Source organism: Caballeronia sp. GACF4 (assembly GCF_023631025.1).
Classification (GTDB): Bacteria; Pseudomonadota; Gammaproteobacteria; order Burkholderiales; family Burkholderiaceae; genus Caballeronia.
Genome location: NZ_JALQDW010000041.1, coordinates 57,672 through 114,421, shown reverse-complemented (window position 1 = coordinate 114,421; position 56,750 = coordinate 57,672). Strand labels below are relative to the sequence as shown.

The window sequence follows — 56,750 nt, the reverse complement described above, 5'->3', positions numbered from 1 at the left end:
GCATCGTCATCCGCAATGCCGCACAGCCGGACGATCGCTATGGATGGATCGCAGCGGACGATCAGGTCCCGCATAAGGCGCGAATCCTGATGATGGTGGCGCTCACGGGAACGAGAACCACGCACGCGTTGCAGGAAGCGTTCGTGACGTACTAGAACCCCGACCGCGCGCCGCAGGCATGCCTGTTCCCTGGCCTCAATGCGCCCCAGCCGCCTCCGCCGAATCCCCACCCTTCACCGGCCGCGTAATCCAGATAAGCGGAATGATCAAAATGAAAATGAACGTGGACGCATAGAAGAAATCGTCGAGCCCCATGACGGCAGCCTGATTCGCCACCATCAACTCGAACGATGCGTAAGCCGCACCCACATCGATATGAAGCTGCGACTGCAATGCCGCGATGGTCTGATTGAAAACCGGATTATGGACGCTCGCCTGTTCGGTCAGCCGCACGTGATGCACGACCGTCCGATGATTCCATACGGTGCCCGCGATCGACGTGCCCACCGCCCCGCAGAAAATGCGCGCGAAATTCGACAACCCCGCCGCTGCGGGAATTCGTTCGGGCGGCAAGCCGGAAAGAATGATCGACACGAGGGGCACGAACCAGAGCACGGTTGGAATACCTTGAAGCAAGGTCGGGATGACGAGATGCCAAGCATCGACCGTACTCAAATACTGCGTGCGCATGAAGAACACACCGGACAGTCCCATGAACGCGACCGTCACGAGAACGCGGGCATCGAATAACTGTAAAAGTCGCCCGATAAAAGGCGAAAGCAATACCGTGAAAATGCCCACCGGCGCGGTGACGAGGCCGGCGTCGTAAGCGCGATAGCCGAGATACTCCTGCATCCATTGCGGCAGCAGAACGAGGTTGCCGAAGTAGAGCGCGTAGGAAACGGAAATGGCTATGGTGCCGCTGCTGAAGTTGCGCAATGCGAAGAGCCTCAGGTCGACGACCGGATGCGCCTCCGTCAACTCCCACACGAGAAAGAACGCGAAGCTGACGAGGGCGATGAGCCCCAGCGCAACGATGAAGGGCGATGCGAACCAGTCGAGGTCCCTGCCCTTGTCGAGCATCACCTGAAGCGAGCCCACCCACACCACGAGCAACGCAAGGCCGACCGTATCGATGGGCAGTTTCTTCGTCGGCGTCTCGCGCTTGCGATAGATGATCCACGTGGCGCCCGCCGCAATGAAGCCGACCGGAATGTTCACGTAGAAGATCCACGACCAGCTGTAGTTGTCGGTGATCCAGCCGCCTAGCACCGGTCCTGCGATCGGACCGACCGTGGCGGTCATCGCCCAAAGCGCCAGCGCCATATTGGCGCGCGCCTTCGGATAAGAACTCAGCAGCACGGCCTGGGACAAGGGAATGAGCGGCCCGGCCACGAGGCCCTGCAAGATCCGCGCGCCCAGCAGGAAAGGCAGGTCAGGCGCGATGCCGCAAAGCCACGAAGCGAACACGAACATCAGAATCGCGCCGACGAACAGGCGGATCTGGCCGATCTGCTGCGTAAGCCAGCCCGTCAATGGAATGGATACGGCATTCGCGGCCGCGAAGATCGTGATGACCCACGTTCCCTCATCGACCGATACGCCGAGGTTTCCCGACAGATTCGGCACGGCGACGTTCGCAATCGACGTATCGAGAACGGTCATGAAGGTCGCAAGCGCCACCACGATGGTGGCAATCACGAGCTGGCCGCCCTGCAACGGCGGATGCGGGACGGGTGCTGCGGGAGACGGCGATCCCTGCGTCATGACTGCGGTTCGGGGTTGATTGTTGTAAGCAGAAGCGGTTCTTCAGCAGGGCACGTCCTCGAAACGAGCGATTCAACCCGCTCGTCTCGCGCGCGCCGCAACTGTCGATGCCGTGAGAATAGCGGAGCTCGCTGCTTTATTAAACGCCTATTTCATAAATTCGCCTACGCGATTACTTCGCAGAAGGGTTATCCCCTAGGCAAACCGGATTGACACAGATCAGCAACAAACACACACTGTGATCACAGATCACGAGGTCAAGCCGGCTCTCTTGCTGTGCCCGTGGCGCGGACCAACGCATCAACATGCGCGAGATGCAAAAGCGCGAAATGGGCCATGCGAGCAAGAACAGCACACGCCTATCACCATCGCCCGCGCTTCGAAAAGCTGACCAAATAACAACCGTCCTACAGGAGCCAACCACATGGATTACCTCAAACTGCTCGCCCCGCCCGCCGGCTTGCGCGTACTGATCACCGGCGGCGCGTCGGGCATCGGTTTGACGATCGCGCAGGCGTTCGTGTCCACGGGCGCGCGCGTGCATGTATGCGATGTCGACGCCAAAGCCATCGATGCCCTATCGACTCATGCGACCGGATCGCCGTCGATCACCGGTACTCGCGCCGACGTATCGAACAAAGCCGACGTCACGCGCGTGTTCGACGACGTGAAGCGCGAACTCGGCGGCCTCGATGTGTTGATCAACAACGCGGGCATCGCGGGACCGACGGGCGGCATCGACGAGATCGAGTCGGACGACTGGGAACGCACCATCGACATCAATCTGAATAGCCATTACTACTTTTCGAGCCAGGCCGTGCCGATGCTGCGCGAAGCAAATGGCGGCGGCGTGATCGTTTTCATGTCGTCGGTCGCAGGACGTCTCGGCTATGGATTCCGCACGCCCTATTCCGCGACCAAATGGGCGATCGTGGGCCTCGCGAAGAGTCTCGCCATCGAACTCGGCGCGGACAACATTCGCGTGAATGCGGTGCAGCCGGGCATCGTCAAGGGGCCGCGCATGGAAGGCGTGATCGCCGCGCGCGCGAAGCAACTGAACATCAGCTATCAGGAAATGGAAGCGCGTTATCTGGAGAAAATTTCGCTGCGCCGCATGGTGACGCAAGAGGAGATCGCCGCCAGCGTGCTGTTCTTGAGCTCGCCAGCTGGCAGCGCGATTTCCGGTCAGGCGCTGTCCGTCTGCGGCAACGTCGAAACGCTCTGAATATCGCTTAATACGAGTACGAGAGGAGATCGAACACCATGGCAAGCAAACGCAAAGTCATCATCACCTGTGCGCCGACGGGCGCCATCCACACGCCTTCCATGTCGCCGTATCTGCCGGTCACGCCGGATCAGATCGCCGATGCCGCGCTCGCCGCCGCACGCGAAGGCGCATCGATTCTTCATTTGCACGCGCGCGATCCCGAAGACGGCCGGCCGACGCAAGACCCCGCGGTTTTCGAACGCTTTTTACCGCGCATCAAGGCGGAAACGAACGCGGTCATCAATCTCACGACGGGCGGCAGTCCGCATATGACGGTCGCCGAGCGCCTCAAGCCAGCGCATCATTTTCAGCCGGAAGTGGCATCGCTCAACATGGGATCGATGAACTTCGGGCTGTATCCGATGCTCGACCGTTTCAAGGACCTGAAGCACGACTGGGAACGTCAGCATCTGGAAAAGAGTCGCGATCTCGTGTTCAAGAACACCTTCGCGGATATCGAGTACATCCTGAGCTCGTGCACCGCGAACGGCACGCGCTTCGAGTTCGAGTGCTATGACACCTCGCATCTCTACAACCTCGCGCATTTCGTCGATCGCGGGCTTGTGAAAGGGCCGTTCTTCGTGCAGACCGTGTTCGGACTGCTGGGCGGCATAGGCGCGCACCCGGAAGATCTGGCGCATATGAAGCGAACCGCCGATCGCCTTTTCGGTTCGGATTATGTGTGGTCCATTCTCGGCGCGGGGCGCAATCAGATTCCGCTCGCGTCCATCGGCGCGGCGCAAGGTGCGAACGTGCGCGTCGGCCTTGAGGATTCGCTGTGGATCGGTCCTGGCCAGCTCGCCGAATCGAGCGCGCAGCAAGTGCGCCAGATTCGCCAGGTGATCGAAGGCTTGTCGCTCGACATCGCGACGCCCGCCGAAGCGCGTCAGATGCTCGCGCTCAAGGGCCACGACAACGTGAACTTCTGAAGACCGCACCGAAGCAAGCGGACGCGCGCCAAGCGACGTCCGCGCCATGACAACGAAAAGATACACGGAGACAAGTCATGAAAGCCTACCTATCTCGCCGCGACGCTTCACCTCGTCGTCCATGCGCGCCCTGCTCTTCCAATCCGTCCTGACGCCGGGAGTCATCATGTCCACGCCCAGTTCTTCGCGTAACTCAACACATGCGTCACCCCATGCGTCGCTGAACGCGCTGCTGTTTCGCAAGCTCATGCCGCTGCTCGTGATTTCGTATGTGATCAGCTTTCTGGATCGCACCAACATCGCGCTTGCCAAGCATACGATGAGCATCGATCTTGGCCTGTCATCCGCCGCCTACGGGCTAGGCGCGGGGCTGTTCTTTCTGACGTATGCCGCTTTCGAGATTCCGAGCAATCTCGTGATGCATCGTGTCGGCGCGCGCTTTTGGATCACGCGCATCATGGTGACATGGGGCGTGCTCTCGGTGGCGATGGCCTTCGTGCGCGGCGAGACCTCGTTCTATGTGATGCGTCTTCTGCTCGGCGTGGCCGAAGCGGGACTCTTTCCCGGCGTGATGCTGTATCTGACTTACTGGTTCGGACGCGAGGATCGCGCGCGCGCCACCGGCTACTTCCTGCTCGGCGTGTGCGTGGCCAACATCGTCGGCGGCCCGCTTGGCGGTGCGCTGCTGGAAATGGATGGCGTGCTCGGTTTTCACGGCTGGCAATGGCTGTTCATGGTCGAAGGCGCGCCTGCCGTGCTGCTCGCGATCGTCGTGTGGAAGATGTTGCCCGACCGGCCGACACGCGCTTCGTGGTTACCGCGCGAGGAAGCGCTGGCGCTGGAGCGTCGTCTTGCCGCCGAACAGGAAGCCATCGGTACGGGTCACGGCGGTCATACGTTTCGCGCGGCGCTGGCGGACAGACAGATTTGGCTCTCGATCTTCGTCTACTTTTGCCATCAGTTGACCATCTATACGGTCATCTTCTTTTTGCCGGGCATTATCGGATCTTCGGGGCACTTCTCGCCATTCGTCGTCGGCGTGCTGACGTCCACCCCGTGGGTCGCCGCCGCACTCGGCGCGGCCCTTTTGCCGCGCTTCGCGAGCAATTCATCGCGCAGCCGCCGCATGCTCGTGGGCGGCCTGCTGATCATGGCCGCGGGCATGCTGGTCGCCGCCTATTCGACGCCCGTCATCGGCTTTCTCGGCGTGTGCGTGTCCGCTTCGATGTTCTTCGTGGTTCAGTCGATCATCTTCACGTTCCCGTCTTCGCGGCTTTCAGGCAGCGCGCTTGCGGGCGGACTCGGGCTCGTCAACACGTGCGGGTTGCTCGGCGGCTTCGTCGGGCCCACGGTCATGGGGATCATCGAGCAATCGACCGGCAAGGCGATGAACGGGCTGGTGTGTCTTGCTGTCGCGCTGATTGTCGCGGCAATATGCAGTGTGCGGTTGCGGCACGGCCATGAAACACGCAAGACGAGCGATGCGGATCGACGGGCGACGAACGCGGCTTGAACGATTGATGGCTTTCCGGGATGCGGAATCGGCGAGCGGGCTTGTTCATCCGCTTGCCGATGGCACGGTTAACTTCGGCTCGTCAGGGACATGTATCGGGCACGCGTTGACCTTGGCGATGAGCGACCCTAGCAAAACGCGTCGCCTCAACCAAGGTGGCGATCATCGCCAACTACGACACTGCGAATGCATCTCGCCGTCATTCAACGCCATTCGCCACGGCATCAGTCGTCTTTCCGGCGAGCGACGTCACCGGAAAAGTGCGCGCCGACAAGCTCACGCGCCGCTTCCCACAACTGCGACGACCCGCGTGCAATCACAGGCCCGTACCGCTCCACGACCTGTTGCTCGTTCACGCCGTTCTCCGTCCACGTGCCTCCGCCAGTCAAGGTATTGATCAGCAACGGCTGCAGCCGATCGAGCGATTTGGCGAAGATCGCCTCCGGTGTCTCAGCCGCCTCGAATTCCATCCATAGTTTGCGCAGTTCGCGCCCTTGATCGTCGGGCAATAACCCGAAGATTCGCTCCGCGGCCCGTTGCTCCGATTGCTCGATCGACGCGGAATCCGCGCCTGGCGCGTGCAGCGGATGATCGCCAGCATCGATCTCGACGATGTCATGCACGAGCAGCAGTTTGATGACATGAAAACTGTCGACATCCTTCGCGCAATCCGAAAACACCAGCGCGAACATGGCCAGATGCCACGAGTGCTCCGCCGAATTCTCCCTGCGGCTGCGGTCGATGAGCGGCGACTGCCGCATAACCGATTTCAGCTTGTCCAGTTCGATGAGAAACCCGAAGCGCCTCGAGAGCGGCTCGACCTCTTTGTCTTGGTTCAAATTCACTCTCCCGGAAGACGGTTGCACACGAGGAGAAGTCTACCGCTCGTCCTAACCTCCTCGCGCCGCGTGCACGAACCGCCGCACCTTGTCTTCATCGACGGGATTCCACCACACGCCGCCCACCTTCAGCGAACTCGCGACGATCACCGCATCCACGACCGACAAAATCTCCGCGACGTTGGTTTCCGTGCAGCCGCTGCCCACCAAAAGCGGAAGCCTGGTCGCGGCGCGAATCTGCCGAAGATAATCAAGGCTCGCGACATCGCCCGTGCGCTGGCCGGTGGCGATGATCGCATCGGCATCGAAGAATTCGACATCGCGCACGAGTTCCTCGAGCGCACGATCCGCGACGATTGCATGCGCGCCGTGCTTCACGTGCGCGTCCGCAAACACGCGGATGCCTTCCGCGCGCAACCGCGCACGATATCGCAAGGCCCGCGCCGCCTCGCCTTCGATGATGCCTTCGTTGGCCACATAAGCATTCGCCCACTGATTGACGCGCACGAACGCGGCATTGCTCGCGGCCGCGATGGCAAGCGCCGGCACCGAAGCGTTGGCAAGCACGTTGATGCCGATAGGCAGGCCCGTCTCGCGCGCAATCCGGTCCGCGCTCACGGCCATGAACGCCGATGTTTCCGGTCCGATGTCATCCGGTTTTGCGAACGGCACGTCGCCATGATTTTCGACGATGAGACCATCGACGCCGCCTGCTGCATACGCGCGGGCATCGGCAAGAGCGGTTTCGTATAGCGCCTCGCTCGTGCCTCCGTCGTAGCGCGGCGCGCCGGGAAACGCCGGGCAGTGAATCACGCCTATGACCACGCCGCGCGGGCGGCCGAAAATATGCGCGATGCTGTCGGTGCGTCCGCGTCCAACCTCGTGTCCGGTGTCCATGAGAATCCTGTCGAAGTATCGGTCAGATGAAGCGCGCGAGTTCGAGCATGCCGCACGATCCGGAAAACTCGCCTGCGTGCCGTGCCGGCCGACCACATAGGCGGCAACGGCCATTGCGCGAGGCAGGATGTTGCGCAGACGATGGCCGTGCGCGAGCCCAGCCGCGAGCATGCCGCAGAGTGCATCGCCTGCGCCGACCGTGTCCACGGCAATGACTTCAGATGCGGGCATCTGCTCGATGCCGCCGTGCGCGCCGCACCAGACGACGCCGCCCGCGCCGAGCGTGACCAGCACGTCGGTCGCGCCTGCCGCGTGCAGTGCGAGCGCCGCGCGGCGTGCATCGGCGTCGCCCGACAGCATTTCGGCCTCGACGCTGTTGACGACGAGCACATCGACATCGGGCAGCAGCGCGTTGACCTCGAATTGCACCGGTCCCGGATTCAGAAGCGTATAGCGCCCGCCGCGACGCGCCGCGCGCAACCACGTCGCCGTCACCGTGCGCGCCAGATTGCCTTGCAGCACGATCCAGTCGCCCGGCGCGCTCACGGCGTCCAGCAACGCGGCATCCGGTGCGTAGCCGCTGGCGGCTTCGTTGCGCGTGACGATGGTGTTTTCACCGGCAGCATCGACGGTGACAATGGAAAGGTCCGTCGTGCAATCGAGATGGTCAACGTGCCGCGTATCGATGCCTTCCTCACCGAGCATGGCGACGATGCGCGCGCCGTCGGCGTCGCGTCCGACAGCCGCAAGCAACGTCACCTGCGCGCCCGCGCGTGCAGCGATCACCGCCTGATTCGCGCCCTTGCCGCCGAAGTCCAGCGTGCTACCAAGCGCAATCGACGTCTCGCCGGGCTTCGGCAACGAAGCCACGCGCAGCGTCATGTCCATCGCCGCGTTGCCGATCACGCAGACGCGCGCGCTGCTCACGATGGTGCCATCCGGTAGCCGGACATCGCTCGATACGAACCGAGCGCCTCACGCGGGCAAGCGTCGCGGCAAGCCGCGCATGCCGCGCGCGCGAGGTCGAGGTCGAGGTCGAGGTCGAGGTCGAGGTCGAGGTCGAGGTCGAGGTCGAGGTCGAGGTCGAGGTCGGCGATACTGAAATACATCATGCCGCGCGCGCCTCGGTCAGCCAGTCGAGACACTGCCGCCAAAGCCGCCCATAACCGTCCCACGCGGAGAACTCGGGCGGCAGCCAGTGCACGGACATGTCGCTTGTCCAGGCAAGCGTGCGGCCCTCGCCATACTGCCCCGCCACGAGCAACGGATGGCCCGTGTCCGGCACGGTTGCGATGAGCGTCGCACCTGGCTTCAACTCGACTTCGTTGTAGCCGAGCAGATGCGGCCATTGCATGCCGAGGCCCTCTATCACCGGATGCCGCGCGACGATACTCGGCGTGAACCCCTCGGGCACTTCCACGCGGTCGTCCCACGCGAGGCACTTCACGGGCAGCACGTCCTCGACGGGCGTATTGCGAAAGCGCGCACTGCCGTTGATGCCCTGAAAGCTCAGATAGCCACCGATCATCATGAGACCGCCGCCTGCCTCCACATACTCGCGCAACAACTTCAGGCGGTTCGGCGTGCGCTTGCTATGCACCCACGTATCCGGATGCAGCAAGAGCGTATTCGCGCCGATGTCGGAAAGAATGATCGCGTCATACTCCTCGAGCCCTTCGAGCGTCGTGGGAAATCGCGTCTGCGCGTCGTGACTCGGCATGTGCGTGACCGCGTACCCGGCGCTGTCCTTGAAGAGCGCGAGAAACTGCTCGGAGCCGGTGTGATACGTCACCGACGCGAACAGATCGAAACCCTTCACATGGGTTGCCGTGCTGGTCCACGACTCTCCGGCGAGCAGGACTTTCTTCGTCATTCTCAATCTCCTTGAACGCGACGGCTCGTCACGCCAGATGCCGCCGCCGAGAACACGCGAGCGGGATTGGTCACGAGCATGGTTTCGATCTGCGCGTCGCTCACGCCGTGGCGTCTGAGTCTCGGCACGAAGTGTTCGAGGATATAGCCGTAGCCGAAGCCGCCGTAACGCGTGAGCATCATCTTGAGGAACACGTCCTGCGAGAGCAGCAGATTGCCGATGAACCCCGCATCGATGAGCGCGCGGATAGCGCGCGCGTTCTCTTCATCGGACGGCGATTGCGCGTCTTCGTCGGCGTAGTAGTAGTCCATGCCGATCATGTCGTATTCGAGCCACGCACCGCGCCGCGCGATGGAATGCTGATACTCGATATCCGCGTGGCTCGGGTTCATGTGACAAAGCACCGTATGCGCGAGATCGGCGCCCTCGCGCTCGACGATATCGAGCACGCGATGTCCATGCCGCACCCATCCCGGCAGATGCACCGAAAGCGGCACGCGCGTGGCGGCGCTCGCGCGAGCCGCCGCGCGCAGCGACTTCTCTTCTTCCGCCGTGAACGCCGCCGACACGCCGATTTCGCCGATGAGCCCCGCGATCACATCTGGCTTGCGCTCGGCGCCGCCCACGTCGAAGATCATCTGCGCGGCGAGTTCGTCGATGGAACGCTCGCGCACGTACGCCGGATGCGAAGGCTCAAGATAAAAGCCCGTCGACATGACGATGTTGAGCCCCGTGCGCCGCGAAATGCGCTGCAGCGCGAGCGGATCGCGGCCAATGCCGAGGTTGGTCGGATCGACCACCGTCTGGCCACCCAATTCGCGGAACTTCATCAGTTCCTCGGTGGCGGCATCGACATCGAATAGCTGGCAGTTGTCGCGGTTCATGAGCGGATTCATGCGCAGCGCGCCCAAAATGCCGACATGCACCTTCTGCTCGCCGATATGCCGTTCGCCGCAACAAGCCGGCGCGACCCATTTGCCGGAGGCATCGACCAGAATATGCTCGTGCATCAGCGTGATGCCCATTTGCTCGACCGGTAGCGGACCGAGCACCGTCATCACGTGGCCGCTGCCGACACCTATGGGCAGCGTCGCCGGATGACCGAATACGGGTTTCGTCGACATCATGTTCAGCCCTTCTTTCCACGCCGGGCGGAAAAGATGCGCGTGTTCAGCCAGATCGCGAACAGCATGATGGCCCCCTGGATGATCTGCGTATAGAACGGCGACACGTGAACCAGAATCAGCCCGTTGCCGAGCACGGCAATGGTCAGCGCGCCGAGGAGCGTGCCCAGAATGGTGCCGCGGCCGCCGAACAGATTGGTGCTGCCGAGCACGACCGCCGCGATCACCGCGAGCTCGAAGCCGACGCCCTGATTCGACGAACCGCTCCCGAGCCGCGCGGTCGTAATGAGCCCGGCGAGCCCCGCCGCGATGCCGCTCAGCACATACACCTTGATGATGACGCCGCGTGTATCGACGCCCGCGCGCCGCACGCCTTCCGCGTTCGTGCCGATCCCGATGATGTAGCGCCCGAAGCGCGTATGACGCAGCACGACCCATCCGGCGAGCATCACGGCCACCGCGATCACGGCGGGCAGCGGAAGTCCCAGGAACCACTCGCGGCCGAGCGCGACGAACCAGCCGTTGCCATCCACGGGCACGGAATAGCCTTGCGTGATGAGAAGCGCCGCACCGCGCACGATCGACAACGTGCCAAGCGTGACGATGAACGCGGGCATGCCCGCGATCGCGATGAAGTAGCCGTTCGCGAGCCCGATGACCCCGCCGAGCACGAGGCCGCCGATCAGAACGAGCGTATCCGGCATGCCCGCGTGCAAAGCGATGGCCGCGAGCGCGCCGACGAACGCGAGCGTCGAGCCCACCGAAAGGTCGATGCCCGCGGTGGTGATGACAAGCGTCATCGTCGTGGCGACGATCAGCAACGGCGCACTCTGACGCAGCACGTTCAGGAGATTGCCGGTGGTGAGAAAAGTGTCGGTGGCGATGCTGAACGCCACGACGCAGATCGCGAAGAAGGCCGCGATGCTCGCGACGCCTGCACGATGGCCCAGCCGGTGCGACAGCGAAAGCGCGCGCCGTGCGGAAGATTCGGAGGACACGGTGGTACCCATGATCAATGTTCGGCGTGTGGACGCGCGGAGCGCGCGTTGAATTTGTGCCCGACGATCAGATCGACGATCTCCTGCAGATTCGTCTCGCCGATAGGCCGGTCCGCGATGGCGGTGCCTTCGTACATCACCGTGATGCGGTCGCAGACCAGAAACAGGTCCTGCAGCCGATGACTGATGAGAATCACGCTGACGCCGCGCGCGCTTACGGTTCGCACGACATCGAGCACCGCTTCGACCTCCGCGACGGCGAGCGCGGCAGTCGGCTCGTCCATGATGAGCACTTTCGGATCGAACGAAACCGCGCGCGAAATGGCGATGGCTTGACGCTGTCCGCCCGACAGATTTTCCACGTCGAGTTTCGTGTCCGGAATGCGGATGCCGAGCCCGTCCAGCATGGAACGTGCATCGCGATGCATCTTCGCGTGATCGAGAATCGGCATGCCGAGCACGCGGCGCATGGGCTCGCGGCCGAGAAACAGATTGCCCGCGACATCGACCGTATCGCACAAGGACAGGTCCTGATAGACCATCTCGATGCGATGCGTGCGGGCATCGCCCGGATTGTCGAAATGGACCGTCTTGCCGTCGATCTCGATCGATCCGCGGTCGGGCACGACCGCACCCGACAGCACTTTCGACAGCGTCGATTTGCCCGCGCCGTTGTCACCGACGAGGCCCAGCACTTCGCCCGGCGCGACATCGAGATTCACGCCGCGCAACGACTGTATCGCGCCGTATTGCTTGGTGATGCCGCGCATCCGCACACGCAGCGGCGCGCCTGTGTCCACACTCGACATGAGGCTCTCCCGGTTTGGACGCGGCCTACTTGAACACGCTGCGATACTTCGCCACGTTCGCCTTGGTGACGATGGTCACCGGAACGGAGATGTTCTTCTCGACCGGTTGCTTCGCGATCAGCTTGAGCGCGGCGTTGACGGCCGCCTTGCCTTCGCCTTCCGGGTCCTGCTGCACCACGGCCACGACAAAGCCCTGATCGATGCCCTTGATGGCCTGCGCGCTCAAGTCCCAGCCGAAAATCTTGACGCGATCCGTCGCGCTTTGCGCCGACACGGCGGCCACGAGACCGATCAAGGCCGGTTCGCCGGTTGCATAAACGACCTGCATGTTCGGGTTGCCGGAGATGAGATTTTCGGCGGCCGTCTGCGCCTGATCCTGCACGTTCTGGCCATCGACCGTGGACACGATCTTCGCATTGGGCGCGCCCGCGAGACCGGCCTTGAAGCCGTCCAGACGCACGTTCTGAATGTACGAATTCAGCGCGCCAACCACGCCCACGCTTGCCTTGCCACCAAGCGACTTCTTGACGTAATCGGCCGTGTAAGTGCCGATGTCCTTGCCGACCTTGAGATTGTCGACACCGACTTGCACGTCGTTATCGCCGTTCACGATAGCGTCGATGGTGACGACCGGAATGCCGGCCTTCTTTGCTTCGGCAATCGCCGGCTTGATCCCGTTCACGTCGATGGCGACCACGAGAAGCGCATCCACCTTCTGCTGGATGTATGTCTCGATGGCGTTGTTCTGCGCGTTCGGGTCATTGTTCGAATTGAAGATGGCGAGGTCCGCACCCGCGGCCTTCGCGGCCTTTTGCGCGCCGTCATCCATCTGGGTGAAGAAGAGCGCTTCCTGATTGATCTGGACCAGCGCGATTTTCTTCTTGTCGGCGGCGTGCGCGCCGCCCGATAGTGTAATCAGCGATCCGGCGGACATCACGGCGACCGCGGACATGATCCGGCGTGAAAGCATGGCGTTCATCACAGCTCCTCCATCGCAAAGGCGCAGAACGAGCGACTCGTCGGCTGGTCCTGGCATGGTTGAAACTTCAGAGGGCGCGGATGAAAACGCGCCGCTTTGTAAACCGGTTTACTTAGGCTACGGCCGACGCCCCTTTCGTGTCAACCGGTCAAAATTAGAATTTGCGTGGAGTGGCGTTGACGCTGAGTTCAGCGCGAACGTGGCGGCGCGACGGACGCGCGTTGGATCAGACTCACGGGCAGCCGCCGCACGGCGGACGGTCCGCCGCCCGAAAGACGCGCAAGCAGCAACTCGACGCCCGTGCGGCCGAGATCGCGCGCGGACTGCCGAAGCGTCGTGATGGGCGGCATCAGCAGGCTCGCAAACTCCATGTCGTCAAAGCCGACGATCGACATATCGCGCGGCACGTCGATACGTCGATCGCGCAGCGCTTCGAGCAGGCCGACCGCGAGGTAATCGCTCGCCGCGAAAATCGCCGTGGGCGGCGACGGCAGCGCAAGCAGACGGCCGAGCGCCGTCGCGCCGAACTCGCGCTCGTACGAGCCGAAACAGACGAGCGTTTCATCGAATTCGATATTCGCCTGCGCCAACGCCCGCCGATACCCTTCGCAACGCTCCTGCACGGTGAAAAGACCGAGCGGGCCGCTGATATGAGCAATGCGCCGATGCCCCGCCTCGATCAGATGCTGCGTGGCGAGATAGCCGCCCTGCACGTTATCGACGAGCACTTTGGGCACGTCCGCGCCGGGCACGTCCTCATCGATCACGACGATATTGCCGCGCGTGCCGATGAGCGTGCGCAGCGTGCCGTCGTCGGGACGGTTGGAGACGAGGATCAGGCCATCGAGATGCTGAATGTCGAGCCAGCCGACATACAGCGATTCGCGAGCGAACTGGTTGCGCGTGATGCACAAGGACAGACCGTAGCCATGCTCGGAAGCGGCCAGCTCGACTTCGTCGGCGATCTCCGCGAAGAAAGGATTCGCCACGTCCGGCATGGCCAAGCCGATAGTCTCGCTGCTGCCGAGGCTCAGGCGCCGAGCAAGGCTGTTTTGCCGGTACTTCAACGCCGCGATGGCGGCGTCGATGCGTTCGGCTGTGTCCGGCGGCAACGCGAGGCTGCCGTTCAGGTAGCGCGATACGGTCGCCTTCGAGACCTTGGCATGTTCCGCCACTTCGCGAATCGTGGACACTTTGGGCACAGCGCGTTCCGGCTTGGAAAAGCCTGAGTGTAGCCTCGTTCTCGCGCCAGCCGTCATCGAGGCATCGCGAACGCGCGCTTGTGCGCCTTATTCCTGCTTGGCGGAAAGCGCCGCATACGCGCCGTCTTGCGTATCCCAGCCGCCGCCGAGCGCCTTGTACAACGCGACGAGATTCGTCGATACCGTCGCGGTGCTGTCGACCCATTGCTGCTCGGCGGTGAGCAACGCCTTTTGTGCCGTCAACACGTCGAGGTAGCTCGACAGGCCACGAATGTAGCGCTTGTTTGCAATGTCGAGCGCGCGTTTGGAAGCCTGCACGCTTGCGTCCAGGCGATCGCGGCGGCGCTGCTCGGCGGCGAATCCCGTCAGCGCGTCATCGACTTCCTGGAATGCCGACAGCACGGTCTTGCGGTACGTGATCGCCGCTTCCTGTTGCTGGGCTTCCCGCAACGCGAGCGTCGCACGCAAGCGGCCACCCTCGAAGATGGGAAGCGAAAGACTCGGCCCCGCACTGTAGCTGCGCGCGCCCCAACTACCGAGATTCGTGAATTGCGTAGCCTGAATGGCGACGCTTCCCGACAGCGTGATCTTGGGGAAGAAGTCCGCCTTCGCCGCGCCGATGCTCGCCGTTGCCGCATGAAGCTGCGCCTCCGCCTCGCGGATATCCGGCCGCCGATGCGCCAGTTCCGATGAAAGCCCGACCGGCACGCGCGGCGGCGCCATCGGCACGGTGGATGGCGGCGACAGCTTCGCCGCAAGCGCTTGCGGGTACTCGCCAAGCAGCACGCCGATGGCATTGATCAGCTTCGCTTCCTGCTGCTCTTCCTGCGGAATATCCGCGGCATTCGATTCGGCCTGGCTCTGCGCATTGGCGACATCGAGATCGGTAGCGAGTCCATGCTTCGCGCGCTCCTCCGTGAGTTGCACGGTACGCTCTGCAAACGCCAGATTCTCTCGCGTGATACGCAGCTTTTCCTGCGTCCCACGCAGATTCAGATAATCGCGCGCGACTTCGGCGGCGGTCGAGACGATCGCATCGTGCCGCGCCTCGTTCTGCGCTTCGACCGTGGCGCTCGCGCTTTCCGTCGTGCGTCGCACGCGGCCCCAGAGGTCGAGTTCCCACGATGCATCGAAGCCATACTGATACAGATTGAACGGCGGCAGTGCGTTTTGCGCCGCGCTCGACGTCGGGACACCGCCTTGCCGTCCGCCGAGTCCGTTCGTATCCGTGGCCGATGACCCGCCGCCGCCCAGCAAGCCGATGACGCCATCGGCGCTCTGCAGCTCGCGCGTGTAGGAAGCGTTGCCGTTTAGCGTCGGAAGCTCGTCGGCCTTCGTCTGGCCAAGCTGCGCACGCGACTCCAGGAGCCGCGCCGCCGCGACCTTGATGTCGAGATTGCTGTCCATCGCGCGCGTGACGAGCTCGGTCAGCACGGGATCGCCGAAGCTGTTCCACCATCGCGGATCGACAGGTTCGGGCACCGCGACCGACCGGTTAGCCTCGCTCGTGGACTGCGTTTCGGGCCACGGCGCCGGTGTCTGCAATGCAGGACGCTGAAAGTTCGGGCCGACCGTGCAGGCGGACAGAAAAGCGACAAACGGAATCCATCGATAATCAATGCGCATTGACTTGTGCCCCCTTCGGCAGCTTCGGCAACAAGATACAGACGGGACACAGCACGAGTGATATGACGCCGAGCATGATGAACACGTCGAGATAACTCATGACGGACGCCTGTTGCTCGACCCGTCCGGCGATGGAGCCGAGCGCATTCACGAAGCCGTTATACGGCGTGATGTGCTCGGCGAGCCGTGCATGATGAAACTGATCGCGCCACGCCAGTTGCGTCGTCACGAGCGACACGCCGAAGCTGCCGCCGAGATTGCGCATCATGTTGATGAGCGCGGATGCGTTGTTGTTCTCTTCCGGCGGAATACCGATGAACTGCACGGTCGAAAGCGGAATAAAGAGGAACGGCAGCCAGATGACCTGATAAAGCCGCGACAACGAGACATCCCAGAAGCCGATGTTCAGATCGAGACCCGCCGAATGCAGTAACGCGACGCCCGTGCCCGCAAGCGACATCATCACGAGCCATTTGGGCTGGAACACGCGCCCGGTCACGATGCCCGCCACGGGCATGAAGAACAACGTGACGAGACCACCCAGGCCAAGTGTGAGGCCGGCGTTGGTGGCATCGTAGCCAAGCAGTTCCTGCGTGAATTGCGGCAGGATCTGCGTCGTGCTGTTGATGATGAACCCGAACGCGAACATGACGCCGCAACTGATGGCGAATGCGCGCGACTTGAAAAGCCGCAAGTTCACGATTGGTTGCGCGGTCGTCAGTTCGCGAATGACCAGCGCCACCAATGCGACGCATGCAACCGCCGCGAACGAGCAGATGAAGTTCGACGAGAACCCGTCCTCGCGCTCGAATTTATCCAGCACGATCTGCAGGCAGCCGAAGCCGACCGCCACCAGAAAGAAGCCGAGATAGTCGATGCGCAAGCCTCGGTCGAGCAGCGTGCGACGCTCTTGCTGAACGAGCTTGCTGTCGCTTACGAACATCCACGTCAGGACGAGCGACACCATCCCCACCGGCAGGTTGATGAGGAACACCCAGTGCCACGAATAGTTCTCGGTGATCCAGCCGCCAAGCATCGGTCCGATGGCGGGTGCCGTGACGACCGTAAAGCCATACAGCGCAAACGCCATCGCGCGCTTGTCCGGTGTGAACGTGTCCGCGAAAATGCTCTGCTCGACCGGCGCGAGACCGCCGCCGCCCAGTCCTTGCAGCACGCGAAAGACGATCATCATCGGCAGCGAGGTGGCGAAGCCGCACGCCACCGAACTGACCGTGAACAGGAACACGCAGATCATGTAGAAGCGCTTGCGCCCGATCACGTTCGCAAGCCATCCGCTGATAGGCAAGACGATTGCGTTGCTCACCAGGTAGCTCGTCGTGATGTACGTGCTCTGGTCGAGACTCGCACCGAGTCCGCCGGCAATATGCCTGAGCGCCACGTTCGCGATGGTCGTGTCGAGCACTTCCATGAAGGTGGCAATCGACACGATGACCGCGATGAGCCATGGATTGAAGGGCCCCGCCGCCGACCTCGGCAATGCTGCGTGCGTAGCGGCCATGTCAACGTACCGTCACGCGCGGACTGACGGATAGACCCGGCGCGAGCGGCATGTTGCGCCAGTCATCGCCATCGAAGACGATCTTCACGGGCAGACGCTGCACCACTTTCACGTAATTGCCCGTGGCGTTTTCCGCAGGCAGGCTGCTAAACACCGAGCCCGTACCGCGTTGCAGACTCTCGACATGCGCGTGGAGAACCTTGTCCGGATAAGCATCCACGGTGACATCCACGGGTTGTCCCACGTTCATGTGAACGAGCTGCGTTTCCTTGAAATTCGCGGTGACCCACATCTCGTCGGGCACCACTGCAACGAGCGCCTGTCCGGGCGTCACGTAGTTGCCAAGGTTCACGGTGCGGCGCGTCACCTTCCCTGCCTGCGGTGCGACGACTTCCGTGTAGCTCAATTGCAGCTTCGCGTTATCGACATCCGCATGCGTCTGACGCACCGATGCCTGAGCAGCGTCGATCTTGGTTCGTTGCGACGCGACCTGCGCTTCGCCCGCCTGAACGGCCTGCTTCGCGCTATCGAGCCTCGCGAGCGCGCTCTTGGTGGTCGCCTGACTTTGTTCGAGTTGCTGACGCGTGATGGCGGCCGGGTCCGTGCCCGTATAGCGCGCGAGATCCTGCTGCGCCTGCAGTAGATCGGCCTGCGCGACGCGCACCTGCGCGGTCTGCTGCGCGAGATTGGCTTGCTGATACAGCAGGTCGGCATGCGCCTGCGCAACTTGCGCAACGGCATTGGCTTCCTGTGCCTCGGCTTGTTCGAGCTTCACTTCGAAGTCGCGTGGATCTATGCGCAAGAGCGGCTGATTCTTTTCGACGTGCTGGTTATCCGCCACCAGCAATTCGATCACGCGACCGTTCACCTGCGATGCAATCTGGCTTTGATTGCTGTCGATGAACGCGTCGTCGGTACTCTCGTAGTGCCGGCTATGGAGCCAGTACGCAACGCCTCCAGCCACACAAATCAGTAATACCGTTCCGCCGATGATGGCATTCATGCGCTTGCGCTTCGGGCTCATCGGCTTGGACGTTTCCTCGCCCGGCTTCTTGTCGGCTTGCTCGCGGTCGCCTTCTCCGGCATCGCCGGAGGGCTTGCTATCTTCGCTTTCACTTCCGGCCATTGCAGTCTCCCAACCAATATTGAGATGCATTCTACAATAGAACGGAACGGTATCGTTCTTTTTTAAGAAATGGCGTCTGTGTTAATCTCGCGCTGGAGATTTATGCAAGGATCAGCCGTGAAACGCACGATGAAAGATGGCAACGGACATGCCTCCCTATGCCCCATAGGAGCCATGTTCTCGCGGAAGAAAGGCCGTCCGTCCAACGCGATGGCAGGCGATGTGGAAGAGCGCATTCTGGACGCGGCGAGTACCGTCTTTCTGCAGCAGGGTTTCGCTGGAGCGTCGCTGGAGCGCATCGCCGAGGCGGCGGGCGCAGGCAAGGCAACGTTGTACAGTCGGTATCCGAGCAAGGAAGCGCTCTTCGCCGAAGTGGTCAAACGAAATTGCGAGCGGTGCTTGCGTCCCGTGTTCGAGGCGCCGCAATCCTCTGCTCTCGTCGAGCAACTCGAAGGGGTGACGCGCGCGCTCGTCACACGCTTGCTCGACGACGAGGTGATCGGGTTAATCAGAGTGGTGGTAGCCGACGCGCCGCGATTTCCGTCGCTGGCGAAAATGACACGCGAGGCGGGGCGCCTACGCGGCATCGATGCGGTCGCGAGCTTGATGGCGGAACATTCGCAAATTGCGCGCGACGCCAGTGCGCGCGCTGCCATCAAGCGCAATGCGTTGATCATCGCCACTCAGATGCTCGATGCAATCGTTCCGCCCATGCTCATGAGAGCATTGATGGATGAAAACCTCGATGATCTTCGCAACGAGATCCGCTCGCATGTCAAGCGGACTATCGCTGTATTCGTCACGGCGGGTGCGCTGAATGCGTTTTTATAGAGGCACGCAGTAGTCGCTCGACCCCTGCTTTGCATCGACGAGCAACTTTCACACGACTTCAAGCGGCGCCTTTATATGTCATCGAGCGCACGGATAGGCGACCTTCCCCGGTCATACGGCTTGGGTCCGATGACAAGATCGTACATGGCTCATTGCTCCTTCTTGAACAGGTCCTGAAAGATCAACGCCGCCCAATGCTTGTCACGGGCCTGTACGAGTTGACCGCCTTCGGCGAGCTTGCCGAGACTGACCGGCGCATAACCGAGCCGTTCGACGAGCACCGCGACGGTTGCATTGGCGCCCTCATCATCGCTCGATAAAAAGAGCACTCGGCGTCCCGCCGATGTCGCGGGTTCCTGCGCGAGCACGCGCGCAGGCAGATGGTTGAACGCCTTGACCAAATGTGCGCCAGGCAGCGCCTTCGCCACGACCGCCGAGGAAGGCAGATCGTCCAGTTCGTTCAGCGGCACGCCATAGGCATTGGTGGCGTCGATGACGACTTTGCCTTGCCAGCTAGCCATAGCCTTGGCGACATCGCGATGCGCCCAGAACGGAACCGCGAGAATGATCACGTCGGCCTTGAGCGCGTCCTGCAACGTCATAGGTACGATCTTGTCGCCTAGCTCTTGCGCGATAGGTGCGATGGATTCCGGCCCGCGCGTGTTCGCGATGCCTGCCGTGATGCCGCTGCGAGCGAATTGACGGGCAATCGCGGCGCCTACGCTGCCGCTCCCGATGATCGAATAAGTCATGAGAATTCCTTTTTTGGTTGGTCACGAGTACGTCGTTGCTTGAGTAGATCGTGGCAGCGCGTGAACGATCTGGGAAGACGGCATATCGAGATACAATCCATCACGCTCGGAGATGGATGGCCGCCATGCTCGATGGAATATCGCTGGACCAACTCAGAACCTTTATCGCCGCCGTGGATGAGGGCAGCTTCTCGGCGGCGGCGCGAAAACTCAATCGCGTTCAGTCGGCGGTGAGTGGTTGGGTCGGAGGATTGGAAGATCAAACGGGCGTCATTCTTTTCGAGCGCTCTGGACGATTCCCGAAGCTCACGCCAGAGGGCGCGTTGTTGCTCGCGGACGCTCGCAATATCGTCGCCGGGGTGGATGCGTTGAAGGCGCGTGCGAGGCTCATGACATCGGGCGTGGAAGCCGAACTCTCGGTAGTGGTCGACGTTTTCTTCCCGACTGACGTGATCAGTGCAGTCGCAAAGGCCTTCGCCGAGCAGTTTCCACTGACGCCGCTACGTCTCTTCGTCGAAGGACTGGGAGCGGCTTATCTACCCGTTCTCGACGGCCGATGCAGTCTCGGCATACTCCCGCCGCTGCCGCAGGCATTTTCATCGCTGACGAGCGAGCGGCTCGGCGACGTGCCCGTGGTCGCGGTGGCTTCGGCGCAGCATCCGCTTGCAGCCATCGGTCGCCGAATAACACGGCGTGAGCTTGGCCGCCACGTTCAACTGGTGCTGACCGACAGATCCGATCTCACGGCAGGTCGCGACTTCGGTGTGGCCTCCGCTTCGACCTGGCGCTTGGCGGACTTGTCCACCAAATACGCGTTTTTAAAGGACTGCGTGGGCTGGGGAGGCATGCCTTTGCATATGGTCGAAAAAGACATCGCCGCAGGGACGCTGGTTGTTCTCGATACGGACGAGATGCCGCCCAGCGGCTGGCTTTTGACGATGTCCATTTTTCAGCAGCCTTCGCAGCCGCCTGGACCGGCAGGCAAATGGTTCATCGAACGATTGAAGACTCAGTGGCAAAGTTGATGGTTCAAACGGCCGCTCGGGCTGTCAACGAGTCGCCTGGTAAGCGCTGCCAGTTCCGCAATCCGTGCTGACCGTACGGATCACACGCCCGGCCTGCATCAACGTGATGCTGACCTTGCAAGCCTCCCCTTTCGCCGATGACACGGCAAGCGTCGAGACCGCTCGGCTCTCGCCACCGCGCAAGTGCAAACTGCCCGACTGCGACACGTTCGACGTGCCCGACGCGCCCGACTTGAGCACGTGCAAGTCGTAGTCGAGGCCGGTGTCGTACACGCTGACGACGTACGGAACGACGCGGATCGAACCGTTGGCGGAAGTGACATCGAAGGACACGGCGACATCGGACAACGCGATCATGATCGGCTCCTTCAAGGCAAAGCGCGTCTGAATGGAAAAGCACCCGGCGCGGTGGCTATAAATATCGACCGGCACCACGCGGGGTGAAGGAGAGCATCGATCAAACGGCCGGGGGCTCGGCCGTTCGAGTCGAACACACACAACGATCTTTACTACGCCCCTTAGTGCTGAGCGATCGTCGTCGAGTTGTGGATGCCTGTTTGCGTCACGGTGGCGATGTTGCCTGAACCGGCTTGCGTGACCGATGCGTAGTTGCTTCCACCAACTTGCGTCGATGCAATGCGGTTGCCGCTGCCCGATTGCGACGAGTACAACTCGTTGCTCACGCCATCTTGCGATGCCAGCAGCGTTTCTTCCATCCCGGCCTGATACGCCACCGCATTGTTGCCGCTGCCATGCTGGAGCAGATCGAGCTTCGAGCCGAATGCGCCGACTTGCGAAAGGCCCGCCGTGTTGACGGCCGTGCCAGTCGAAACCTGGGTCGACGTGATCTCGTTGCCGCTGCCGTTTTGCTGCAACGCGCTGACATTGTTCACGCCTGAGCCACTTTGCGACACGGTCGCGCTCGAACCTGCTTCGCTCACCTGCGAAACCGAGGCCTGACTCTTCGACCCCATCTGCGACACCGTGACGTTGCCGCCTAGCGCAAGCATCGTCGAGACCGCCGCGTCGTTATTCGAGCCGGTCTGCGAGATGGAAGTCAGGTTGGCGGCCGACAAAGTCTGTGCGACGTTTGCCGTGTTGCTCGGACCGGTTTGCAGAATCTGCGTCGTGTTGCCGAGCGCGCCGAGTTGCGAGACCGTTGCCGTCTCCAGCGAGCCATGCTGCGCGATGTTCGTGGTGTTGTCGTAGCCGAGCGTCTGAGAGACCGTTGCGTTGCCGCTGGCGCCATCTTGCTGCACATTCGTGTTGTTACCCGACGACGAAGCCTGGCCCACCGATGCCACGCCAAGCGCGCCGGTCTGGCTGATGATCGTCGTGTTATCCGAACCGACATTCTGCGCAACGCTCGCCGAATTCACGCCGGTCTGATAGATCGAAGTCGTGTTGCCGGTGCCATTGTTCGAGTTCACGTTGGCGGTCGAACCACTCACGAAGCCGGTCTGCGTGATGTTGACCTTGTTCTGCACTTCGCCCGTCTGCACGACCGACGCCTTGGCGGCGGTAAGCACACCGCTCTGATCGATGTTCGTCGCATTGCCCGCACCGCCGCTCGTATTGACCGATGCATTGTTCAGCACACTCGACTGGTTGATTACGACTTTGTTGTCGCGTGAGCTCGATTCGGTGACACTCGCGCGGTTGCCGGCCGCGATAAGGCCGCCCTGCTGCGATATTGCGACGTTATCGCCGTTCGTGTCCTTCTGGTCAACCAATGCATTGTTGTATGTACCGGTCGTGGTCACGGTGACGGTGTTGTTGATGGCTTCGGCGAACACGCTCGACGAGGCCAGTGCCAGAAACCCCATTGCAACGACGGATGCTTTGATCTTCATGATTGGTCAACCCCTTATATGAACCAGTAAACGATGGTTTCGTGTTTGTGCTTTTGCTTTCATTTCAGCGGTCCGGCCTGCTTGGCATTTTTCATGGTGTGCACTTGCCGCCTTTCCCCTGCTGCTGCCGCTACTTCACTCGTCGTTTCATCGAATGGCTGCTCCTTGATTCGTTGCTCGTCGTTGTATGCTTATCGGGCGATCACCAACGCTTTTGCTCCGTTACCCGTTTGCTGGACCTGAATGCCGCTGCCGGCGCCTCCTTGAATGATGGTTGCCTGATTACCGTTGCCGCGTTGCGCCACCGATGCGTCGTTGCGAGACCCGTATTGCGTAACCGACGCGTAGTCGCTATTGCCTCGTTGCGTCACGCTGGCCGTGTTGTATGACCCCGATTGCACGCCGACATACTGATTGCCGTTACCTGACTGCACGAGCGACTGCCAGTTCTGCGTCCCGGTTTGCTGCGACGCCGCCACGTTCGCCACGCCAATCTGATTGATGGTGATCGCGTTGACGCCGGTTTGCCGGGCCTGCACCGTGTTCGCTGAACCCGTCTGATTCACCGTCGCACTTTGGCGGCTTACCGTGAAAGCCGGCTCCCCTGCACCGAAGTCCGAGATGAAGGACAGGTCAGCGGCACTCGCGGTAGACGCAACAATCATAAGCATTCCGTATATTTTATGAGCGAGCGACTTCTTGATTCTTTGGTTCTTCATTTACGGCTCCTGATGCGAGCTACTAATCGCGTGCGCCGGAATCAACCGCCCGACGATGCCTTTTCCGGTTCGACCTTCGTCGGGTCATACGAGGTATTGACCTTGTCCATCTCCGCGACGTAGTTCTGGTTTTCCTGCAGATAACGCTGAACCGTCTGGTCGTACCAGTCCTTGTCGTCCTTGAGCGCCCACGTCTGGTTCTTCAGTCCCTGCACGATCAGATGAACCACTGCGGATTCGATCGCCTCCTTGACGCATAACTGCGCCGGCTCATTGCGCGTCAAGCCTGCTTCAGCCTGGAGCAGATCCTTGAAGCCAACGAACTTGTAGACGCCGACATCCACTTGATACGAATAGATGGTTTTGGTGGTCGAGACGCTATTCAGGATTTGCCCGTTGCGTATATCGACGGTGCGTAGATTCACGGTCACCTGATCCACGCGATATTGCTGCGAGCCGCTGATCCCGAGATACGCCACGCCGGCGCCGCCGGTCTTCACATTCGAGTCGTACGCCACGATCCCGCCTTCGAGGATGATGCTGGCCGGCGCCAACGCGCCGATCTGCGGAATGACGCGGTTCTTGTCGTCCGGTGTTTCGAGCGCGCGCATGATCTTGCGTTCGGTCAGCAGGTCCTGAAGATTCTCGCGCTCGACCGGCGTGAACCAGCCGGAATCGCGCATGGCGGCAACGAGGAACGACGCTCCCCCTTGCGTAACCTGCGATGAAAACGAACTGTCGGGCGACGGCTTGTACTGACCGGTCAGATCACGAAAGCCATAGACGGCAGCGAGCACGCGGCCCTTGGGCGGCGGCAGATGCACGAGGTCGCGGGTCACGCGCGTGGGCGGCGTGAGCGTCGCGTTGCCCGCCACATTCTGCGGCGATACCGCGCAGCCTGAGAGCGTGAGCACGGCGGCGCTGACGAGCGCGAGCGTTGCCCGGAGTGCGAATCGGTTCATGATATTCCCCGTGTCTTGCTGTTTCTTGTTGGTATCGATCTGGATGACGGCTGGTCGCAGCCCTCGCTCCAGCAATTGGCGTAGGCTGCGTTACTGGCCGCCGCTCACCACGAAAGTCGTTGAAGCACCCGAGGTCTTGTCGGTCGTCGTCACTTGCAGATTGCCGTTCGCTATCTGCGCGATGTTGATCGAGAAGTTGCCCGTGTTGATGGTGCCTGGCTTGAGCGATCCATCCGTGCCCACGATCGAACTCGTGACCGAACTCGCCACGCGTGACAGAATGGCCTGCTGCAACTGACTGTTGAATTGATCGAGCGTGGACTGCGAACTGGTCAGGCTCGCCAGACTCGGGTCCTGATGCTTGTTCTGTGCGGTCGCCTGATCCATGAGAACAGGACCATTCGCGGGATTCCCGCCGAAGGTCGGATTGATGGGCTCGTACACCAGCGGCGAGGCATACGCTCCGCCGATCAGTCCCGCGTTGGCAATGGCGGTAAGCAGTATCCGCGTGAAGGTCTTTTGGTTAGTCATCCCGATTTCCTCGAACTCTCTTTTATCGTTTGAATGCTGTCTTTGTCTTTCTGCTACCGTATGCCGCGACTTACATTTCATCCGATGCGAGATCGGCTTCATGAAACAGCAGGCGCGATATATCCGCCTGCAGCACTGTCTGCAACGCGCTCGCCGCCGCGCTTTCGGCAATAGGCCGCACGTTCGCCCGGGCAATAGGCAAGAACGCCTGAAACACACGACGCTGATCGTATTCGATCCAGACCAGACTGCCGTATCTTGCAGAGGGACGCTCATGGACCGACACGTTATAGCGTTCGCTCATCGGCATCTGCGTCCATGCCTGAGCAAAAAAGTTATAGAAGTCTTCGCCTACCAGCGTCACCGCGTCGTTGGTAACGATCCCGCCAAGCGTATCCACGAGTGGAGATCTGGCATCCGGCTTGGCGGGCAATGTGTTGCTGCCCGTGATCGTCGACTGGCGGCTGACCGTCGCACTGTCGGTGAGTGCAGGCGACGCCGCTTGCGGCCGGACCCTCGTAAGCGGACTCGGCGTCGGCGGGTTCGGCAGCGTGACGAGCGCACGTGCTTCATTACCCGAAGCGGAGCCATGAGCGCTCGACGGCGAATCGGCGTCCTGCGCGCCTTGAGCATATGCCGCGTTATCGACCATGTTGCCGAGTAGCGCGGCCGTGGTCACGAACGTCATCGACGCGACCCAGAACTGCGGCATGCGCCACGCGCCCTTCGTCGAGATCCTGTTTGCATCGCCATCGTGTCGCATACAAGCCTCTCGTCGTCATTCCTGCAGACTTCGTTTGCCGAAGCGATGCAGTGGTATGGAACGCATTCTGGCGGATGGCGATGGCGGATGTCGATGGGTCAAATGAACACCTTTCGCTGCCATGAAACTTCCGCGACTCGTGTCGCGGGGAACACGTTACGGTGTTACGAGAACGCACGTGCGGCGGGCGTTTGAGACGCTCGTTCGGTTGAGGCGATCGCCCTTAAAAGCCGCTGCGCAAACGTTAGCGACCGAAAACTGGACGTTCGTGACTGAAACAATTTTGGTCCGCCTGGTTCAAATTCGTGCGGATTTCAACTAGCAGTGAGCGGCTTTTGGAGACCTCTTGTCCAACAAGGCTTCGCAGGATTTGGCATACAAATTGCCTCTGCCTGGTCGATGCAAAAGTGCCAACGTGATGGCTCCAAAGCCGGCCTAAAAAAACACCGAAGGGGATGAAATGCTGGAATGTATCGTGGCATCGGAGATGAACGTCGCGGTTTCGATCAACGCGCAGGAAGCGATGTCGGACGCTCGGACGGTCAAGGCCGTCGCGCTCGAAAGCAGCGATGCCGCAGCGCTGGTCGATTATCTGTTCAACGAAGAGACCACGGTCGTCGCCGTCGATGCCGATCTGAACGTCATGTGCAAGATGTCGAACGCGTTGGCCCTACTTGGCGACCAGGGTGGTCTTGCTATCCGCGATGGACAGCTCATGCATCTGAACCCGAAGGCCTACGAAGGACTCAAGTCGAGCGTGGCGAAGACGCTGGCTCGCGGTCAGTGCAGCACGATCGTCGTGACTGGAGCTTGGGGACATGCGTGGCATATCGTAATCACGCGCGCGGACGACCTTGTACTTTCCTCACGGCCGCGAGCGGTATTGCGCATTGAGCGCCGTCATATTTTTCGCCGGCCGGAGGTAGCGACACTACAAAGTGTGTTGGGCTTATCGCAGGCTGAAGCGCGGATGCTTTGCGAGTTGATCTGCGGTCACAGCGTCAATGAATGCGCAGCGATTCTTGACGTGTCGATTGCAACCGTACGCAAGCACCTTGCCGCAACGCTCAAGAAAACGTCCTGCTCGCGTCAGTCGGAATTGATGCGGCTAGCGAGCATCGTGACGTAACGTGCGCCCTGGTGAACGTTGACCAACGGTTGAATGGGAACGGGCCTCAACGCTTACCGAAACAAGAAAAGAAAGAGCCCGAAGGCCCTTTCTGACTCGCTTTACTTCGGGTGACTTGCAATGAAACTTTTGACTGCGGTGAAGGCAGGCTTTTGCGTCTTGCCATCGCTCGTCATGAGACCGTATGCGCCTTCGCTGTCGTCGTACATTTCGAAAGCCTGAATCGACTGAATGTTGTACTTGGCCGCGTTGTTGTAAAACTGCTGCATCATCAAGCTGCCGGTGAAGTACGACGCGATTGCCGAGTACGTACCGTAGGTCGGACGCACACCGTACTCGTTGATCCAGACCGGTTTGCCAAACGAGTTCAGCACGCCGAGGATGTCATGGCAACCTGTGTTGCCGCAAGCGTGGGTCATGTCGCCCTGGTCCGAGTACCAGTGCCATGCCGTGATGTCCCAGCTGACAGTCGGGTGACCATGCGTGCCGTCCGGCTGCGAGCCGTCCGCAAGCATCTGAAAGAACGCGGTGTGCTTCCACGTGCCGTCGACGATGATCTTCGCCGAGCTATTAACCGACTTCACGCCCGCGATCATGCCGCGAATCAACCCGCGTGCGACCGTGAACGGCTGATTGCTGTAATGGTTCCAGACGTTGCCGTCGTAGTTGCCAGAGAGCGTGTTTGCTTCGAGCTCATTGCCGACTTCGTAGTACGTGTAGTTGTACGTCTGCGCCGTCTGCTGGCCCATCGTGTAGCCCGCGTTATAGGCGGCCTGCTCGCTGTTGTAGTTCAGGCCCAGCAGCATCACCGGATAAACCTGTACGCCGCCTGCCGCAAACTGCTTTGCGACCGTGGCGAGAACCTTCGCCGATGCCTGGCTGTACACGTCGTTACGGTAAATCTTCACGCCGAGATTTTGGAGTTGCGAAAGCTGCGTTGCGTACGACGTGGTGTCATACGCGCCGCCGTTCGTGATGTGGCCGTTTGCGCCGTAGAAGATGGAACTGGTGGTTGCGGCCTTTTCGGTCGATTGCGGCGTGGCGGCGGACTTGTCGACTGCGGCATCGACTGCGCTTTCGCCGCCGCCACCGCAAGCTGCGAGCAACGTGGAAGCGACCAGAGCAGTGGCAAGCGCTGCGGCTTTAGTTTTCGACAGAACTTTCAGGAAATGGGAAGACTGATTTTCATTCATGTTAGTTTGCATAACTAATTGCCGGGCTAGCGCCCGCACATGTTTAAAGGTTGCCGGCACTTTCCGCCGACAGCTAGCACACAGTTCGCTAGTTGCGAGGTTCGCCGTAGCACCACGTCGACTTCGCGACGAGTCACGGCTTTCCGCGGCTTGCTTTGTACTCAGCACGTAAGCAAACGATTGCTTTCGATACTGCAGGAACTGCCGATCGAAGCTACCGAACGTAAGACACAAGAGACCGCGTCAGATGTAGCAACTATTACCGTATTCGGATGTACGAGTTCTTGCTTAAAGCAAGATGTGCCGAATCGGTGAGAACGGAAGCAAGGTTATCGTCTTATGAGATGACTGTAAATGTGAAATTAAGAAAAAAATGCGTTAAGTTTTCCTGACAGTGAAACATATACCGATTGATATGAAGTTTTCATTTCGAAAGGATGGCGGCGGTTTCAGGGGTACAAAAGTTGGACACAGTTGGTCTTAAAGGCGTTGTGCGACATTGCGCAATCGTTGGATCGACGCGTAGCCCGTTAGAACGGTAGAGAGCGCACAGGGCGTAGGCGCTAGCGTCGAGTCGCGAGACGTTGCCATGTGTGATGGAATCGACGCGACAGGCCGACGAGTTTTGCTAGCGCAAGCTGCTTAGAGGATCGCTAAAGACAGCGACCCCTATCGCACTTCTTAGGGGAAGAAATTCGGCCGGGCCATTTGCGAAAGCCGGTAATCTCAGGCTCTCAACCGCCCGCAACGGCTAGAGCGTTACTCTAGAAGCAAAGCGCAATGCCCCCTGTCATCCCGATGCTCGAAAGCTGGGTAACAAAGTTGACTAAGCGATACTTCTTAGCGACCTCTCGATAACATCGCGAAACGTCGTGATGGCAAAAGGCAAAGTGGAATCGCATGCGCTATGCATGCTGAATGGATGACCCGCATTAAAGGGCCGTTCGAGGACTCCAAACTATTCAATTCCGCTTCATTGGCAGGGCTGCTTTGTGCGCTCGCTTCGGGAAATACTGAGAGGATGAGTTCCAACATAGTGCACGCCGGATCAGGATTCAACCGAAGTCGCCGTCGAGGCTCGACGCAATCAGCCTGATTCATCGCCGCCAATATTAATAAGCCGCCTCGCGGTTTAAACTTGCGCTCGCCGCTTCGCGACGTAGGATCGCGAACCGAACATCAGCTTCTTCCACGGTGCGCAAAGATGAGCCGAATGCAAAGCGTTGTCGACGTACATGTCCTGTTCAAGAACGACAATAACGAATATCTCTTCATCCAGCGCGCAAATACCGGCCATAGAGACGGTCAGTATTCGCTGGTCGCCGGTCATCTCGAACCTGGGGAATCCATCGAGGAATGCGCGATCCGCGAGTCGAAGGAAGAAGCCGGCGTGAGCATCGCGCCAGGTTCTTTCGACTTCAAGTTGGTGATGCGACGCGATTCGGAACAGAACCGAATAAGCTTCTTTTTGACATGTCGTTCTTGGGAGGGCGTCCTTGTGAACATGGAACCGCACAAGTGTTCTGCGTTTGTTTGGGCGCCGCTGGACCATCCGCCTGAGCCGACCGTCGACTACATAGCCCATGCGCTTGAAAATATTCGCAACGGCGTGATACTGGCTGATTTCAAGCCTTGATTCAGCGTGCTAAAGTCGGCGGTGTCTCAGCCGGATTCACGAGGCGCCAAGTCAACGCTGCCGACGACAACATGAACAATGCAGCCACGACGAACAGCGCTTGATATCCTTTGGCGAAGCTAATCGCACCGAGTGTATGCAACGCGGCATCGCTCCAACCTGGCAAGGTTGCGCGCTGAAGATGCCCTGCAGTGATATCCACTACGAGATGAAGGCGCTGCTGCGAATCGACGGAAGGCATCGAATTCGTAATGACATTTTGGACACGCGCAAACATCACCGCGCCGAGCATCGCGATTCCAATGACGAGTCCGGTAAAACGGGTCGTGCCCGACACACCCGACGCCATGCCGGATCGCTCCTTTGGGATCACGGTCATCGAAACCTTGGTCGTCTCGCCGTTGAGCATGCCCGCGCCGATGCCCGTCACGACCATGCCTACGATGAGAGGCGCATAAGCAAGCATGGTCACGACCGCCGCGAAACAGACGAGCCCGATGCACACCGTAAGCAACCCGAGCGTAAGCAACGCGCGCCCTGTCAGGCGATGCGCGAGATGACGCGACACGAGACGCGGCACGATAAAGAGTGGCCCGACCATCGGCAGCATCATGAGACCCGCGCTCGCCGATGTCGCGCCGAGACCGCTTTGAAGAAAGATCGGCACGAACGTCAGCATCGTGAGCATGCCGATGGAAAACGCAAACTGCGCGAGCGTCGCACCGAGAAACGTCCGATTGCGGAAGTACGTTAGGTCGAGCATCGGCCGCGTCTGACGTCGCTCGACAATGACGAACAACACGAACAGCACGCCAGCGCCTACGAATTCAGCGATGATCCAGCGATCATTCCAGCCGCGCCGATTGCCTTCGATAAGCGCAAGCGTCGTTAGAAAGAGCGCCGTTCCGAAGCATGCGACGCCTGGCAGGTCGAGTCGCATCGAGTGCGGATCGCGCGACGATTCGATCACGCGCAAGATCAACGCAAGCAATACGACGCCTATCGGCACGTTGACATTGAACGCCCATTGCCAGCCGAACGCCTGCGTGATGAGTCCACCGACCACCGGACCGCTCGCGATCCCGATGCCCACTACGGTGCCCCAAAACGCGAACGCTCGCGCCCGTGCTTCGCCGTGGAATGCGTGCGACAAGGTGGCGAGTGCGGCGCTCAATTGCATGGCCGCGCCCGCGCCTTGCACCGCGCGCGCGGCTATCAACATCGGCAAGTTCCACGCGGACCCGCATAGCAGCGATGCGAAGGTGAACAACATCAGCCCTGTAACGAGCAAGCGCTTGCGTCCGAAGCGGTCGGCGAGCGCGCCTGCTGGCATCAACAGCGACGCGAAGCTCAACATGTACGCCGTGATCACCCACTCGATGCCCGCGAAATCCGCATGAAGCGAGCGCGCAATGGAGGGCAGCGACACCGACACGATGTTCGCATCGAGTTGCAGCATGAAGGACGGCGCCGAGGTGCAGATGAGCACGAGCCACTCATGCCGCTTCGTCGCGGCGTCCGGTCTGCTTGCGAGTGAACGATCCATGCGGCGCGCTCCTCAAACCGCGTATTGCGCTAAACCGTTGCCGAACGACCAGTTCTCTTTCTTCACTTCGACCAGATTGATGAAGACGTTCTCAGGCCGTATGCCCGGCGATGTCGAGAGTCCCTCGGCAATTGCGCGGTATAGCGCTTTCTTTTGATCGGTATTACGTCCTTCGTTCCACGTGATCTGGATGATGACAAGGTCGTCGTCGCGCGCAATGCCAAGATACGTCGGATCGAACATGAAGTTGGCGTCTTCATGCTCGTTGATGACCTGGAAGCGGTCGTTCTGCGGCACACCGACACTGAGCATCGCTTCATAAACGACGAGGCCGATCTGCTGGCGATAGTCGGCATCCTTTCCCTTCTTCAAGTCGATACGAACAAACGGCATGATGGAGCTCCATTGATGAGGACCGGTGCGGCAAATTATCAGCATATGCTTGCAATCTGTCAATTGCCTGCATATGCTGATAATGGAATAATGACTCTGCAGGAAACTTCGCAGAGGAATGAGTGATGGCAACGAAAATGGCGGCAAAGAATGTGAATCGCGGGCGACCCGGTTGCAGTTGCACCGCACTGCGCAAGGCCACGCGACGTATTTCACAACTCTATGACGCGGCAATATCGCCAAGCGGCCTGAAAATCACGCAGCGCGCGGTGCTCGCTCAGATCGGGCGATCGGAGCCGACCAACGTAGGCAAGCTCGCTGCAGCGCTGGTAATGGATTCGGGCGCGCTCGCGCATACGCTTAAGCCGCTTGAGCGTGATGGCTTCATCTCACTCGAGGTGAACCCTGACGACAGGCGGCATAAATCGATTGGTCTCACGCCCGAAGGACGCGAGAAGCTCGCTGAATCCGACGTTCTGTGGCGTAAGGCGCAAGCTATCTTCGATTCATCATTGGGCCGCGCCGAAGCCGAAGTATTGCGCGGCGTGCTGGACAAGCTCTTATCGGATGAATTTGCGGAACGCTTCGAAAAGGACATGCAACGCTAGCGGATAAACGCTAACCAGGGAGACGCCCTATGCCGACTTACCTCGTATCTGTCACGGACGGACTGCTTTCCGATGACGCGAAAGCAAACATCGCGCGCGAAATCACCCGAGCGCATAGTCAAGCCACGGGTGCGCAAACTTTCTTCGCGCAGGTCATGTTCAGCGCGATTCCACGAGGGGCTCATTTCATGGGCGGTAAGCGGATCGATACGAATCAGATCTTCGTGCATGGACACATTCGCGCAGGAAGAACGCCTGAGCAAAAGGCCAGGTTGCTTGCCGATATCGTGGAATCCCTTCATCGAATCTCGAAGTTGGAAAAGCGTTTTTTATGGGTTTATCTCTCCGAGTTGCCGCCTGCGAACATGATCGAATATGGACAAGTCTTGCCTCAGCCTGGAACTGAACAACAGTGGCTTGACGGGCTACCTGAGGCAGATCGCGCCTATTTGCTAGGGCTTGCGGGCAAACCGGACTGATTGTCGACTCACGCTCTTCGATTATGTTGGCGGGTCACACGAAGTTATTGCCTGCGACTTGCCTCAAGAATCACTTACGCTTGTCGATACGGACGGGGATGCTATCTAAAACTTCGATCGACCTAAACGTATGACGATAGCATTCCCCACCGCCATTACCAACGTCGAGCAGCGCGCTTAAGAATCGCTAAGAAGCAATCGAGGTCCTTAAGAAGGCGCCCCAAGGCATTCCCGCTTATTCCAAATCAATCTGCAATACGCTTAAAACTGACGTAGTAATCTTCAGTGTAATAGCAGTCATTAGTCTGTTTGCGCTGTCCACCGCACACGATGCGTCGTTGCCCGCGATCCGTCGCGCCCGGCGTGCGCACGGTATAGGCGCGGTAGTAGCCACGCGGATGTTGCGGCAGCATTGCGGCGCTATTGCGGAACATGACACCGTCCTCGGCGAAGGGGAACGGACCACCGGCCTTGATCAGACGCAGTGTCTCAGTCGCCTCGCCTGGCAATTGCGCTTTGGTGATAGCGGTGACGGCGGCTGGCGCGCTGTGTTCCTGCGTGGCCGATGCGGCTTGCGTACCGCTCGCGACCTGTCCTGGTTGGACTGGCGCCTGACTCGCTGATGCGCCCGCATCTGGAGTCGCGCTTCGCGATCCGTCTTTGTTGCATGCGCAGAGGATTGCGCTCAAGGTAAAAATGCAGCAGAAAGCCAGAGTTCGCTTCACGAAGTTGTTGTCCCCGGATTGACCAGCATTCGATTACTGCAAGCGGTTCAAGAATAGCGCTAGTAGCAGCCTGAGGCAATGTTCGCGCGTTGTCGACGAAACCGCACCAACGATGCTTTAAGAACTCAACCAGGAAGCGCAAACGAAAACGGCCTAAAGGCGCAGGTATCGCGCCTTTAAGCCGCACTTTGAATACTCCGTCACCTCGTTCGATCGTTTCAACCCTGAACCACTGCCGAACGAAGCGAATTCGACACCCTAAAGCTTAGGGCTTCGGTGCCGACGACGGGATCGGGGCAGCCTTCGTCGTGTTCTTGTGATGCTTGCGGTGATGCTTTTTAGTCTTGGTTCCACTTGCGGGCTGCGCGGCGTCGGCCGTCGTGGCAGCCGGAGCTGCAGGGGCTACGGCAGGCGCCGAAGCCTGTGCGAATAAACCAACGGAAAACAAAGCGGCGATCGATGCGGCAACGAGTTGCTTTTTCATGGCGGTCAGGCCCTTCGTGGTTGTTTAACAGTGTCGCGGCTTAAGTACCGCGAGTACTTGCTTAACGCCTCGCCACGCTGTGTGTTGACACGCATCGAAAAAAAATTTCCGGTCCTTGTTGGAAGACATTTCTGACAAGCCAGCTACTTAATCTCCTTCAATGTTGTAAGGTCTACCACGCCATTCTGACTGGTAAACGCAGGGCCATGCCCTGCGCTACTTCCTTGCGACACCCCGCTGATGCGATGGTCCGCGCTGTCATAAGTCTTTAACGTGCCGTTGTCTTCGATTAAAAGTCGCTTCGCATCCGCAAAGAAGGCGTAGCGCAGACCGTTCTGTGCACCACTCGTTTGCGGCTCGCCGAGATTGTCCGGCCACCAATGTTCCATCGGCTTCATGGGCTCCATCGGTTGCATCGGCGTCATGGGTTTCATGGGCTTCATCGGTTCCATCGTATTCCTCGTGGGTTGAGCGCTGGTTCGAAGGTCAGACGACGTTCACTGTCAGCAACACGCGTACCGCCTTTCATTCTGATTCACGACGCGGGCGCTTTAGCCCCCGAGGAACTGCACCGCGTTGTTGCAGAGCCAATCCTCGCGAACCTGATCCGCCATCCCAAGCGCATCGAACTCGTGCAAAGCCTTGTCGACCGGCATCATCGGAAACGCGGACCCGAAGATCATGCGCTTCTTAAGCACTGTCTTGCCGTATTGCAAAAGCGGCTCGTAACCCGAGTGCGCGGTGGCAAGCAGCTTCGGCCGCACAGCCACGGTGCCTATCCATACATTCGGATGCCGCCACGCCACCGCAAGCAGTTCATGCACCCACGGCCATCCCGGCGGCGAAGCGCATACCCGCAACGCGGGCAACGTCATCATCACGCGATCGAGCGCGGCAGGATGGCCATGCATCATCGAGGTATGCGTCGAGAAGTTCGTGCCGCAATGAATATTCACCGGCACGTCCAATTCGACACATTTGCGATAAAGCGGAAACAGCAAGGGATCGTCGATAGCCAACTTATGCTCGAAGCCCTGCACATTCAGCCCACGCAGACCGAGTTCGCGCACCGCCGTCTCGAACTCCGCGACCGCCGCGTCGCCTTTATGCGGATCGACGCCTGCAAAGCCGATGTAGCGCTCGCCATGCGTGTGACAAAACGCAGCCACGTGGTCGTTCGCTATCTTCACGCCGAACGTGCTGGTGAGATCGCGCGCCTTCAACACGACATGTCGCGCTTTCAGTCGCTCGTAAGTCGCGAGATAGTCGTCGAGTGGATCGACACCATTCGCACTCGCGACCTGACGCTCCGTACCCTCGTACACGCGCCGATAATTCGCCAGATGACTGACAGGACCGTCGAACTGCAACGACGGAGGACGGCTCGAAAAGTCCACGAACATGGGCAGCTCCGGCAAGCGTCTGGCGTTACCGCCAACGCGACTCCTGACGATCGAAGGTATCGACGAACGGATCGGTTGCCTCGGCAATCAGGCGTTTTTTCGCGATCTTGCGCGAAGGCGTACGCGGAAAATCGCCGACGATATATTGCAGATAACGCGGCACCTTGAACGACGCGAGATGCAGCGCGCAATGCTCGAACACCGCCGCGGGCGGAACGTCGCTATGCGTGAGTCCTTCGCGCAACTTGAGGTACGCCTTCACTTCCTCGCGACGCAGCGGATCGGGCACCGGAACGACTGCGGCTTCATCGATCGCCTCCATGCTGCGTAGAACGGTCTCCACTTCGGTTGCCGAGACATTCTCGCCCGAGCGCTTGATCATCTCCTTGATGCGTCCCACGATGAAATAAAAGCCCTTTGCATCGCGTCGAAACAGATCGCCCGTGCGAAACCAGTCGCCATCGAAACTCTCGGCGTTGGCCTCTGGACGCTTGTAGTACCCCCATAAAATGCCGCGCCCGCGAATCCAGAGTTCACCGACTTCATCTATATCGGCGATACTGCCGTCATCGCGACGAACCTGCAGTTCACGAAACGGGGCAGGCAGACCGCAAGTGCGTTCGAGCGCCTCTTCATGGGCCCACGCGGGCACGAGTGCGCCCGTTCCTACTTCGGTCATGCCGAAGCCTTCGCGGGCAATCACGTTGAAGCGCGCCTGCACTTCTTCGCGCGCGCTTCTGGTCCATCCGTAGATGCTCACATACTTCAGGCATACATCGGCGTCGCGTTCGCTCTGTGGATGCGCGCTCAAGGCAGGCTCGGGAAAGATGCAGTAGTGAATCCGATAATCGATGAGCCACGACATGAAGCGCGTGAGGCTCATGCGCTCGGCAATGTACGCGGTGCCGCCGAGCTTAAGCGTCATCAGGAACTGCCACATCGGGTCCATGTAGAAGAACGGCGCCCAGATCAACACGTTCTCGATGCCCGCTTCCGGCCCGCGCCTATTACGCGCCGCACCGTGGCAATGAATCATCCAGTAATCGTGAGTCAGCATGCAGCCCTTCGGAAAGCCCGTCGTGCCTGAGGTGTATTGCAGATTCAACAGGTCGTTGCGCGACACCGTTCCGGGCGCATTGAACATGGCGCTGCCCGCATCGAGCAAAGCCTGCCATTGCAGCGGATGCTCGCTCTCGCCGCACACGATCACACGTTCCCATGCAAGCAGTGCGGGCAGCGTGGGCGCATCGGCGAGACGCGGTAGGAATTCGGCGTCGATCACGAGGTACTGCACGTCGGCATCGGTAAGGACGAACATCATTTCGTCCTGCGTGTAGGCGGTGTTCACGGGCACCATGACCGCGCCGATACGGCCCAGCGCGATCCACGAGATGGGAAACTCGGGCGTGTTCTTCAACATCAGTCCAACGTGACAGCCCTTGCGAATACCGCGCCTAACAAATGAATCGGCAAGCTGCGAAGCCGCGCGATCGATTTGCGCATACGTCATCTCGATACCGCGATCGAACCACACCGCAGCGGTCTTGTCGCCATATAGCGCGGCCTGTTCGCGCACGAAATCTCCGAGCGATTCAGGCAATGCGAGTTGCTCCTGACGCTTTCGACGGACGAGTTCGTCCGCCACGGTCGGCGACTGTGTCTTCATACATGCTCTCCACGAAATTCGAAACCTCGCACGGCGAGGCGCGCCTGTCGCGCGTATTTAGTCTTGAAGAATGATCTGGCAATCCTCCGGCGCCCAGTCGACGAGCACCGGCGCGCCGCGCTCATGTTCGGCGCGCCGCCGTGTGCCCTGTTGCTGGACGACGATCTGCGTATCGTCGGCAAGACGCACGTGATGACGCACGACGCTGCCGAGCGTGATCGAGTCTTCGAGGGTGCCGGAATGACAGATGCCATCGACAGCATGATCGTCAGGCGGCCGATGCGCGGACGTCATTCGCACGCTTTCCGGTCGCACCAGTAGCTTCACGGCCGCACCGCGCGACATCGTCTGCGATGCCGTCGCGGCGCGCAGCATGCCAAGCGGAGTCGACACGACCACATGCGTCCCGATGTCGTCCTGCACTGTGCCCGAGATCAGATTGGCCGTGCCGATAAAGCTCGCCGCGAACGCAGTGCGCGGCGAACGATACAGTTCGTCGGGCGTCGCGATCTGTTCGACGCGCCCCTGATTCATGAGCACGATGCGGTCCGACATCGAAAGCGCCTCGTCCTGATCGTGCGTGACGTTGAGCATCGTGATGCCGAGTTCCGCATGCAGCCGGCGAATCTCGAGTTGCATCTGTTCGCGCAGCTTCTTGTCGAGTGCGCCGAGCGGTTCATCGAGCAAGATCAACGCCGGGTTATAGACGATGCAACGCGCAAGCGACACACGTTGCTGCTGGCCACCCGACAGTTCCTTCGGCTTGCGCATCGCGATGTCGGGCAAGCGCACCATGTCGAGCACGTCCCTTACCTTGCGGCGAATTTCGTCCTTCGGCATCTTGCGCACGCGCAGCGGGAACGCAATGTTGTCGAACACGGTCATGTGCGGCATCAGCGCATAGTTCTGGAACACCATGCCGAGTCCGCGGGCACTCGGCGGCGCATTCGTGATGTCGACGCCGCGCACGAAAATCTGCCCGGACGATGGCGTGACCATGCCCGCTATCACGTTGAGCAGCGTAGTCTTGCCCGAGCCGCTAGGGCCGAGCAGCGTGACGAACTCGCCTTGCTTCACGCTGAAGTCGAGCGGCGCGAGCGCCTGCACTTCGCCGTAGCGCCGCGAGACCTGCTTCAGTTCGATCATGTTCATCGTCGGATTCCGTGGATGATGCCGCTCAGTGACGCTCGCTGCGCATCACGACTTGCGCCGCGTTGTGGCCAGGCACGCCCGTCACGCCGCCGCCCGGATGCACGGATGCCCCGCATTGATAGAGTCCCTTCACCGGTGTGCGATAGTCCGCGGCCCCCTGCACCGGCCGCCTGAAGAAGATCTGATCCGCGCTCAGTTCACCGTGATGCACATGACCGCCCGGCAGCGCGAAGATGCGCTCCAGATCGGCGGGCGAAAGCACTTGCGCATCGTCGATGCAGTCGCGAATATCGGGCGCATGCAACGCAAGCGTATCGAGCACGATATGAAAGAGACGTTCGCGCTGCGTGTCCCATGTTCCTTCGCGTAACGTATAAGGCGCATGCTGGCCGAAGATGCTCATCAGATGCTTGCCCGCAGGCGCGACGCTTGGGTCCATCACGCTTGGCGTCAGCACGACGAGCGGCGGTCGCGGCGATATCTTGCCGTACTTGGATGCATCCCACGCGCGTTCGAGATACTCCACCGAAGGTCCGATACGAACTTGCGCCGGATAAGCAAAACCTGCTGCATTGGAATCGAAATCCGTGAAAGTGGGCAGGCGTCGCAACGCGAGATTCACTTTGAACGCGGTGGAACGGTCGCGTATCTGCGCGACACGCGCGAGAAATTCGGGCGGCACGTAATCCGCATCGACGAGTTGCTGAAACAGGATCTTGGTCGCCACGTTCGATATGACGCAACCCGCTTCGATCGATTCGCCCGATGCGAGCCGCACGCCCGTCGCTCGTCCGCCGCTTATCTCCACCGACGCCACCGGCGCATTGCAACGCACCTCCATGCCATGCGCCCGCCCCGATGCCGCGATGGCTTCGGAGATGGAACCCATGCCGCCACGCACGAAGCCCGCCGGCCCCTCGCTCGTGGTGTGATCGCGAATGAAGCCGCGCAGCAACACATACGCCGAGCCGGGCGAGCAGATGCTCGTGGCCGCTCCGCCGCACGACGCGTAGAAGCCCAGCGCCGCGATCATCTGATCGGACTCGAACCAGCGCGACAGGTAATCGCGCGCGCTCAACGTGAGTACGTCGTACAAGTCGTAGAACTGCTCGCCCATATCGCGGAAACGCCAGGCGAATCCAAGCAAACGCCCGCGCGCGCCGAGCGCGGCATCGGCGGGATTGGGCGGAATCTCCCAGAGCATCTCGGCGACGACCTTGCCGAGCCGAGCCATATGCGCGCGATACTTACCGTATGCATCGGCATCGGCGCGGCTAAAGCGCGCGATATCCGCATGAAGCCGTTCGCCTTCCCCGCGAAACACAAGGCTCTTGCCATCGCCATAGAGATGCAGCATGGGCGGCGGCACGACGATCTCGTAACTGTACTTTGCAAGCTCGAGTTCGCGGATGATACGCGGCTGCAACAACGCCATCGTGTAGGACGCGGTCGATACGCGATACCCCGGCCACACCGCTTCGCTGACGGCCGCGCCGCCTGCGAGTTCGCGCCGTTCAAGCAGACATACCTTGAAGCCTTTGCGCGCGAGATAAGCACCGCACACGAGGCCGTTGTGTCCCGCGCCGATGATCACCGCGTCGTACCTGTTCGCCATGTTGGTCTCTAGTTCAAGATTAGTCGGCGAACGCGTCGCGCCGTTGCAAAGCCATGATGCCGATGCACACCAGAAGCGATATCAGCGTGAGCAGCGTCGAGACGGCGGCGAGCACCGGCGATACTTCCCAGCGGATCGCGCTGTACATCTTGACCGGCAATGTCGTGGTCTGCGGTCCCGAGATGAAGTACGCGACCACCACTTCGTCGAATGACAGAAGGAACGCGAACAGCACGCTCACGGCCACCGACGCGCGTATCTGCGGCAACACCACTTGAAAGAAGATGCGCACGCGGCTTGCGCCCATCAGAAGCGCGACGGCTTCGAGCGATGCATCCGCGTGACGCAAGCCCGAGCCCACCGCAATGATCACGAACGGAACGACGAGCACGGCATGAGCGAGCGCAAGTCCCCATACCGTGTTGACGAGCGAGAGCATCGAGAACTGCTTATACACGCCAAGACCGAGCACGACGACGGGCACGAGCATGGGCGTGATGGCGAAGGTTTCGAGTACGCGCTTGCCCGGAAACCGGCCGCGTGCAAGCGCATAAGCGCCTGGCACACCGGCCGCTATCGAGATTACCGATGCCAGCAGCGCGACCATCACGCTCGTCACACACGCGCCCCACCATGCCGGATCGGCGAAGAACTGCCGGAATAGCACAAGCGAGAGGGTCTTCGGCGGAAACGTCAGTTCGCTGCCGCCGCCGAACGAAATCGGCACGATCACGAGGCTTGGCAGCAGCAGGAACAAATAGCCGCACCATCCGCCGATGGAACCGAGCACGCGCATGAATACACGCGAGTCGCGGCGCTTCGGTTCGGGCTTGACGAATTCGTTGCTGACACGCGTTGCGGTATCCATCATGCGAGCGCCTCCGTGCCGCGCTGAACGCGTCCGAGCACCGCGATCAGCGCCCCGGACAGCACGAGCAACATCATCGCGATGGAAGCGGCCAGCGTCCAGTCGAGCGTCTGCCGCGTGTAGAAGTCGATGAGGTTGGCGAGCATCATGTCGCGCGGTCCGCCGAGCAACGCGGGCGTGATGTACATGCCCATGGAGAGCGTGAGGCACATGAGAACGCCTGCGAACACGCCGGGCATCGACAAAGGCAACGTGATGCGCGCGAAGATCATCGCGGGACCTGCGCCCATGAGTTCGGCGGCGAACTTGAGGTTGCGGTTCTGCGTGGTGAGGCTCGTGAGAATGGGCAGCACCATGAACGGCAGAAGATAGTTGGTCATTCCTATCACGACGCCAGTGCGGTTGAACATGAGGTCGGGATGCCATGTATCGCCACTCAGCCATCCCGCGAGTTTCGCGACGATCCCCGCGCTGCCCAGCACGACGGTGAAGGCATAACTCTTCACGAGCACGCTGGTCCAGAACGGCAACATTACCATTACGAGATACGGCGCGCGCTTCGACATGGGCATGCGGGCGAGATGCAGCGCGACGATATACCCAAGCACGAGACTCGTCGCCGTGGCGAGCGCGCTGATGATCATCGTGTTGCCGAGCACGCGATGAATGAGCGCGCTCGTCAGCACCTGTTCGTAGCCGCGCAGCGTGAACGCGTGTTCGTAGATGCTCGACCAGCCGACTATGCCGAGCGGCCACAAGAAGAACACCGCGAGCAGGCCGTAGAGCGGCAGCAGCATCACGACGACGGCCTTCAGGTTCAGCGTGTAACTCATCGCGCGCCCCTTGTTTTACGCTACTTTATGTCAGCATCCAGGTCGTGAAGCGGTTTTGCAACGCGTCGTAGTGATCGCCCCACCACGTGTCGTTGATGATCACGCTGTTCGGATCGTGCATGTCCGGCATGCGCGCCTTGGCGGCGGCGGATACGAGCGGCATGGCCTGCACCGCGTTCGGCGCGAACTCGACCATCTCGCAGAATGCGGCCTGGCGGTCGGGGCGCAGACAGAACGCCACGTATTGCATGGCAGCCTGCGTGTTCTTGCCGTACTTCGGCACCGCGAGATATTCGAGGCTGTTGAGCGTCTGCTTCATCGACATCTGCACCGACGTACCCGCTCTTTGCGCGGGCAAAACGCGACTCAGATACGTGTACGTGAAATCGAGTTCGTTACTCGCGATAAGCGTCACCGTCTCCGGCGTCGTCTCGATCCACTTGCGCACACCCGGCTTGATGCGGTCCATCGCCGCAAAGGCGCGTTCGACATCGAGCGGGTAGAGCTTGTCGGGCGCGACGCCATCCGCGAGCAACGCCATCTCCAGGTTCTCGCTCACCCGTGGGCGCAAACCCCGACGACCCGGAAACGCTTTTACATCCCAGAACTCCGCGTAGGTCGTCGGATGCTTGCTGCCGCGCTTCGGGTCGAAGCCGATCCCGCCCGCATACGAATACGTGCCGACGAAGTCCGCGCCCGTCTTCGTGATGAGGCCATCGGTCTTGACGATAGCCGGGTCCAGTTTCTCCCACATGCCCTGACGCGAACCCGCGACGATCTGCGGTCCAATGCTGTCGAACACATCCCACGACACATTCTTCGATTCGATCTGCACCTTCATGCGCGCGAGATCCGCGCTGTTGACGAGATTCACCGCGATGCCCGTCTCTTTCGCAAAGGGTTCGGCGAACGAGGCACGCACCGCCGCTTCATAGGCGCCGCCCCAGCATGTCACGCTGATGCTCTTTGCCTGCGCACGCACAATGGCCGGTGCGCCGAGCAGCGCGGTGCCGGCGAGCGCGCCGGCTTGCAGCAGGAAGGTGCGTCGTGAAGGCGACGGACTGGTCGATACGGTATCGGCTTGAGATAGTGGCGCGTTCATGTCGGTCTCCATGCGAGGTCGGGGCACTGCTTCATCCGGCGATCCAGATCGCCTTCCAGTCCATGTATTTGTCGAAGGCGTGCATCGACTTGTCGCGGCCGAATCCCGATTGCTTGAAGCCGCCGAAGGGCGAGGACATGGTGCCGCGATCGAAGCAATTGACCCACACCACGCCCGCCTTCAATTGACGCGAGACCTGCTGCGCCCGTGCGATGTTCGAAGTCCACACCGCGGCGGCGAGGCCGTAGATCGTGTCGTTGGCGACGCGCACCGCTTCCTCCGGCGACTCGACCGTGATCGCCGACAGCACCGGCCCGAAAATCTCCTCACGCGCGATACGCATGTCGTTGCTCACGCGATCGAATACGGTCGGCTCGATGAAGTAGCCGCCCGATTCCGGCCGCGCGGTACGTCCGCCAGCGATGACGCGCGCGCCATCGGCACGACCCGCATCGATATACGACATGACCGACTCGTGCTGTGCCTGGCTCACGATCGCACCCATCTTCGTGGCGGGATCGAGCGGGTCGCCGGGCACGAGATCCCGCGCGATGGTCGCGACTTTCTCCAGCAGTTCGTCGCGTACCGCCGCGTGTACGATCAGCCGCGAACCCGCGTTGCACACCTGTCCGCTATTGGCGAAGATACCGGCCGCCACGGCGCGCGCGGCGGCGTCGAGATCGGGGCAATCGTCGAGCACGATATGCGGGCTCTTGCCGCCGCATTCGAGCCCGATGCGCTTGATATTCGACTGACCCGAGTACTGCATGAACAACTTGCCGACAGCGGTCGACCCGGTGAAGCCGACGGCATCGACATCCATGTGCAGACCGAGCGCGCGCCCCGCCGTTTCACCGTAGCCCGGCACGACGTTGAGCACGCCTGGCGGCAAACCCGCTTCGGCCGCGAGCGCGGCGATGCGAATCGCGCTCAACGGCGATTGCTCCGCGGGCTTGAGGATCACCGAGTTGCCTGCGGCGAGTGCGGGGCCGAGCTTCCAGCTTGCCATAGAGAGCGGATAGTTCCACGGCACCACGGCCGCGACCACGCCGAGCGGCTCGCGCACGATCATGGTAGTCACGTCGGGTGCAGCGGGCGCGGTTTCGCCATAGAGCTTGTCGATGGCCTCGCCATACCACTGGATGCAGGTGGCCGAACTCACGATGTCGCCGTTGTAGGCATTGGTGATCGGCTTGCCGACATCGAGCGATTCGAGCAGCGCCAGCTCTTCGCGATGCGCCATGATCAAGCCCGCGAATTTGAGCATGACGGCTTTGCGTTCGGCAGGTGCGGCGCGCGACCAGACGCCGGATTCGAAGGCGCGTCGCGCGCTTCTGACCGCGACGTCCACGTCTTCCGTTCCGCATTCGGCGACTGCGGCGATGGTGCGGCCCGTGGCCGGGTCGATGGTCGCAAAGAGCTTGCCGGAGAGCGCGTTCACATAGCGCCCGTCGATGAACGCGCGGCCCTCGGGCCGGATTTCTTGCGCGCGGGCGCGCCACACCGATGCGTCGGGAATGCTCACTGCAAAGCTCCTTGAGTTGGGTCGATTGCCTGCGTGCCTTTCAACATCCAGCGTTGAAATCAAGTGTAGGGTTTCAAAAGTATGAAAACCAATACATTCTGATAACCTTGTTCCTGCCAGAAAGTTATACCTTCGACGAGTCCGCCATGCTCAAAGTGCGTCATCTGGAAATCTTCCGCGCGGTGGTCAAGGCGGGCAGCGTGTCCGCTGCGGCACGTCTGCTCTACGTGTCCCAGCCTGCCGTGACCAAGACTCTGCGCATGCTGGAAGAAGACATCGGGCTTACGCTTTTTCTGCGTGTGAAGGGGCGGCTCGTATGCACGCCCGAGGCGGAGGCAATCCTGCCGGAGATAGAGCGGTTGTTTGGCAGCGTGCAATCGATTGCGCAGACCGCACGCGAGATTCAGGAGGGCCAGCGCGGGTCGATTCGCGTATCGACAGTCTCCATGCTCGCAACCACTATCGTCGCGCGCGCGGTCGGCAAGTTCCGCGAGACGCATCCGCAAGTCGAGTTCGATATCAGGGCGTTGCCTACGCGTCACGTCGTCGAATACGTGAACAACAATCAGGCGGATTTCGGCATTCTGGATGTAGCCGCGCCTTCAGGCACGCTCGAGGTGGAGGAGTTCTGTCGCGCCGAACTATGCTGCGTGATGCGTGCGGAGCATCCGCTTGCTGCGCGCAAGACGGTCACGCCTCGCCTTCTGGATCACGAGACGCTCGCGACCTTCGGGGAAGATACGTTGACGGGATGGCGCCTGCGCGAAGCCTTCCGCGCGCAGGGACGGGTCTTTACGAGCGCGTTCGTGTCCAACAGCACGCCGGTGCTGTGCGCGCTCGTGCGGGAAGCCAATGCGGTGGCGCTGGTGGACCCTTTCTCGCTGATGAGCCGTTCGTTTCCGGACTTGATTGCACGACGATTCTCGCCGGCCGTACCGGTCGAACCGCGCTTTCTCTTTGCGCCTGGCAGACCGCGGTCGGTCATCGTCAATCAATTCGTCCTTCAATTGAAGGAGACTGCGGCGGAGTTCGTGATGGGGTGAGTCTTTAGGTGCATGCGTTACGGACTAAGGCCGACTCGTGCTTGCAGCGACCGCCGCAGTATCGGCTGTCATGCGATTCTCGTCCGTTTCGATCTTGCCGACGGCGACAGCGCCACTCTCCGAATCACCCGACGTGCGAGTGGACCAGAGCGTAATGCCTGCCAGTGCAACGAGGCAGACCGTCGTCCATGCGGCTACGGTGCTCAAGTGATCGCGCAGACGCCTTGGCATCCGCAAAGCAGGCTTGCTGGCCTCGACGATCTCGGGTGCCGGTTTCTCCATCACGAACCCGCATCTCGGGCAGTTCGCTACTTCCGTGCGTGCTTCCGCGCCGCATTCCTTGCATATGATGGAAAACATCCGTACCTCTGTCCGCCTCGTGTGATCGCTTCTGAGGTAACGACACGGCGCGCGCGATCTTTAGCTTTCTCCCTTAAAACGTGAGGTTTTATGCGTTTTCGGTTGATCCGGTGCGGCGCCTTTCGACGGGGCAAGCCTGTGCGCAGCGCCGACGGCATCGCCCGAACGCGATGCCTTCGTCACGCGTATGACGGCGGGAATCGCATGCTGTAACGCACGGCCCGCGCGTCTCGTCAAAATTGCCATGCTGCTCGACGGATTTCGGCCCGGCATTCCTGCCGGACTTTTTGCGCTATGACTTAAACACTTTCGAGCGCGAGCGCGATGCCCTGCCCTCCGCCGATGCAAAGCGTCACGATGCCTCGCCGCACGCCATCGCGACGCATCGAGTGGATTAGACGCGTGGTGAGCACCGCGCCCGTGGCGCCGATGGCATGACCATGCGCGATAGCGCCGCCATCCACGTTCACGATGTCCTCGGGAATCCCGAGTTCAGCTATGACGGCGAGCGGCACTGCAGCGAAGGCCTCGTTGATCTCGAAGCGCTCCACGTCGCCCAGCTTCCAGCCCGCGCGCTCCAATACCTTTGTCACGGCCGGGGCCGGTGCGATGCCAAACAGCCCCGGCTCGACCGCCGATACCGCGAAAGCAACGAGCCGCGCCGAAGCGACTACATCTAACGATTCAGCCGTGGCACGACGCGTGACGATCATCGCCGATGCGCCGCTATTCAGGCCCGGCGCATTGCCTGCGGTGATGGTGCCGTCCTTGCGAAATGCGGGCTTGAGCCGAGCAAGCGTTTCGAGGTTGGTATCGGGACGCGGTTGCTCGTCTGTATCGAATGGGGACACGCCTTTTTTGCCAGGAACGTTGACGGTCACGAGCTCGTTCGCGAAGTGACCTGCATCTCGCGCATCGCTGAAGCGCCGTTGCGAACGTTCTGCCCAGCGGTCCTGCGCCTCGCGGCCGATGCCGTACTTGCTGACGAGGTCTTCCGTGTGCCAGCCGGAGTGCTGGCCCGAGAACGCGTCGTCGAGTCCATCGCGCAACATGCTGTCGATGACCTGTGCCGCGCCCATGCGTTGACCCCATCGCGCCGCAGGCAGCAGATACGGCGCGCGATCCATGTTCTCCATGCCACCGGCGATAACCACGTTCGAGATATCGAGTGCTATTTCCTGAGCCGCCGATGCAATTGCCTGCGCGCCCGATCCGCATACGCGATTCACCGTGACAGCAGGCGATGCCACCGGAATGCCGCCGTTGATCGACGCCTGGCGCGCGGGATTCATGCCGCTGCCTGCCTGGATGACGTTGCCCATGATGACTGCATCGACCTTTCGCGGCGCCAGACCCGCGCGGCGCACGCTCTCGCGGATAGCGGTGGCGCCCAGCTCCGTTGCCGCTACTTCTTTCAAGCTGCCGCCAAAGGCTCCGATTGGCGTGCGCACCGGCGCGCATAGAACGATTTCGTCTTTGAACATGACATTCTCTCCATGGTTAGTGCATATGCACATTTTTCCATGGATTTGAGAAGCTTGCAGAGACGATGGGTGGTTGAGCGTTCGACGTCGGGACGACTCGATCAGGGCCGGGATGACTCCAAATAGCACTCTGCGCGTTAGCAAAGTTGAGTTGCTTCAATCGGAAGTGTGGACGGCGGCTTGCCAAGGACTCGTGAGACTTGGCTGAGACTAGATTTAATTCACGTCTCTGTCTTGCGGACCAAGAGGACCTTCCACTGTGTCTGTTCAGGACAGTCATCTTCGAAATTTATGTCGGCTCCATCAAAACACAAATGTTTCTACTGATCTTTATCAACCTGATCGAAGCGTGCGGTCAATTCAATTTTTATTCTTTTAAATCAAGCATTTAGACAGCAAAACCAAATTTATTTGCGTCGTTGGCATGCCTCTCGCATATGTAGCTGCGAGCGCAACAAATCAACGCTCGACCAACCAACCACTTAGGAGATTCACCATGCTGACGATCAAAGACCTCGCCGCTTCCAAAGAACTCGGCCGTGCTGAAATGGGCGCCATCACGGGCGGTAGCTCGTTCTTCTCGAACGCCGGTTTCAACAGCAACGTTCAAGCAGGCGGCGTGTCCTTCGCTTCGCCGCAAGCGAACATCGCGCCTGTCACGCAAGTCGATGCATCGACCACCACCAACGTCGATCTCAAGACCGTCAACAAGTCGATTACCGCCGTGGGCAGCCTGCTCGGCGGCATGGCGCTTTAATTCACACCATCCAATCACATTGTTTAGGAGATTCATCATGCTGACCATCAAGAACCTCGTTGCTTCCAAGGAACTCGACCGCGCTGAAATGAGCGCCATCACGGGCGGTAATTCGCTCTTCTCGAACGCCGGTATCAACAGCAACGTGCAAGCTGGCGGCGTGTCGTTCGCTTCGCCGCAAGCGAACATTGCACCTGTTTCGCAAGTCGATGCGTCGACCACCACCACCGTCGATCTCAAGACCGTCAACAAGTCGATTACCGCTGTGGGCAGCCTGCTCGGCGGCTTGGCACTTTAATTCTCACCATCCAAACACATTTCTTAGGAGATTTATCATGTTGACCATCAAGAACCTTGCTGCTGAGAAAGAACTCGATCGCGCTGCAATGGGCTCCATCGCGGGCGGCTTCTCGATCTTCTCGAACACCGGCGTCAACTCGAACTATCAGGCAGGCGGCGTGTCTTTCGCGAGCCCGCAAATCAACGTCGCACCGGTCACGCAAGTCGATGCCTCGCAACACACGAACGTGGACGTCAAGAGCATCACCAAGTCGGTCGATGCGCTCGGCAGCATGTTCGTCGGTATGAAGGCCTAGGGGCTCGCAGGCTCAGAGAGGGAAGGACCACGTGCCTTCTTCTCTCGTTGATTCTTGCCGATAACGTCCGAGCCTCAACGAGAGGACCGTATCTCCTTGCGGCTTTCTGGGTGAAGAGTTCTAGCCCGCTTGTTAGCGGGCTTTTTTTGCGTCCGATCAAAGCGACGGTACAACATGCTCCCTCGAAAACCACGAGCGATGAATCGTCTACCGCGTCGAAGATAATCCGCCAGCAAATTTATCCCGTTGACAACGCTTTTTGGCCAGAGAAACCTGACGTTGTGCAATGCACCAATCTGGCTGAATCCTAGCAGAAGCCAGGAATACACGTCACGCCGCTCAACGTTCATCTTCGAGGTCCGTCATGCGACTTTCCATCCTGCTGGCTGCACTCACGACCTGTCTGACCTGTACGGCACGCGCAGAAAATCCGGCTTCGCCACAAGACTCGGCCATGTACCTTTCGAGTGTCGTCGGCAATTCGCAGATGAACGCAAATCCGCAACTGGCGCAGCCAGTCAGCGCGTCGTCGGACAAACCATGCACGTCGCCCGGAAGACGGGTTCAGCGGGACATCCGGGGGTCGATCGACGGTGGCTCGCGCTGCGACAATGCAACGGCCACCGCGTTCTAACGACACGCGCGAAGCAGCGTGTTCGACGATTGCGACGCGTGCATCACTTTAGGTGTAACTGCTCGACGACAAGCGCAGGACAACGATTTCGCTCGGAGGCCGCTCAAGTGCGAGCGCGAAAACGGCCCTCGCATTGCTCGATGCATCGCGCACCTTCGCGCCGCCAAAAACTAGCACGCGCAATGCCGCGCTGAAGAGGAAGAGGGACGCGCCTTAAAAGTCCTCGGAGAAACTCAGTTCATAGTCGACGCTCGCGCCAACGCGCAACTCACGGCCCGCGCCGTCAAGAGCAATCGCGTTCTGCCCGAACGTGAGGCCGCCATCTACACGAGCATTAGCGCGCCAGCCCATCATCACGTCGAGCGGTTCGTTGGGCCATTGCGCGTCGCGCACGCCGTGCGTCTGATCGACCGTCGTGATCGGACAGCGCGCGCACGGCTTCACCATGCGCAACACGATGCCATCGACCGAGATCGTATCGATGAAGTCTTCCTCGAAGGCGTCGAGACCGCTCAAGACGACATTGGGCCTGAAGCGATTCATCGGCACGCGCGGCGCGCCCTTCGCTTCGAGACGCGCGTTGAGATCGTCGAGCGAGGCGTGGTTGGTGACGAGCAGCGGAAAGCCATCGGCGAATTGCGTGGGTGCGTCGGCATCGCGCGTCCACGTCTTGCTCGCGAGGCGCGTGACGTCGTCGGCAAAGCGCACGAGCCGCACGGGAACGCCGAGGCGTGCGGAGAACCAGCGCGCGGCGCTCACGCCTTCGTCTAACGCCTCGAAGTGATCGCGCCAGACATTCACGGCGACGCGCGCCGGGTCTTTCTCGTGCGCAAGCGGCACTTCGAGCGGTTCGGCAGCATCGGGGGAATTCAGCACGAGCGCATCTGCCGTGAGCGTTGGAACGATGCGCGCCATCGCCGGGAATTCGCGTTGCGAGACGAAGCGCCCGTTTTCGTCGATGACCATCCAGTGGCGATCCCACGGAAACCCGTGAACGGCGAGCTGCACGCAATCGAGTGCGATTGCGCCGCATGACTTGACTGGATAGACGAATAGCGCGCTGATGGTAGGCATGATCGGGGTGTTCGATGGCGCGAACCGCTCATCTGGAAAAGCGCCATTGTCCCGTGCTCATATTGTTCCGGCAAGCGGTGCGTTCATACGCTTTATAACCGTTTCCCCGCATCCGCCGTGACGCGCTCGATCAACCGCTGCACACGAAGCGCATCATCGCCGCTGACGCTCGGCGCGCGATCATCCCGCACGGCATCGAAAAAGTCCTTCAACAATGCACGATGCGCGGCGTGCGAGAAGTCCATCGGCTTCGCACCGAAGCCCGACGACGAAGGATCGCGAAACTCGTCGATGCTTCCGTCACGGAAAAACACGCGCAAGTGCCCGCCTTCGAGCGTTGCCGTGCCTTTATCGCCGATTAACTCGATGCGCTCCGGAAAGCCCGGAAACGCCGCCGTGGTTGCAAGAAGATGACCCACGGCGCCGCTCGCGAACGTAAGCGAAGCGCTTGCAAAGTCCTCGGACTCCATCGTGTGCAACGCGGTGGTCGCGGTAGCCGCCGCGACCGAGGACACATCGCCCGCCAGCCACAGAAGAATGTCGAGCGAATGAATTGCCTGCGTCAACAACACGCCACCGCCATCGCGCGCATAAGTGCCACGGCCCGGTTCGTCGTAATAGGATTGCGGCCGCCACCAGCGCAGATCGAGTCCCGCGCATGCAATCGAACCAAGCGCGCCACTCGCCTTCACTTCCGCCAGCCGCTGCACGGCGGGACGAAAGCGATTTTGAAACACCACGCCGAGTTTGCATCCCGCAGTACGGCAGATATCGACGATGCGCGTGGCGCGCGACATCGACACATCGAGCGGTTTCTCCAGCATCACGTGCTTGCGCATTGCGGCGGCCTGTTCGACCAGTTCGAGATGCGTATTCGGCGGCGTGAGGACGAGCATGGCGTCGATGGTCGCGTCGTTCAATATCGCATCGACAGACGCGCCGACAGGAAACCCATGCGCGCTGGCGAACCGTTCTACTCGTTCAGGCGAACGGCCGACGACCGCCACGACCTCCACTTCCTCACGCAATTCATTCAATGCGAGCGCGTGAGGCGTTGCAGCCAATCCAGCGCCGACCATCGCGATTCGAATTTTGCGCATCGAGCCTTCCTTGGGCGTTGATGTGTCACACGATTGTCGTCAGCTCCGGAACGGCTTCGAAAAGATCCTGAGCCAGACCATAATCCGCGACGCTGAAAATAGGCGCTTCCGGGTCCTTGTTGATGGCGACAATGACCTTGCTGTCCTTCATGCCCGCCAGATGCTGAATCGCGCCCGAAATACCAACGGCCACGTACAACTGCGGCGCGACGATCTTGCCCGTCTGACCCACTTGATAGTCGTTCGGCACGTAACCCGCATCCACCGCCGCGCGCGATGCGCCCAGCGCAGCACCGAGTTTATCAGCGAGCGGTTCGAGCACCGTCGTGTAGTTCTCGCCATTGCCGAGGCCGCGTCCACCCGATACGATGATCGAAGCCGAAGTCAGTTCCGGCCGATCCAGCTTCGTGACTTCACGGCTGACGAATGACGAGATGCCAGCGTCGGCTGCCGCTTCGATATTCTCGACCGATGCACTGCCGCCTTCTGCCGCCACCGGATCGAAGCCCGTTGCACGCACCGTGATGACCTTGATCGGATCGCTCGATTGCACCGTCGCGATAGCGTTGCCCGCATAGATTGAACGCTCGAAGGTATCGGCACTGTCGACGGCGGTAATGTCGCTGATCTGCGCGACATCCAGATGCGCCGCGATACGCGGCGCGATGTTCTTGCCATAGGCCGTCGCGGGCGCGAGGATGTGCGAATAGTCCTTCGCGATATTCAGTACCGTGCCCTCGACATTCTCAGCCAGACCTTCGGCGAGTTGAGGCGCATCCGCAAGCAGCACTTTAGCTACGCCCGCGATCTTCGCTGCCGCATCGGCCGCGCCTTGCGCGTTCGCACCAGCAACCAGCACATGAATAGCGCCGCCGATTTTCGCCGCCGCCGCTACCGTGTTCAACGTCGCGGCCTTGATGGACGCGTTGTCGTGTTCCGCCATCACCAGAATCGTCATCAGATCACCTTCGCTTCGTTTTTCAACTTCTCGACCAGCGTCTTCACGTCCGGCACCACCACGCCCGCCGAACGCTTCGGCGGTTCCGCGACTTTCAGCGTCTTCAGTCGCGGCGTCACGTCAACGTCAAGATCAGCGGGCTTCAAAGTCTCCAAAGGCTTTTTCTTTGCCTTCATGATATTGGGCAGCGTGACATAGCGCGGCTCGTTCAGGCGCAAGTCGGCCGTCACCACCGCAGGCAGCTTCAACGACAACGTTTCGGCGCCGCCGTCGATCTCGCGCGATACCGTCGCCTTGCCGTCCGTCACCACCACCTTCGATGCAAACGTCGCTTGCGGCAACGCAGCCAGCGCGGCGAGCATCTGGCCGGTCTGATTGCAATCGTCGTCGATAGCCTGCTTGCCCAGAATCACGAGCTGCGGCTGTTCCCTGTCGATGAGCGCCTTCAGTATCTTCGCCACGGCGAGCGGTTGCAGTTCATCGCCGGATTCGACGAGAATGCCGCGATCCGCGCCAATCGCCAGCGCGGTACGCAAAGTCTCCTGGCACTGCGCGACGCCGCACGATACCGCGACGACTTCCGTCGCCACACCTGCTTCGCGCAGGCGCACGGCTTCTTCCATCGCGATCTCGTCGAAGGGATTCATCGACATCTTCACGTTGGCGAGTTCGACGCCGCTGCCGTCGGACTTGACGCGCACCTTCACGTTGTAATCCACCACTCTCTTCACTGCCACGAGGATTTTCATGAGCTAACCGTCCTTCAACGAATGCAAGTCTCACTTGATGATCAACACCTTCGACCGATCGAAAGCCACGGTGACGGCGACGATCAGGATCAGACCGAACACGATCTGCTGCGCGAATACGCTGATGCCGACGAAGGTCATGCCCACGCGCGCCACCGACACCAGCAGTGCACCGACGAGCGTCCGTCCAATGCCGCCCGCGCCGCCCGTCAGCGCCGTGCCGCCGACGATCACGGCCGCGATGGCCGGCAAAAGGAATTGATCGGCAAGCGTGGGCGAACCGCTTCCAAGACGCCCTGCCATCACGACGCCCGCCAGTCCCGCGAAGAACGACGAGGTGCCGAACACGAGGCACTTCGTGACCGACACGCGCACGCCCGAGGCAATGGCGGCGGGTTCGCCCGCGCCGATGGCATCGGTGCGACGGCCGAACACCGTCGAGCGATGCAGGAACAGGCAGAACAAAAACACGGCCACGCCAAGCAGGATTTCATGCGGCACGCCGAACGACGTACCCGTGGTCCATCCAAGCGATGCATTGCGCATCTCGTCGCTGATGCCGATGGAACGCGTACCCGACAACGTCAACGCCGCCGCCGATGCAATGCCGCCGACCGCGAGCGTCGCGATGAACGAGGGAATGCGCAGCACGGTCTGAATGACGCCGCTCAAAAGCCCGATGCCGAACGAAGCCGCAAGCGCGATCACCGCCGCCATCGCGCCGTGACGCGGCAGCAGCATCGCGACGATCACGCTCGACAACGACGCCACCGCCTGCAACGAAAGGTCGATGCTGCCGAGCAAAACCACGAATGTCGTGCCGGCCGCCATGATGAAAAGCGTCGAGCTATCGGCAAGCAAACCGAGTTGTGTCGATGGCGCGAGAAAGCTCGGCTGTGCAATCTCGATCAACACGTAGAGCACGACGAGTGCGAGAAACGGCGCATTGTCGCGCAGCTTCGCCGCGAGGGAAGCGTTTAGTTGTGGCATATCGACCTCAGACCATGTGTTCGACGATTTCGACCTGCGAAGGCTTGCGCCCGACTTCGCACGGCATGATTTTTTCGGCGCGGCCGTCGCGCATCACCATCACGCGGTGACTGAGGCCGAGGATCTCTTCGAGCGTGTCGCCGGTCAGCACCACCGCCACGCCGTCCGCCGTCAGTTCGCGGATCAGCTGATAAACCTCTTCCTTCGCGCCGACATCGAGACCGCGTGTCGGATGATCGAGCACGAGGATTCGGCTGCCCGCGAAGCGCCATTTCGCGAGCACCACTTTCTGCTGATTGCCGCCAGAGAGATTGCGGCACGACGCATCGGCGCCGGGCGTCTTGATGTGCAGACGTTCGATCCATTCGTTGGCAAACGCACGCTCGCGCGCCTTCTTCACGATGCCGCCACGGCTCACCGCATTGAGACGCGGCAAGGTCAGGTTTTGCGCGACGCTCATTTGCGTGACGAGACCTTCGACCTTGCGCTCGCGCGGCACGTAGCCAATGCCCAATGCAACGGCATGATTCGCATGCGGCTTCAGATGCGTGCTGCCCACCAGCACTTCGCCGCGATCGAGCTTTTCGAGTCCCGCGATGACGCGGCACAGTTCCTCGCGCCCCGAGCCGACCACGCCTGCGACTCCGAAGACTTCGCCGCAGCGGACATCGAAGGACACGTCATCGAGCACATGTCCGAGCGACGCGTGACGCACCGAAAGCGCTACATCGTCGCGGCAAGGCTTCTGCAGATTCTCGCGGTAATACTCGCCATGCAGCGTACGGCCCACCATCAGTTCATGCAGCTTCGTCACCGACGCCGTTCCCGACGCCATCTCGGACACGACCTTGCCGTCTTTCATGACATACACGCGATCGGAAAGTGACAACAGCTCGTCGAGCCTATGCGAGACGAACACGAACGAGGCGCGCGACTTCAGTTCGCGCACGAGGCCGAAGAGAATCTCGATCTCGCCTGCTTCGAGCACGGAGGTCGGCTCATCGAGCAAGATGATCGGCGTGCCGCCCGTGCGACTCGCCAGCGACAAGGCGCGCGCGAGTTCCACCATCTGCCGCTGACCGAAGGACATGTCTTCGCAGAGCGTCAATGGATCGATATTCAGACGCACGGTCGCCAGTTCCTTCTGCGCCGCGCGCTTGAGCTTCGACCAGTTGATGCGGCCGAAGGTCACGAACTGTTCTTCGCGCCCGAGAAACAGGTTCTCCGCGACCGTCAGGTTCGGCAGGATCGACTGCTCCTGATACACCATGGCGATGCCCTTGGAGGTCGCATCGCGCGGATTACGAATCACGAGCGGCTTGCCGTTCAGCGTGATCTCGCCCGCATCCTGACGATATGCACCGGTCAGGAGCTTCATCAACGTGGACTTGCCCGCGCCGTTCTCGCCGATCAGACCGACGATCTCGTTGGGACGCACGTCGATGGACACATCGTCGAGCGCAAGTACGCCCGGAAAGCGCTTGGTGACATTCTTGAGTGACAGCATGTTCATCTCCTCACGCTCATTTGACGATGCGCCGGCGCGAACGATTCAGCGCGAGCGTTACCGCCGCGATGATCAGCACGCCTTGAATGCCCTGCTGCACGTAAGGCGGAACGCCGAGCAGCACCATGCCATTGCCGAGCACGATGACGATGAGCGTGCCGACGAGCGTGTTCATCGGGCTGCCGTTGCCGCCCGCGAGCGACGTGCCGCCGACCACGATTGCGGTGATCGCCACGAACAACTGACCATCGGCGATACGCGCGTGACCCTGACCGTATTGCGCGACGGCCAGAATGCCCGCGACGCCATAGAACGCACCGGCCAGCGCGAAGACCGCAATGCGCACGCGCGATACTCGCACGCCGCTCAGACGAGCGAGGTCCTCGCCTCCGCCGATGGCAAGCGTATGCCGGCCGAGCAGCGTGTGCTTGTAGACGAACCACGCGATTCCCAGCACCAGCACCGCGATCCACACCGACAAAGGCAAGCCGAAATAACGCGTGATGGAGATGGCGCGCAGCATCGGGTCGCTCACGCGGACGGTGTTTCCCGACAGCCACGCAGTGCCGATTCCCGTCGCCACGAAGCCGACGGCAAGCGTCGTGATGAACGAAGGGATGCGCAGGAACACGTGCAGCACGCCATTGGCGAGGCCGAGCAGCGCGCCCGCCGCGATCGCCACGGCGAGCACCCACAGCCCGTAGTGGTTATCGTTGTACGAGTTCTCGACCAGCATCGATACGGCAATCGCCGCGACCGCGACGATGCCTTCCGCCGACAGGTCGATGCTGCCGAGCTGAATCACGAACGCGGCGCCCAAGGCGATGGTCAACGGAATCGCCGCGCCCACCGCGATTCGCGACAGGTTCATCGGATCGAAGAAATCGTGGTTTAGCGCGCCGATGCAAAGACCGAGCGCCACCAGCACCAGAACGGGTGCGAATCGTCGCAGCAAAGCCTGCTTCGATACCAATGGAGTCCCGGTTGTTGTTATGCGGACGGCCTGCCGGGTGGGCGCCACGGTCAACTTGTTCATCGATACACCACCGGACCCGACACGCGGGCATAGAGGTTGTTCCAGTCACCGCCAGGCGCGGCCGCCCGCTTGATGACTTCCTGCACGTTCGCCTTCGTCACGAACGTGGCCTTGCAATACGATTCTCGCCGGTCCTTCGGCAAGGCGGCCACGTCGATCTTCTTGTCCTTCGCCTGCAAGCCCATCGACAAGCCGATGCCG

General features: G+C 60.7%; 58 protein-coding genes (2 of these 58 cut by a window edge). 14 read left to right on the top strand and 44 right to left on the bottom strand.

The features are described 5' to 3' along the window. Positions 1–155, top strand: partial view of an asparaginase gene (locus NCR40_RS30035; protein ID WP_250468312.1) — the final stretch only. The gene continues 835 nt to the left of window position 1, outside the view; only the last 155 of its 990 coding nucleotides appear in the window; its start codon lies beyond the left edge, outside the window; its stop codon occupies positions 153–155. Positions 156–195: 40 nt separating this feature from the next. Here the strand turns inward: NCR40_RS30035 and NCR40_RS30030 are convergent, their stop codons facing one another. Further along, a complete protein-coding gene (locus NCR40_RS30030; RefSeq protein ID WP_250495228.1) occupies positions 196–1,767 on the bottom strand; it encodes a DHA2 family efflux MFS transporter permease subunit in 1,572 nt (523 codons plus the stop codon). 424 nt (positions 1,768–2,191) lie between these two features. Here NCR40_RS30030 and NCR40_RS30025 point away from each other — a divergent pair, with 424 nt between their 5' ends. From NCR40_RS30025 to NCR40_RS30015, 3 genes are all read left to right on the top strand, one after another. After that, positions 2,192–2,992, top strand: a complete 801-nt coding sequence (locus tag NCR40_RS30025) for an SDR family oxidoreductase (protein ID WP_250511668.1) — start codon at positions 2,192–2,194, stop codon at positions 2,990–2,992. A 38-nt stretch (positions 2,993–3,030) separates the two neighbouring features. After that, positions 3,031–3,963, top strand: coding sequence for a 3,5-dioxohexanoate:acetyl-CoA acetone transferase (kce, locus tag NCR40_RS30020; RefSeq protein ID WP_244832421.1), 933 nt, complete (start codon positions 3,031–3,033; stop codon positions 3,961–3,963). Between the two features lie 166 nt (positions 3,964–4,129). Continuing rightward, entirely contained in the window at positions 4,130–5,476 is a 1,347-nt protein-coding gene (locus tag NCR40_RS30015; protein ID WP_250468315.1) for an MFS transporter, read from the top strand. Between the two features lie 224 nt (positions 5,477–5,700). Here the strand turns inward: NCR40_RS30015 and NCR40_RS30010 are convergent, their stop codons facing one another. The 12 genes from NCR40_RS30010 to NCR40_RS29955 all read right to left on the bottom strand — a co-directional run bounded on the left by NCR40_RS30010 (position 5,701) and on the right by NCR40_RS29955 (position 18,468). Beyond that, the gene (locus NCR40_RS30010) at positions 5,701–6,315 is read right to left on the bottom strand and encodes an HD domain-containing protein (RefSeq protein ID WP_284507912.1); all 615 of its coding nucleotides are present in this window, start codon (positions 6,313–6,315) and stop codon (positions 5,701–5,703) included. 51 nt (positions 6,316–6,366) lie between these two features. After that, complete coding sequence (locus NCR40_RS31560; RefSeq protein WP_250511667.1) at positions 6,367–8,139, bottom strand: BtpA/SgcQ family protein; 1,773 nt, start codon at positions 8,137–8,139, stop codon at positions 6,367–6,369. Then, a complete protein-coding gene (locus tag NCR40_RS30000) occupies positions 8,136–8,324 on the bottom strand; it encodes a hypothetical protein (protein WP_250511666.1) in 189 nt (62 codons plus the stop codon). Before NCR40_RS30000 ends, NCR40_RS31560 begins: the two co-directional genes overlap by 4 nt. Next, positions 8,321–9,085: a glutamine amidotransferase gene (locus tag NCR40_RS29995; RefSeq protein ID WP_250511665.1), complete on the bottom strand. Its 765-nt coding sequence runs from the start codon at positions 9,083–9,085 to the stop codon at positions 8,321–8,323. Before NCR40_RS29995 ends, NCR40_RS30000 begins: the two co-directional genes overlap by 4 nt. Before the next feature lie 2 nt (positions 9,086–9,087). Then, a complete protein-coding gene (locus NCR40_RS29990; RefSeq protein ID WP_250511664.1) occupies positions 9,088–10,212 on the bottom strand; it encodes a phosphotriesterase family protein in 1,125 nt (374 codons plus the stop codon). A gap of 2 nt (positions 10,213–10,214) precedes the next feature. Then, positions 10,215–11,219, bottom strand: coding sequence for an ABC transporter permease (locus NCR40_RS29985; protein ID WP_244832415.1), 1,005 nt, complete (start codon positions 11,217–11,219; stop codon positions 10,215–10,217). A 2-nt stretch (positions 11,220–11,221) separates the two neighbouring features. Continuing rightward, entirely contained in the window at positions 11,222–12,016 is a 795-nt protein-coding gene (locus NCR40_RS29980; RefSeq protein ID WP_250511663.1) for an ATP-binding cassette domain-containing protein, read from the bottom strand. Between the two features lie 25 nt (positions 12,017–12,041). Beyond that, the gene (locus tag NCR40_RS29975) at positions 12,042–12,995 is read right to left on the bottom strand and encodes a substrate-binding domain-containing protein (protein ID WP_250468322.1); all 954 of its coding nucleotides are present in this window, start codon (positions 12,993–12,995) and stop codon (positions 12,042–12,044) included. Positions 12,996–13,183: 188 nt separating this feature from the next. Next, positions 13,184–14,197 (bottom strand): LacI family DNA-binding transcriptional regulator, encoded by a 1,014-nt coding sequence (locus NCR40_RS29970; protein ID WP_250468323.1) that lies wholly within the window; start codon positions 14,195–14,197, stop codon positions 13,184–13,186. 87 nt (positions 14,198–14,284) lie between these two features. Then, positions 14,285–15,823 (bottom strand): efflux transporter outer membrane subunit, encoded by a 1,539-nt coding sequence (locus NCR40_RS29965; RefSeq protein WP_250511662.1) that lies wholly within the window; start codon positions 15,821–15,823, stop codon positions 14,285–14,287. Continuing rightward, positions 15,813–17,342, bottom strand: coding sequence for a DHA2 family efflux MFS transporter permease subunit (locus NCR40_RS29960; RefSeq protein ID WP_250511661.1), 1,530 nt, complete (start codon positions 17,340–17,342; stop codon positions 15,813–15,815). The genes NCR40_RS29965 and NCR40_RS29960 overlap by 11 nt, the downstream gene beginning before the upstream one ends. A gap of 1 nt (position 17,343) precedes the next feature. Continuing rightward, a complete protein-coding gene (locus tag NCR40_RS29955; RefSeq protein WP_244832463.1) occupies positions 17,344–18,468 on the bottom strand; it encodes an HlyD family secretion protein in 1,125 nt (374 codons plus the stop codon). 174 nt (positions 18,469–18,642) lie between these two features. On the opposite strand from NCR40_RS29955, the gene NCR40_RS29950 reads away from it, so the two are divergent. Continuing rightward, positions 18,643–19,299 (top strand): TetR/AcrR family transcriptional regulator, encoded by a 657-nt coding sequence (locus NCR40_RS29950; protein WP_250495236.1) that lies wholly within the window; start codon positions 18,643–18,645, stop codon positions 19,297–19,299. Between the two features lie 149 nt (positions 19,300–19,448). Here NCR40_RS29950 and NCR40_RS29945 read toward each other — a convergent pair whose 3' ends face one another. Beyond that, positions 19,449–20,051 carry an NADPH-dependent F420 reductase gene (locus tag NCR40_RS29945; RefSeq protein WP_250511660.1) on the bottom strand — a complete coding sequence of 201 codons (603 nt, stop codon included), beginning with the start codon at positions 20,049–20,051 and terminating at the stop codon, positions 19,449–19,451. Positions 20,052–20,167: 116 nt separating this feature from the next. Here NCR40_RS29945 and NCR40_RS29940 point away from each other — a divergent pair, with 116 nt between their 5' ends. Then, a complete protein-coding gene (locus NCR40_RS29940; protein ID WP_350029339.1) occupies positions 20,168–21,076 on the top strand; it encodes a LysR family transcriptional regulator in 909 nt (302 codons plus the stop codon). A gap of 24 nt (positions 21,077–21,100) precedes the next feature. Here the strand turns inward: NCR40_RS29940 and csgH are convergent, their stop codons facing one another. The 6 genes from csgH to NCR40_RS29910 all read right to left on the bottom strand — a co-directional run bounded on the left by csgH (position 21,101) and on the right by NCR40_RS29910 (position 25,904). Next, positions 21,101–21,433, bottom strand: a complete 333-nt coding sequence (csgH, locus tag NCR40_RS29935; RefSeq protein WP_250511659.1) for a curli-like amyloid fiber formation chaperone CsgH — start codon at positions 21,431–21,433, stop codon at positions 21,101–21,103. A 161-nt stretch (positions 21,434–21,594) separates the two neighbouring features. Beyond that, complete coding sequence (locus NCR40_RS29930) at positions 21,595–22,929, bottom strand: beta strand repeat-containing protein (RefSeq protein WP_250511657.1); 1,335 nt, start codon at positions 22,927–22,929, stop codon at positions 21,595–21,597. Positions 22,930–23,120: 191 nt separating this feature from the next. Continuing rightward, complete coding sequence (locus NCR40_RS29925) at positions 23,121–23,594, bottom strand: hypothetical protein (RefSeq protein WP_244832459.1); 474 nt, start codon at positions 23,592–23,594, stop codon at positions 23,121–23,123. A gap of 95 nt (positions 23,595–23,689) precedes the next feature. Beyond that, positions 23,690–24,610, bottom strand: a complete 921-nt coding sequence (locus NCR40_RS29920; protein WP_250468331.1) for a CsgG/HfaB family protein — start codon at positions 24,608–24,610, stop codon at positions 23,690–23,692. A gap of 90 nt (positions 24,611–24,700) precedes the next feature. Continuing rightward, positions 24,701–25,141, bottom strand: coding sequence for a curli assembly protein CsgF (locus tag NCR40_RS29915; RefSeq protein ID WP_244832457.1), 441 nt, complete (start codon positions 25,139–25,141; stop codon positions 24,701–24,703). 70 nt (positions 25,142–25,211) lie between these two features. After that, positions 25,212–25,904 (bottom strand): CsgE family curli-type amyloid fiber assembly protein, encoded by a 693-nt coding sequence (locus tag NCR40_RS29910; RefSeq protein WP_250468332.1) that lies wholly within the window; start codon positions 25,902–25,904, stop codon positions 25,212–25,214. Between the two features lie 460 nt (positions 25,905–26,364). Between NCR40_RS29910 and NCR40_RS29905 the strand changes: the two genes are divergently transcribed. Further along, positions 26,365–27,033 (top strand): helix-turn-helix transcriptional regulator, encoded by a 669-nt coding sequence (locus NCR40_RS29905; RefSeq protein ID WP_250511656.1) that lies wholly within the window; start codon positions 26,365–26,367, stop codon positions 27,031–27,033. A gap of 101 nt (positions 27,034–27,134) precedes the next feature. Here NCR40_RS29905 and NCR40_RS29900 read toward each other — a convergent pair whose 3' ends face one another. Beyond that, a complete protein-coding gene (locus NCR40_RS29900) occupies positions 27,135–28,226 on the bottom strand; it encodes a lipopolysaccharide biosynthesis protein (RefSeq protein ID WP_244832454.1) in 1,092 nt (363 codons plus the stop codon). A gap of 1,213 nt (positions 28,227–29,439) precedes the next feature. Here NCR40_RS29900 and NCR40_RS29895 point away from each other — a divergent pair. After that, positions 29,440–29,862, top strand: a complete 423-nt coding sequence (locus tag NCR40_RS29895; RefSeq protein WP_250511654.1) for an NUDIX hydrolase — start codon at positions 29,440–29,442, stop codon at positions 29,860–29,862. A gap of 1 nt (position 29,863) precedes the next feature. Here the strand turns inward: NCR40_RS29895 and NCR40_RS29890 are convergent, their stop codons facing one another. Together NCR40_RS29890 and NCR40_RS29885 are read right to left on the bottom strand one after the other, a co-directional pair. Next, complete coding sequence (locus tag NCR40_RS29890; RefSeq protein WP_250511653.1) at positions 29,864–31,408, bottom strand: MFS transporter; 1,545 nt, start codon at positions 31,406–31,408, stop codon at positions 29,864–29,866. A 12-nt stretch (positions 31,409–31,420) separates the two neighbouring features. Next, complete coding sequence (locus NCR40_RS29885; protein ID WP_250511652.1) at positions 31,421–31,801, bottom strand: tautomerase family protein; 381 nt, start codon at positions 31,799–31,801, stop codon at positions 31,421–31,423. A gap of 125 nt (positions 31,802–31,926) precedes the next feature. Between NCR40_RS29885 and NCR40_RS29880 the strand changes: the two genes are divergently transcribed. Then, positions 31,927–32,409 carry a MarR family winged helix-turn-helix transcriptional regulator gene (locus tag NCR40_RS29880; RefSeq protein WP_250511651.1) on the top strand — a complete coding sequence of 161 codons (483 nt, stop codon included), beginning with the start codon at positions 31,927–31,929 and terminating at the stop codon, positions 32,407–32,409. 29 nt (positions 32,410–32,438) lie between these two features. Beyond that, positions 32,439–32,888 (top strand): tautomerase family protein, encoded by a 450-nt coding sequence (locus NCR40_RS29875; RefSeq protein WP_250511650.1) that lies wholly within the window; start codon positions 32,439–32,441, stop codon positions 32,886–32,888. A 245-nt stretch (positions 32,889–33,133) separates the two neighbouring features. On the opposite strand, the gene NCR40_RS29870 is transcribed toward NCR40_RS29875, so the two are convergent. The 11 genes from NCR40_RS29870 to NCR40_RS29820 form a co-directional block, all read right to left on the bottom strand. After that, a complete protein-coding gene (locus NCR40_RS29870; protein WP_250468338.1) occupies positions 33,134–33,613 on the bottom strand; it encodes a ribonuclease in 480 nt (159 codons plus the stop codon). A 265-nt stretch (positions 33,614–33,878) separates the two neighbouring features. Beyond that, positions 33,879–34,097, bottom strand: a complete 219-nt coding sequence (locus NCR40_RS29865; protein WP_250511649.1) for a hypothetical protein — start codon at positions 34,095–34,097, stop codon at positions 33,879–33,881. 143 nt (positions 34,098–34,240) lie between these two features. Next, positions 34,241–34,549, bottom strand: coding sequence for a hypothetical protein (locus NCR40_RS29860; protein ID WP_250468340.1), 309 nt, complete (start codon positions 34,547–34,549; stop codon positions 34,241–34,243). A 99-nt stretch (positions 34,550–34,648) separates the two neighbouring features. Further along, positions 34,649–35,500 carry an amidohydrolase family protein gene (locus tag NCR40_RS29855; RefSeq protein WP_250511648.1) on the bottom strand — a complete coding sequence of 284 codons (852 nt, stop codon included), beginning with the start codon at positions 35,498–35,500 and terminating at the stop codon, positions 34,649–34,651. Positions 35,501–35,525: 25 nt separating this feature from the next. Beyond that, complete coding sequence (locus NCR40_RS29850; protein WP_250511647.1) at positions 35,526–37,166, bottom strand: class I adenylate-forming enzyme family protein; 1,641 nt, start codon at positions 37,164–37,166, stop codon at positions 35,526–35,528. Between the two features lie 57 nt (positions 37,167–37,223). After that, positions 37,224–38,318, bottom strand: coding sequence for an ABC transporter ATP-binding protein (locus NCR40_RS29845; protein WP_244832443.1), 1,095 nt, complete (start codon positions 38,316–38,318; stop codon positions 37,224–37,226). Between the two features lie 25 nt (positions 38,319–38,343). After that, a complete protein-coding gene (locus tag NCR40_RS29840) occupies positions 38,344–39,933 on the bottom strand; it encodes a phytoene desaturase family protein (protein WP_250511646.1) in 1,590 nt (529 codons plus the stop codon). Between the two features lie 19 nt (positions 39,934–39,952). Next, positions 39,953–40,804: an ABC transporter permease gene (locus tag NCR40_RS29835; RefSeq protein WP_250511645.1), complete on the bottom strand. Its 852-nt coding sequence runs from the start codon at positions 40,802–40,804 to the stop codon at positions 39,953–39,955. Then, entirely contained in the window at positions 40,801–41,634 is an 834-nt protein-coding gene (locus NCR40_RS29830) for an ABC transporter permease (protein WP_250511644.1), read from the bottom strand. The genes NCR40_RS29835 and NCR40_RS29830 overlap by 4 nt, the downstream gene beginning before the upstream one ends. A 25-nt stretch (positions 41,635–41,659) precedes the next feature. Beyond that, positions 41,660–42,736 carry an ABC transporter substrate-binding protein gene (locus NCR40_RS29825; protein ID WP_250511643.1) on the bottom strand — a complete coding sequence of 359 codons (1,077 nt, stop codon included), beginning with the start codon at positions 42,734–42,736 and terminating at the stop codon, positions 41,660–41,662. Between the two features lie 31 nt (positions 42,737–42,767). Beyond that, entirely contained in the window at positions 42,768–44,261 is a 1,494-nt protein-coding gene (locus NCR40_RS29820; RefSeq protein WP_250511642.1) for an aldehyde dehydrogenase, read from the bottom strand. Positions 44,262–44,407: 146 nt separating this feature from the next. On the opposite strand from NCR40_RS29820, the gene NCR40_RS29815 reads away from it, so the two are divergent. Next, positions 44,408–45,304 carry a LysR family transcriptional regulator gene (locus NCR40_RS29815; RefSeq protein ID WP_244832438.1) on the top strand — a complete coding sequence of 299 codons (897 nt, stop codon included), beginning with the start codon at positions 44,408–44,410 and terminating at the stop codon, positions 45,302–45,304. A gap of 24 nt (positions 45,305–45,328) precedes the next feature. Here the strand turns inward: NCR40_RS29815 and NCR40_RS29810 are convergent, their stop codons facing one another. Further along, positions 45,329–45,664, bottom strand: a complete 336-nt coding sequence (locus NCR40_RS29810) for a hypothetical protein (protein ID WP_250511641.1) — start codon at positions 45,662–45,664, stop codon at positions 45,329–45,331. Positions 45,665–45,963: 299 nt separating this feature from the next. Beyond that, the gene (locus NCR40_RS29805; protein WP_250495262.1) at positions 45,964–47,148 is read right to left on the bottom strand and encodes a thiolase family protein; all 1,185 of its coding nucleotides are present in this window, start codon (positions 47,146–47,148) and stop codon (positions 45,964–45,966) included. Between the two features lie 496 nt (positions 47,149–47,644). On the opposite strand from NCR40_RS29805, the gene NCR40_RS29800 reads away from it, so the two are divergent. The 3 genes from NCR40_RS29800 to NCR40_RS29790 are packed head-to-tail and all read left to right on the top strand — an operon-like array spanning position 47,645 to position 48,501. Further along, positions 47,645–47,905 carry a hypothetical protein gene (locus NCR40_RS29800; RefSeq protein ID WP_250468351.1) on the top strand — a complete coding sequence of 87 codons (261 nt, stop codon included), beginning with the start codon at positions 47,645–47,647 and terminating at the stop codon, positions 47,903–47,905. A gap of 37 nt (positions 47,906–47,942) precedes the next feature. After that, positions 47,943–48,203: a hypothetical protein gene (locus tag NCR40_RS29795; RefSeq protein WP_250511640.1), complete on the top strand. Its 261-nt coding sequence runs from the start codon at positions 47,943–47,945 to the stop codon at positions 48,201–48,203. Between the two features lie 37 nt (positions 48,204–48,240). Further along, positions 48,241–48,501, top strand: a complete 261-nt coding sequence (locus NCR40_RS29790) for a hypothetical protein (RefSeq protein ID WP_244830528.1) — start codon at positions 48,241–48,243, stop codon at positions 48,499–48,501. 847 nt (positions 48,502–49,348) lie between these two features. Here NCR40_RS29790 and NCR40_RS29785 read toward each other — a convergent pair. The 8 genes from NCR40_RS29785 to NCR40_RS29750 form a co-directional block, all read right to left on the bottom strand. Next, positions 49,349–50,209 (bottom strand): MOSC domain-containing protein, encoded by an 861-nt coding sequence (locus NCR40_RS29785; protein WP_250511639.1) that lies wholly within the window; start codon positions 50,207–50,209, stop codon positions 49,349–49,351. 92 nt (positions 50,210–50,301) lie between these two features. Then, positions 50,302–51,309 (bottom strand): Gfo/Idh/MocA family protein, encoded by a 1,008-nt coding sequence (locus NCR40_RS29780; RefSeq protein WP_250511638.1) that lies wholly within the window; start codon positions 51,307–51,309, stop codon positions 50,302–50,304. Between the two features lie 25 nt (positions 51,310–51,334). Next, entirely contained in the window at positions 51,335–52,267 is a 933-nt protein-coding gene (locus NCR40_RS29775; protein WP_250511637.1) for an electron transfer flavoprotein subunit alpha/FixB family protein, read from the bottom strand. Further along, a complete protein-coding gene (locus NCR40_RS29770) occupies positions 52,267–53,016 on the bottom strand; it encodes an electron transfer flavoprotein subunit beta/FixA family protein (protein WP_250511636.1) in 750 nt (249 codons plus the stop codon). Before NCR40_RS29770 ends, NCR40_RS29775 begins: the two co-directional genes overlap by 1 nt. 30 nt (positions 53,017–53,046) lie before the next feature. Further along, positions 53,047–54,006 carry an ABC transporter permease gene (locus tag NCR40_RS29765; protein ID WP_250511635.1) on the bottom strand — a complete coding sequence of 320 codons (960 nt, stop codon included), beginning with the start codon at positions 54,004–54,006 and terminating at the stop codon, positions 53,047–53,049. A gap of 7 nt (positions 54,007–54,013) precedes the next feature. Then, on the bottom strand, positions 54,014–55,513 hold the full coding sequence (locus tag NCR40_RS29760; protein WP_250469721.1) for a sugar ABC transporter ATP-binding protein: 1,500 nt from the start codon (positions 55,511–55,513) through the stop codon (positions 54,014–54,016). A gap of 16 nt (positions 55,514–55,529) precedes the next feature. Continuing rightward, positions 55,530–56,468, bottom strand: coding sequence for an ABC transporter permease (locus NCR40_RS29755; protein ID WP_250511634.1), 939 nt, complete (start codon positions 56,466–56,468; stop codon positions 55,530–55,532). 77 nt (positions 56,469–56,545) lie between these two features. After that, on the bottom strand, positions 56,546–56,750 hold the final stretch of the coding sequence (locus NCR40_RS29750; RefSeq protein ID WP_250511633.1) for a sugar ABC transporter substrate-binding protein. Its footprint extends 875 nt past the window's final position; the window shows 205 of its 1,080 coding nt (coding positions 876–1,080); the start codon falls outside the window, past its right edge — the gene reads right to left on this strand; its stop codon occupies positions 56,546–56,548.

Excerpts from the sequence above, each read along its gene's own strand:
- NCR40_RS30030 (WP_250495228.1), bottom strand. The coding sequence starts at position 1,767 with ATGACGCAGGGATCGCCGTCTCCCGCAGCACCCGTCCCGCATCCGCCG.
- NCR40_RS30025 (WP_250511668.1), top strand. The coding sequence starts at position 2,192 with ATGGATTACCTCAAACTGCTCGCCCCGCCCGCCGGCTTGCGCGTACTG.
- kce (WP_244832421.1), top strand. The coding sequence starts at position 3,031 with ATGGCAAGCAAACGCAAAGTCATCATCACCTGTGCGCCGACGGGCGCC.
- NCR40_RS30015 (WP_250468315.1), top strand. The coding sequence starts at position 4,130 with ATGTCCACGCCCAGTTCTTCGCGTAACTCAACACATGCGTCACCCCAT.
- NCR40_RS30000 (WP_250511666.1), bottom strand. The coding sequence starts at position 8,324 with ATGATGTATTTCAGTATCGCCGACCTCGACCTCGACCTCGACCTCGAC.
- NCR40_RS29995 (WP_250511665.1), bottom strand. The coding sequence starts at position 9,085 with ATGACGAAGAAAGTCCTGCTCGCCGGAGAGTCGTGGACCAGCACGGCA.
- NCR40_RS29990 (WP_250511664.1), bottom strand. The coding sequence starts at position 10,212 with ATGATGTCGACGAAACCCGTATTCGGTCATCCGGCGACGCTGCCCATA.
- NCR40_RS29985 (WP_244832415.1), bottom strand. The coding sequence starts at position 11,219 with ATGGGTACCACCGTGTCCTCCGAATCTTCCGCACGGCGCGCGCTTTCG.
- NCR40_RS29980 (WP_250511663.1), bottom strand. The coding sequence starts at position 12,016 with ATGTCGAGTGTGGACACAGGCGCGCCGCTGCGTGTGCGGATGCGCGGC.
- NCR40_RS29975 (WP_250468322.1), bottom strand. The coding sequence starts at position 12,995 with ATGAACGCCATGCTTTCACGCCGGATCATGTCCGCGGTCGCCGTGATG.
- NCR40_RS29965 (WP_250511662.1), bottom strand. The coding sequence starts at position 15,823 with ATGCGCATTGATTATCGATGGATTCCGTTTGTCGCTTTTCTGTCCGCC.
- NCR40_RS29960 (WP_250511661.1), bottom strand. The coding sequence starts at position 17,342 with ATGGCCGCTACGCACGCAGCATTGCCGAGGTCGGCGGCGGGGCCCTTC.
- NCR40_RS29955 (WP_244832463.1), bottom strand. The coding sequence starts at position 18,468 with ATGGCCGGAAGTGAAAGCGAAGATAGCAAGCCCTCCGGCGATGCCGGA.
- NCR40_RS29950 (WP_250495236.1), top strand. The coding sequence starts at position 18,643 with ATGTTCTCGCGGAAGAAAGGCCGTCCGTCCAACGCGATGGCAGGCGAT.
- NCR40_RS29945 (WP_250511660.1), bottom strand. The coding sequence starts at position 20,051 with ATGACTTATTCGATCATCGGGAGCGGCAGCGTAGGCGCCGCGATTGCC.
- NCR40_RS29940 (WP_350029339.1), top strand. The coding sequence starts at position 20,168 with ATGGCCGCCATGCTCGATGGAATATCGCTGGACCAACTCAGAACCTTT.
- csgH (WP_250511659.1), bottom strand. The coding sequence starts at position 21,433 with ATGATCGCGTTGTCCGATGTCGCCGTGTCCTTCGATGTCACTTCCGCC.
- NCR40_RS29930 (WP_250511657.1), bottom strand. The coding sequence starts at position 22,929 with ATGAAGATCAAAGCATCCGTCGTTGCAATGGGGTTTCTGGCACTGGCC.
- NCR40_RS29925 (WP_244832459.1), bottom strand. The coding sequence starts at position 23,594 with ATGATTGTTGCGTCTACCGCGAGTGCCGCTGACCTGTCCTTCATCTCG.
- NCR40_RS29920 (WP_250468331.1), bottom strand. The coding sequence starts at position 24,610 with ATGAACCGATTCGCACTCCGGGCAACGCTCGCGCTCGTCAGCGCCGCC.
- NCR40_RS29915 (WP_244832457.1), bottom strand. The coding sequence starts at position 25,141 with ATGACTAACCAAAAGACCTTCACGCGGATACTGCTTACCGCCATTGCC.
- NCR40_RS29910 (WP_250468332.1), bottom strand. The coding sequence starts at position 25,904 with ATGCGACACGATGGCGATGCAAACAGGATCTCGACGAAGGGCGCGTGG.
- NCR40_RS29905 (WP_250511656.1), top strand. The coding sequence starts at position 26,365 with ATGCTGGAATGTATCGTGGCATCGGAGATGAACGTCGCGGTTTCGATC.
- NCR40_RS29900 (WP_244832454.1), bottom strand. The coding sequence starts at position 28,226 with ATGAATGAAAATCAGTCTTCCCATTTCCTGAAAGTTCTGTCGAAAACT.
- NCR40_RS29895 (WP_250511654.1), top strand. The coding sequence starts at position 29,440 with ATGCAAAGCGTTGTCGACGTACATGTCCTGTTCAAGAACGACAATAAC.
- NCR40_RS29890 (WP_250511653.1), bottom strand. The coding sequence starts at position 31,408 with ATGGATCGTTCACTCGCAAGCAGACCGGACGCCGCGACGAAGCGGCAT.
- NCR40_RS29885 (WP_250511652.1), bottom strand. The coding sequence starts at position 31,801 with ATGCCGTTTGTTCGTATCGACTTGAAGAAGGGAAAGGATGCCGACTAT.
- NCR40_RS29880 (WP_250511651.1), top strand. The coding sequence starts at position 31,927 with ATGGCAACGAAAATGGCGGCAAAGAATGTGAATCGCGGGCGACCCGGT.
- NCR40_RS29875 (WP_250511650.1), top strand. The coding sequence starts at position 32,439 with ATGCCGACTTACCTCGTATCTGTCACGGACGGACTGCTTTCCGATGAC.
- NCR40_RS29865 (WP_250511649.1), bottom strand. The coding sequence starts at position 34,097 with ATGAAAAAGCAACTCGTTGCCGCATCGATCGCCGCTTTGTTTTCCGTT.
- NCR40_RS29860 (WP_250468340.1), bottom strand. The coding sequence starts at position 34,549 with ATGGAACCGATGAAGCCCATGAAACCCATGACGCCGATGCAACCGATG.
- NCR40_RS29855 (WP_250511648.1), bottom strand. The coding sequence starts at position 35,500 with ATGTTCGTGGACTTTTCGAGCCGTCCTCCGTCGTTGCAGTTCGACGGT.
- NCR40_RS29850 (WP_250511647.1), bottom strand. The coding sequence starts at position 37,166 with ATGAAGACACAGTCGCCGACCGTGGCGGACGAACTCGTCCGTCGAAAG.
- NCR40_RS29845 (WP_244832443.1), bottom strand. The coding sequence starts at position 38,318 with ATGAACATGATCGAACTGAAGCAGGTCTCGCGGCGCTACGGCGAAGTG.
- NCR40_RS29840 (WP_250511646.1), bottom strand. The coding sequence starts at position 39,933 with ATGGCGAACAGGTACGACGCGGTGATCATCGGCGCGGGACACAACGGC.
- NCR40_RS29835 (WP_250511645.1), bottom strand. The coding sequence starts at position 40,804 with ATGATGGATACCGCAACGCGTGTCAGCAACGAATTCGTCAAGCCCGAA.
- NCR40_RS29830 (WP_250511644.1), bottom strand. The coding sequence starts at position 41,634 with ATGAGTTACACGCTGAACCTGAAGGCCGTCGTCGTGATGCTGCTGCCG.
- NCR40_RS29825 (WP_250511643.1), bottom strand. The coding sequence starts at position 42,736 with ATGAACGCGCCACTATCTCAAGCCGATACCGTATCGACCAGTCCGTCG.
- NCR40_RS29815 (WP_244832438.1), top strand. The coding sequence starts at position 44,408 with ATGCTCAAAGTGCGTCATCTGGAAATCTTCCGCGCGGTGGTCAAGGCG.
- NCR40_RS29810 (WP_250511641.1), bottom strand. The coding sequence starts at position 45,664 with ATGTTTTCCATCATATGCAAGGAATGCGGCGCGGAAGCACGCACGGAA.
- NCR40_RS29805 (WP_250495262.1), bottom strand. The coding sequence starts at position 47,148 with ATGTTCAAAGACGAAATCGTTCTATGCGCGCCGGTGCGCACGCCAATC.
- NCR40_RS29800 (WP_250468351.1), top strand. The coding sequence starts at position 47,645 with ATGCTGACGATCAAAGACCTCGCCGCTTCCAAAGAACTCGGCCGTGCT.
- NCR40_RS29795 (WP_250511640.1), top strand. The coding sequence starts at position 47,943 with ATGCTGACCATCAAGAACCTCGTTGCTTCCAAGGAACTCGACCGCGCT.
- NCR40_RS29790 (WP_244830528.1), top strand. The coding sequence starts at position 48,241 with ATGTTGACCATCAAGAACCTTGCTGCTGAGAAAGAACTCGATCGCGCT.
- NCR40_RS29785 (WP_250511639.1), bottom strand. The coding sequence starts at position 50,209 with ATGCCTACCATCAGCGCGCTATTCGTCTATCCAGTCAAGTCATGCGGC.
- NCR40_RS29780 (WP_250511638.1), bottom strand. The coding sequence starts at position 51,309 with ATGCGCAAAATTCGAATCGCGATGGTCGGCGCTGGATTGGCTGCAACG.
- NCR40_RS29775 (WP_250511637.1), bottom strand. The coding sequence starts at position 52,267 with ATGACGATTCTGGTGATGGCGGAACACGACAACGCGTCCATCAAGGCC.
- NCR40_RS29770 (WP_250511636.1), bottom strand. The coding sequence starts at position 53,016 with ATGAAAATCCTCGTGGCAGTGAAGAGAGTGGTGGATTACAACGTGAAG.
- NCR40_RS29765 (WP_250511635.1), bottom strand. The coding sequence starts at position 54,006 with ATGCCACAACTAAACGCTTCCCTCGCGGCGAAGCTGCGCGACAATGCG.
- NCR40_RS29760 (WP_250469721.1), bottom strand. The coding sequence starts at position 55,513 with ATGCTGTCACTCAAGAATGTCACCAAGCGCTTTCCGGGCGTACTTGCG.